Below are 57,671 nucleotides of genomic sequence, written 5' to 3'. Positions count from 1 at the left end.
ATATCCAAAAAATCAAAGGCAAAGGATCTTTTGTGTTGGGGATTCACCGGTACGACTTTCCGGTTTCGGGATTGGTCGGTTTCAAAGAATTATTCTCCAAATTAAATAAACAATGGAAGACTCATGTGAAGAAATTGGAATTAAAACCGGCGGATCCGCAAATCCATACGGAACTCGGATTAAAGCGCAAAGAACCGGTTTGGGAAGTGGTCCGCATCCGTGAAGTAAACGGGGAAAAAATCATTTTGGACAAGGATTATTTCCGGAAGGCTTATGTCCCTGAGTTGACCAAAGAAGTCTGCCAGGATTCCATTTATGAATATCTGGAAAAACAGTGCGGGCTTTCCATCAGCTTTGCCAAAAAAGTCATCACCATCGAACCCATGACGGAAGAAGACCGGAACTTTCTCGACCATCAAAAAGAACCATATGTGGCGGTGGTCCGAAATTATGTCTTTTTGGAGGACAACACCCTTTTCCAATACACGGAATCCCGCCATCTGCCGGAAAAATTCCGTTTTGTCGACTTTGCAAGACGTCATTAAAAAATCTGCCTGCGGGGACAGAAAATCAAAAACGGGTCCGAATAATTATATGAGACCCGAGACCTTCTCGCATCCGTCTGTGCTACAGGCGGGTTCATTATAACCCAATCCCTTTTTCACAGCGTTTTCCTACGTGTTTAGCCACTCCGATGAGGAGTGGCTTTTTGTCATTCCCCGTATCTTTTTTGGATCTTTGTCAACATTTCCCGAACCGGTTCTTCATACGCCGGTTCGTAATCATGCCTTTCCTTTTTCTGTCCGTCCCCGGCCACTTCTTTGACCCGCGATACAAACCGGTCGACAGTCAGATCCTTGTTCCATTCGGACAAGGCAGCCATTTTGCCGGGTTCCACTTTGGGGAAATCGAGATTGAGATCTCCTCCTGACGCCAAATCATAAAATTGTTTCGCTTTCTTTCCCCTTTCCCTTCCGTTCCCTTCCACCAAAACAAACGCCTGAATCACAAAGGCCCGGATCTGTCTCCGCTGGGCAATGCCGCAAAACTTCCGCCCGTCAATGCTTAAATCATAATCCCCCGGACAGAAGGATCCTTGGATTTCCCCTTTTTCAATCGGGGGAACCAACGGTTTTAAACACTCCCGCATCAGTTGATACATGATTTCAAAGTCTTGTTTGATTTCCACTTTTCCCCTTGGCGAAGGCAAAATCAAAGAAAGATTGACCACTCCCGGATCCAAAGGAACGGCGGCTCCCCCGGAATTACGAACTCCCACACGGGAACCCGTTGATTCCAACCAATCGATCGCTCTTTCGGCATGAGGCAATTTCCGGTCCCGGATTCCCAGAATAAACGCATTTTGATGCCGCCAAATATGAAGCACCGGGGGAAGATGGCCGCTTCCCACTTCCTTGCAAAGAATTTCATCCACCGCAAATGGATATAAAGCCTGGCCGGTTAACAAACCGGCAGAAGTATCAATGATTTCCCGAACCTTTTTGTACGCATTTTGTCCCATCGCTCGTACTCCTTTTTCTTTCAACCAAGATACCATGCTTTCCGGTGAAGCATATCATTCAGATTCCCTTCGGTGTTCGTTCCATCCAAATCCAACCAGCCAAAAGTATAGCCCATTCCTCCATCCGGCGCCATGGGAAGAATGACCATCCCGAAGAATCCGTTAGAAGCGCCCATCCGAAAACCCCTTTTCAACCCAAGGGGATAAAACCGGCAACCGATGGGAACACTAATAAAAAACCACCCTGCATTACACAGGGCGGTGGATTCCAAGACTCCGTTTACCGGTCGGATTCCTTATCTTGATTCAATTGCTTATGCATCGAACGAAGAACTTCCCGGTATTCCCGGTCACTGTACCGGTCGGGATCCCGGGCCGGTTCTTCTTTCGTTACTTCAGTTTGTTGTTTCAAGCTTCTGCGCAAGGCTTCCCGATATTCATCATCGGTCATGGTGTATCCGGTGGAATCCGTTACTTTCCTGGTCACTTTTTTCGCCGGAGCCTCATGGTTCTCAGGCGCTTCTTCTTGGGACGGAACCTCCGCGGCCCCCGCCTGCTCTTCTTCCTCCATGTTTTTCCCGGCACGGGAATTGATGGCATACAACACAATTCCGCCAAGAACAACGAGCGCCCCGTAAAAGAGAATCAAATAAGTCAATCGACTCCCCCCTTTGTTCCGGGTTTAAAGCTTTACAACTTTTTACTTCAACTTTTTCGCAACATGGGCCACACGGCGTCCCAATGCTCTTCCGAGTGACAAGTCATTTTCACCCGGGGACGAATCTTCTTCCCCGTCTGTGACCGGACAAGTCACAGACAGCCCGTAATAAGAGCCCAACATGACATTTTCCGGCAAATTGCTCGGCAGTCCGACAATAATCATTCCATTGTGAAGCATCGGCGTAATCAAGTTCCACAATGTCATTTCCGCACCGCCGTGCAAAGTTGCGGTCGTGCAGAAAACCGCACCCACTTTTCCAATCAATTTTCCGTTCGCCCACAGATGTCCCAAACGGTCAATCCAGGATTTCAAGCCGGAACTGATCGTTCCGAAATGGCCGGGGCATCCCCAGATGATCGCATCCACATCGTTCAACTCCCGCACATCGGCTTCATTGACGTGACGGAGAATCACCTCTGCCCCTTCCACTTCACGCGCGCCTTCTGCAATCGATGCGGCCACTTTTTCCGTATGTCCGCTTTCACTGTCATATACCACATAAATCTTCATGAATCACTTCTCTCCCTTCCACGACTTTCCGAATAATTTAGGAACTGTTCAACCGGATACTTTCTTGTCTTTCCGCACATCCCGCAAGAAGAAACTCAAAATCAAGCCGACAAAAGCAAAGGCGGTAGCCCAAAGAAAAGCATCATTGATTCCCTGAACGGATGCATATTGGGCAGCTTGCCCGTACAGCGTGCTGGTCATCAAACTTTGCGCTTGTTCCGCCGGCAAGCCGACAGCTTGGGCAAAACCGCTCAGCGCCGAATAAAAATGATCGCTGTAAGCCGGATCCATCATATTGGCTTGATCCGCCAATTTTCCCAAATGATATTGGGTGCGGATGGAAAAGATCGTCGTAAACACACTGATTCCAAGCGATCCTGCGATTTGCCGCGATGTGTTGGCCATCGCCGTGCCGTGACCGTTCATCTCTTCCGGCAATTGATTCAAGCCGGCCGTCATAATCGGCATCATCAGCAGGGACATTCCGAAAGAACGGATCATATAGATGATCAGGATCCAAGTATAACTGGTTTCCAGGGTTAAATGCGTAAATTCATAAGTGGTTACGGTGGTGACCAACAACCCGATCACTGCCAGAGGACGGGGGCCCACTTTATCAAACAGCACACCGGAGACCGGGGACATCAACCCCATGATAATGGCTCCCGGCAGCAGCAATAACCCGGATTCGAAAGCGGTAAAACCGCGCAGGTTTTGCAGATAAATCGGAATCAAAAACATGCCCGCAAACATGGCAATGGTGATAATTGCATTAATCACGCTTGACAGGGTAAACATATCAAATTTAAACACGGAGAAATCGAGCAACGGTTTTTTCGATCGAACTTGCAACAGCACAAACACATAAAGGAAGAACACACCCAGCACCAGGGTGGAAACCACCACCGGATCATCCCAGGTTTTGTTCCCGGCTTCACTCAATCCGTACAGCAACAGACCGACGCCGAGCGAAGAGGTGACGGCCCCCCAAAAGTCAAAGTGCGGCTTGGTCTCTTTTCTCAAACCATCCTTTAAAAGGAAAAATGCAAAAGCAATGACGATCAGACCAAGCGGCACCATCCCGTTAAACAAAATGCGCCAGTCGTAATGTTCAATGACCCATCCTGACAACGTGGGACCAATGGCCGGGGCAAAAATCATCCCGAGCCCAAACAGCCCCATCCCTTTTCCGCGCGCCTCCGGCGGGAAAATGTGAAGGGTCACCACCATCACCAGCGGCATCAGGATTCCGGCACCGACCGCCTGAATCAAACGACCGATCAACATCATGGAAAACGTGGCAGCCAGTCCGCACATGAGTGAACCAGCTGTGAAAAACACCATCGAAGCGATGAATAGCCGTCGGATTCCGTAACGGTCCACCAAATAAGCGGAGAAGGGAATCAAAATCCCGTTGACCAACATATAACCGGTGAGCAACCATTGAGCCGTGCTTGCCGTCACATTGAATTCATTAATCAGGCTGGGAATAGCCACATTGAGCAAGGTCTGGTTCAAAACCGCCAAAAACATCCCCAGCATAATCACGATCATCAGCGGCAAATGCTGTCGGAATCCGCCGCCGTCCGCTGTATTTTGCTTCGCACTCATTCTTTTCCTCCTTTCCTGACGAATCTGTCCAAATCAACTTATTTATGAATGAGGATCGTTGCATTCATACCCGGCACCACGGTATCCGGATAATTTTCCATTTCAATGACCACCGGAATCCGTTGAACCACTTTGGTATAATCCCCGCTGGCGGTTTGTTGCGGCAACAGGGAGAAGACCGAGTTGGTCGCTTTTCCGATTTTCTTCACCGTTCCTTTGATTTTGGTGCCTTCTTCCGCATCGATCGTAATATCCACTTCTTGTCCGACACTTACATCTTTGATCTCGGTTTCTTCAATGTTCGCTTCAATGTAGAGTTTGTTCAAATCCACCATTTGGACCAGGGTTTGGCCTGCGGCAACCATTTGCCCCTCAGAAAGATCACTTTTCACGATGGTTCCGTCCATCGGAGCCTGAATGTCCACGGTTTGTTGTCCGGTGTTTACTTTCCCCAGAACCTGACCGCTTTTTACTTGTTGTCCTTCTTCAACCTGCCATTCTTCCAATTTTCCGTTTCCGACCGAAGCCACCGGAATCAAATCCCCTTTGACCCGGGCATCTTCGGTTTCAATATAATTGGATTTCATATAATAGAAGTAATAGCCGCCAATTCCCAATCCCATGATAATAAGGAACACAAGCGCATTCGTCAAAACAAGACGTCCTGCTTTCATGAGTCATCACCTTTCCCCTTGATTTTAAGACTGTATTTTCACCTCAGCATTCATTCCAGGCATCAAATTCACATCGATTTGCTCATCAAAGACGATTTGTACCGGAACACGCTGAACCACTTTATTTTCATTTTGGCTGTCCGTGCTTGCCGACGGATTGGTGAAATCCCCGGCTGTCGAACCAATCTTTTGCACTTTTCCTTTAAAAATGCGGTCTTTGTAAGCATCCACCGTAATGTCCACTTTTTTGCCCGGTTTGACCCGGTCGATTTCTGTCTCATCAATATAAGCAACAATGTATTTGTTCGACAAATCGGCAACCATCGCAACCGGTTGTCCCGGTTTGACCATCTTGCCGGGCACAGCATTGCTTTTGACAAGGACGCCCGAAAAAGGCGAAGTAATGGATTGTGTCGACGGAGCATCGGTTTCATCGCCGGACGGCTGGCCGGACTGCAGAAGCGTCTCCGTTCCCAGGATCTGACCTTCTTCCACGGAATCTCCTTCTTCAACCGCCCACTCTTTCAGCACCCCGGCCTGATCCGGATAAACCGGAACCATCTCTGCCGTCACTTGGGCAATTTCACTGGTCACATAAAGGGATTGGTTGGTGAGATAGTATCCTGCACCGATGATCATCCCCAACACAAAAAGGATCAAAATCAAGTTATTCAGCGCTCGTTTCAATGCTTTGTCCCTCCTTTCTCCAGCCGGTTTTCGTATACCCCCTCGATAAACCTTTGCATGTTTTCAATGAATCGCTCCATTTCCTCAGAAGAAAGATTCAACCTTTTGACATGCGCATAAATTTTGTTTCTCTGGGCGTTGGAGAGTTCTTCAATCATTTCCCGGCTTTTATCCGTCAGCCGGATTTGTACGATTCGCCGGTCTTTCTGATCCCGTTTCCGCAAAACCATGTCCATCTCTTCCAAACGCCCGATCATTCCGCTCAGCGAACTCAGCGGAATATCCAGATGCTTGCTGATCTCCACCAGTGGGGAGGCTCCTTTGACATTGAGAAAATGAAGTACCAGCGCATGAGAAAAAGTTAAATGATGTTTTTTTAATTCTTCCCGAAGCAAGAGGTGACAGAGCGCCATTATCCGGTGAAACAGGCGAATCAAACTGTCCATTTGATCATCACGAATCACAATCACCTCCCCCAGGGAAATGATGTTTCGGTTATCGAATGATTAATACGATAAAATATTAACCTGCATAAGTCAATATGCGTCACAAGATGTTCAACAACCATTCAAAATTACTTCGGTTGCCGAATGATTCATATCATAAAATATCAACCTTTCAAAGTCAATCACATAATTGAATGATTTGGATCACTTTTTTTGGTACCGAGTCAAAGGAAAAACATGGATTGGAGGAATCGTTCTCTTTTTCAGGGTTTTGTTGGAAACAGGCTTTAAATATTTATTTTATATCTTGTAATAAAAATCCTCTTTTTTATTTCTTTTCTACCCTCCCGTTTGAATCCAATCGTTTTCTGCTTTTTGTCAAAAGGAAAGGGACGAAATCAATCCATACGGAAAATTATTCCGACGTCTTCCCATTTGCCTCCGATTTGTTTTAATATGAATATGTATAATTTATTTTTTACTTAACAATTTATTTTGTTTGTTGAATATATTCTGAATGATAAGTGAATAATCTTTGTTTTTTGGGGAAGATCCGAAAAAAGAGGGAGAGATCATCCATTCCCATCCATATCAAGCATATTTTGTGCGAAAAAAACCGTTTTATTAATGGATGATCCTGGAATCCGAAAACCGGACCGCCTTCCGGTTACATCCTCTGTGCATTGGTTTAATTTTTAGACATTTAAATATTTAAAACAAACACGAAAGAATTGTGATATAATTAAAGAACCATTGTTATGGAAAGGAATTGAAAAGCTCACATTCCCCTTTTTTGTAACCTGATCCCCTCTTGGATTACATTTTTAAAAAGGGGTTGTGAAATATATGGAGTTATTTACTTCTTCCAATGAAACGGAACAAATGGAAAAGCCGAAAAAGTTGATTTGGTTAAATAATATCAAAAGAATTTTCTTTATTTTGGTCGGTGCCTTTTTGTTTTCGCTCGGTTTGGAAGTTTTCCTCGTACCCAATCAGGTGATTGACGGTGGCATCGTCGGTATTTCCATCATCATTTCTCATTTAACGCATTGGAATCTCGGATTGTTGTTGGTCATTTTTAACCTTCCGTTCCTCTTTTTGGGGTACAAACAAATCGGGAAAACCTTTGCTTTTTCCACCATGTTCGGGATTGTCGTGATGTCCGCGTTTACCAACATATTTCATCACGTTCCGGCTGTAACCAAAGATCCGCTTCTTGCCGCCGTGTTTGGCGGAATTATTCTGGGGGTCGGAGTCGGTTTGGTCATCCGGTACGGTGGTTCCCTGGACGGAACGGAAATCCTCGCCATCCTCATCAATAAGAAAGTTCCTTTCTCCGTCGGTCAAATCGTGATGTTTGCCAACCTGTTCATTTTAAGCAGCGCCGGTTTTGTCTTCAGCTGGGATCGTGCCATGTATTCTTTGATCACTTATTTCATCGCTTTTAAAATGATTGACATCGTCATTGAAGGTTTTGAAGAAATGAAATCCGTTTGGATCATCAGTGACAAAACCGAAATCATCGGCCAAACGATTTCCAACCGTTTGGGACGCGGTGTCACTTATTTGGCCGGGGAAGGCGGCTACAGCGGAGAAAACAAAAAAGTGATTTTTTGTATTATCACACGGTTGGAGGAAGCGAAATTAAAATCCATTGTCGAGGACATTGACCCGAATGCATTTTTGGCTACCGGAAACATCCATGATGTGCAGGGCGGTTCCTTCAAAAAGAAAGATATTCACTAAGAAAAAAATCAGAGGCGATCAGGTTATTGAAAAAGTGGGATGAAGAGGCGTGTCCGGGGGCACGTCTCCATTCATATCCTCCGGTTCATCCATGGATTGGCCCGGGAACTCAGGTGGCCCAATCCCGGCCTTTCCGTTAAGATGATTTCAAACAAACCGATTGGCACCAAGGTGATGGCATGAATATCATCGAATATTATTTGTTGCTCAGGCTTCAATATCAAGAGTACCGTTGTCATCAATCGTTTTATGTCAGTTTGAACGAATTGGCCCGGGTCTTGTGTTGTTCCACCCGCAACGTGAAACGGTTGTTGCGAAAAATGGTGGAGGACCAGCTGATTTTCTTTAAACCGGGCGGCGGGCGCGGCAAACGCTCCAAGTTGCAATTCAGACGGCCGCTGCACCAAGTATTCCCTTTATACATACAATTTTTGATCCGACAAGGACAATTCCGGGAAGCCGTCCGCTGGATCAAAAGAGAAGGAATCCCGGCCAAAGTGCGCGAGCAGTGCTATCGCGAACTGCTCCGTCACTTGAGCTTTCCCGGGATTCCCCTTCATGAAATCAACGGGTTTCCACAACATTCTTTTCCGGTAACCCCGACCATGATCGCCTCTTCCACCGGAACCTGGTATCTTGTGGAACGAAATAATTAATCCTTAAAGAGCGGGGCAATGCGGTCAATCCGGTTGGTCCAGATCCACCGGTCGTAACCTTCGGGGAGACGGCTTATATCTTCGGTTTGGTCAAATCCGTCTGAAAAGCCGCCGCTTCCCTTCACCAGAATCACCCGGGTGTCCACCCGGTCCATCCTCTCCAGGAACCGGTCAGGCCATCCCCACAGCCAGGGAGCGATTTCATCCGGAATATGAACCTGGGTTTGCCGGCAACTTGCCGGGACATAACCGCTCCAACCCACGGCCAGATAAGAAAGCAGGCAACTTTTCAACGATGCTTTGCTCATCGTGCGGAGCTCCGGAAGCTGTTTTTCCAGGGCTTCCACCGGTTGGTCTCCGCCATACACCGCCAATTGACGGAGGCGGTCTTTCGGGAGCGGTTTGAGCTTTTCCGCAAGCACGATTCCCTCTTGGGGATCATTGCTTTTCACATGAATGAGCAGCATTTTATCGGGGAAGGCCTGGAGCACTTCGTCCAGTGACGGCATCAAACCGACGCCTTTCCCGCGAAAGGGATACGTTTTTCCCCCATCCGCCGTATAACCATACCCCACATCCAATTTCTTCAGTTCACCCATGGTATAATCGCGTACTTTCCCCTTGGCATTGGTCCGGCATTCCAGCATGTGATCATGGAACACGGCAAACTGATGGTCCTTGGTCAGCTGAACATCCAGTTCGACCATGTCCGCCCCGGCCTGAAAAGCCGCACGCATGGAAGGAAGCGTGTTTTCCAAAAATGGATGTTCCGGAGGATGGATCCGCTCGGCGGTGCAGGTGTCATTTTCCACACCCTCCAAGTCAAAGGTTTGTGCCAGTCCGCGGTGAGCCATGAGATACGGATTGCCGGAACGCGGCTTTGCCAAAAGAGAAGTGTTGTTGACATAAACCAAAGAGACGAACAGCAAAAGAACCACAAGAATCCAAATCCATTTGCGCTTGCTTTTTTTGATTCCTTTCAATTCCCTCGTCACCCTTTCCTGTGCATCGTCCGGTTGGATGATTCCTCTTGTTTATCATAGCCGGCCGGCTGAATAAAAAAAGATCCTTTTTTCCCCGCTTTTGTCCCCTTTTTCAAACAAAAAGCGGAAAGGCGTTTCTCCTTTCCGCGCACCACCTTAATTTTTCTCTTGTCTTAAAGATTTGATCAGGGAAAAACTCATCAAAATCAAAATGATGGCAAAAGGAAGAGCTGAAATCAAGGCGGCCGTCTGCAATCCTTCCAAGCCGCTGCTGATGATGAGAACGGCCGTAATGGCGGCCATCAACGTTCCCCAGATGAAGCGGCGCAGGATGGAAGGATCGGGGTTTCCGCCGGATGTCATCATCCCCAGCACAAATGTTGCCGAATCGGCCGAAGTGACAATAAATATGGCAATCAACACAATGGCAATCACCGATAAAAGGAAGGGAAAAGGCATATGTTCCAGCAAGGCGAAAAAGGCCGTGGTCACATCCTTTTCGACGGCACTGGCAATGGCTTGGTGTTTAAACAGATCCATATGCAAAGAAGTGCCGCCAAAGACTGCAATCCAAACCAGCGCGATTGCCGGAGGGACGATCATCACCCCGAAGACATATTCCCGGATCGTCCGCCCTTTGGAAATGCGGGCGACAAACGAACCCACAAACGGGGACCAGGCAATCACCCATGACCAATAAAAGATAGTCCAATCATAAACCCAGGTGTCCCCTTGGTAAGGCGGAATATAAAAACTGCTTTCCACAAAGTGCTGGATATAGTCTCCGACTCCCAGCGTCAGCCCGTTTAAAATAAAAACCGTCGGACCCGTGAAGAGAACAAACAACATCAAAGCCAGCGCAATCCCCATATTCAGATTGCTCAAAAAGCGGATTCCCCGGTCAATCCCGGTCAAAGCGGACGTAATGTACATGAGAAACATCACGGCGACGATGATCAACTGCATCCAGGCATTGTTGGGAAGAGAAAAGACATAGGAGAGCCCGCCGTTAATTTGCAGCACAGCCATGCCAAAGGAAGTGGCCACCCCAATGACGGTGGCAATCACTGCCGCTATATCCATGAAATCTCCAAGAAACGGATGAATTCCTTTTTTCCCGGCCAAGCCGCTCAAAGCCGAACTGATCAAAGATTTCTCTTTTTTCCGGTACTGAAAATAACCAAGAACCAATCCGACAAGGGCAAAAACGGACCACTGATGAATTCCCCAGTTAAAAAAGGAATAACGCATCGCCAGGCGGGCCGCCTCGGCCGAACGGGGTTCCACCCCCTCAAAAGGGGGCGCCGCAAAGTGCGTCATCGGTTCGGCAACCCCCCAAAACACCAAGCCGGCTCCGAAACCTGCGGCAAACAACATGCTGATCCAGGAGAAAAACGAGTATTCCGGATCCTCCGAATCATCCCCGAGCTTCACCCGGCCGTATTTGCTGCACGCCAGGTACAGGCAGAAACTCACAAAAAACACCATCGCCAGCAAGTAAAACCATCCAAAATGAACCGTCGTGAAATCAAAAATCTTCGCTGCATACACAGAAAAACTTTCCGGATTGACAGATCCGAGGATAACAAAGAACAAAATGACCAAAGCCGATCCCCAAAACACGACATTTGAAGCGTTTTCTTTTTTCCTCAAAAAACCATCCTTTCGTTTTCACCAAAACACGTGTCCTGGCTCATCAGCACTTTTAAATCTGTTCAGACCAACGGTTTATTTCGCAAGTTTGAAGCAAACCACTTTGATTTCCGTCATTTCTTCCAGCGCAAACCGCACCCCTTCGCGGCCGAGACCGGAACCTTTCACGCCGCCAAATGGCATGCCGTCGATGCGGTAGTCGCTGCTGTCATTGATCATGATCCCTCCAACGTCCACTTCCCGGATGGCCCGGTATGCTTTCTCCAGATCTTTGGTGAAAATCCCCGCCTGCAGCCCGTAATTCACTTGGTTTGCTTCAAAAATCGCTGTTTCCAGATCCGGCACCGGATAAAGGATGACCACCGGTCCAAACACTTCTTCTCTTGCCAACGTGCAATCTTCCGGCAGATTGGTGAGCACGGTCGGCTGGTAAAAGGCTCCGTCCCGTTTCCCCCCGCACAGCAAGGAAGCTCCTTTCTCCACGGCTTCATTCACCCAGCTTTCCACCCGTCTGGCCTCTTTTTCGTTGATCATCGGCCCCATGTCCGTCAATTCCGACAATTTATCCCCGACCCGGTATTTCTGCGTCTTTGCCGTAAATTGGTCCTTAAATTCTTCAAACACTGCTTCCTCAATATAAATGCGTTGCACGCCCAGACAATTTTGCCCCGCGGCCCAAAAAGCCCCTGAAACACAGGAAGCAACGGCTTCATCCAAATCCGCATCTTTCAGAACAATGACCGGGGAATTGGATCCAAGCTCCATCGAAATTTTTTTGAGTCCGGCCTGACGTGCGATCTTTTCCCCCGTGGAAAGCCCTCCGGTAAAAGAAACCATGCGCACATCGGGATGCGTCACCAGGGTTTGTCCAACATCCTTGGCCGACCCTGTGATCACGGATAACACCTTTGGGGGAAGTCCGGCCTTGTCAAACGCCTCCGCGAGTAAGATGGCACTCAGCGGGGTCACCGAAGTCGGTTTCACAATGATGGCATTTCCGCCGGCAATCGCCGGACCGACCTTATGTGCCACCAAATTTAAAGGATCGTTGAAAGGGGTGATGGCCGCAATGACCCCGACAGGGAAACGGTAGTAGTAACCCACCCTGTTTTCACTTCCCGGCATTTGGTCAAACGGAATGGTTTCCCCGTGAATTCTCCTGGCTTCCTCCGCACTGATGCGGATCGTTTCAATGCAACGGGCCACCTCTTTTCTCGCCTCGCGGATGGTTTTGCTTCCTTCCAGCGCAATGGTTCTGGCATACGTTTCCCGATGCTCATCAATCCAGTCCGCCGCCCGGTTCAGTACGGCCATCCGTTCATGAACCGGCATGCGGGCAATGATGTCCGCACCTTCTTTCGCTTGTTCCACCGCATAAAGCGCATCTTCTTTCGTTGCGGCAGGCACCGTGGAAATCAGGGAGTCATCTTGCGGATTACGGACTTCAATCGTTTGGGGACGCCCCACCCATGTTCCCGCCAGAAACATTTTCTGATGCTTGGTTTTTGACATCACCATGCTTTATCATCCGCTCCTTTCGTCAAATTTGACCGCGGTAAATATTGATCAAGTCAATTAAAATGGAATATCCGGTTTCGGTCCGGCCGGCTCCGGCCCCCACCAAGGTAATCGGCCCCGCCAAATCGCAATCATACGTGATGGCATTGGTCGCTCCCGAAATATTGGCCAACGGATCCGAAAGAGGAACGGCTTCCGGACCAACCGAAGCCACCACCCGGTCCCCTTCTTTTTTCACTTTTGCAATCAGCTTCCACCGTTTCCCTTCGCTTTTCGCCTGCTTGATATCCTCATGGGTCAAACGGGTGATTCCCTGTCGTTTCACCTGTTCCACTTTCAACGGTGCATTCATCACGACATTGGCCAAAATGGCCGCTTTATACCGGGCATCATACCCTTCCACGTCGCTGGTCGGGTCTGCTTCGGCATATCCCTTCGCTTGCGCTTCTTTCAAAGCTTCCTGGTACGACATTCCCTCTTCCATTTTGCACAAGATGTAATTGGTGGTTCCGTTCAAAATCCCGCGCACTTCCCGGATCTCATTTCCGGCCAGGCAAACGGGAGGCATTCCGAGTGCCGGCGTGCCGCTCATCACCGTGCCTTCAAATCTCCATTTGACCTTGTTTTCGGATGCCAGACGGGACAATTCCTCATAAGCCAAAGCAACCGGGCCTTTATTGCTCATCACCACATTTTTCCCTGCCTGAAATGCGGTTTTGACATGCTGTATGGCCGGCTGTCCGGTTTGGACATCCGTGAAAGTGACTTCCACAATGGTATCGGCATTGCTCCCGCGGATGGTTTGAAAACTGTCCCACCCTTTGACCAAACCGGGTTTTTCCGGATAGGATTCCAAACTCCCGGTTTCCTGAAAGGTTTGAAACACCTGGTCCAGATCCAACCCTTCCGGGTCATACAGCGATCCTTTCATCAGATCGCAAATCGCTACAACCTTTGCGTCAAAGCCCAGATTTTTCCGCAACCGGTCCCCTTTGTCCCGGATAATTTCCAGCAGTCCCTGTCCCACGGTTCCAAATCCCAACAGTGCGATTTTATGAGCCATCAACACCCACCCCTTTCCTTGTCATGCCACCGGTATTGCCCGGTCAGGTAACGTCTGGCTGTTTCGGCAAGGATCGCAACACCTGCCGGCAGGCACCGTTCATCGATGTCAAAAACCGGGGTATGCAAGTCCCTTTTCACCCCGTCCGGCAGTTGGCATCCCAGAAAAAACATCGCTCCCGGAATCTGTTGCGTCATCCAGGCAAAATCTTCCCCGCCCAACCCGAACGGAGTCCGGATCACTTGAAAATCGGGGAACAAATCTTGAATCGTGGTTTCGATCCAGCGGTTGACCACCGGATCATTTTTTAACGCCGGTTCTCCCCGGTGAATGGAAAGTTGATATTCCCCGCCGAACACCCTCACCACGGAGAACGCTTTTTCCAATTCCCGGGCCAGCTCATCTCTCACCGCAGGATCATAGCTTCGCATGGTTCCTTGTATCCAAACTTCCGACGGAATCACATTGCTGGTGGAACCCGCCCGGATTTGCCCGATGCTGATCACGGCCGGCTCCAGCGGAGAAATTCTCCGGGCGACAATGCCATGGAGGGATTGGAGAACAAGCCCCAGCATCCAAACCGGATCGGTCCCCAAATGCGGATAGGCCCCGTGTCCGCCGGTACCGGAAATGCCGGCTTCGAACACATCCACATTGGCCATGCTGTAACCATCGTGGACCCGGATCTTTCCGACCGGATTTTCCGGGCTCATATGCAAGGCGATGGCACAATCCACATCCTGCAACACCCCGGCCCGGATCATGTATTGGGCGCCGGTCAGCCCGTCTTCATCGGTGTCTTCCTCTGCGGGTTGAAAAAGGAATTTTACCGTTCCCCGGACCGATTCTTGCTCGAAACACTCCGCCAGCAGATGGGCGGTTCCCAAAAGAATGGCTGTATGAGCGTCGTGGCCGCATGCATGCATGATGCCTTCATTTTTGGAACGAAAAGCATGTTGGTTCATTTCCAAAATGGGCAAGGCATCCATATCTGCCCGGATGGCAATGGACGGGCTTTCTCCGGAGGTCAAGGTGCCGACCACCGCAGTCGGATATCCGACACCGGTTTCCACCTTCATCCCGGGAATCTTTTTCAGCATCTCCACCACAAATTCGGATGTTTGAAACTCTTGAAAACTGAGTTCCGGATTGGAATGGATTTGTCTTCTCCAAGAGATGATTTTATCCGAGAGAGCCTGAGCTCTTTGCACCATGGATGAATACCGGGTAACCAATGCGTCCTCTCCCCTTACCGGTTGAAATTGAAAAGTCCGGGCGGGGCAGCCCGGTCAGCTGCCCGCTTTTCCGCTCTCGGCGGCGGACACCTCCAGTTGTTCTTTCAGGTGAGCAAATGCCTGCTCCAGGTCGGCAATCAAATCTTCGGTATCCTCGATGCCCGCGGAAATACGCACGAGGCCTTCCGCAATCCCCACTGCTTTCCGCTCTTCCGGGGTACATTCCACGTGGCTGGTTGTCCGTGCAGGGCCGTATGTGGTTTCCACCGCCCCCAAGTTGGCCGCCCTGTTGGCATATTTCAATTTCGGCAGCAGAATCCGGACGGCATCCATTCCTCCTTTTAAGGAGAAGCTGAGCATTCCGCCAAAGCCGCGCATTTGTTTTTTGGCAATCTCATGGTTGACATGCGTTTCCAGCCCCGGATAGAACACTTCCTCCACCAACTCTTGTTTTAACAGCCACCGGGCAATGGCCTCGGCGTTTTTCTCCTGCTGTTTGACACGAAGTTTCAAGGTTTTCATTCCTCTTAACAAGAGATAGGCAGCCCACGGATCCAATGTGGCCCCGTTGATTTCACGGTAATGATAGATTTTTTCCACCAGCTCTTTCGCGCCGCAAACGACCCCTCCGAGCGCGTCGGCATGCCCTCCCAAAAACTTGGTGGCACTGTGAATCACCAGGTCGGCTCCCAACTGCAACGGATTTTGGTTGACCGGCGTGGCAAAGGTGTTGTCCACCACCACCAGCGCCCCCGCTTCTTTCCCCGTTTTGGCCATCCTTTCGATATCCGTGATCTTGACCGTGGGATTGGTCGGCGATTCCAAGTATAAAATTTTGCATCCTTTCTTGACTTCGGCGATCATCTCTTCATGATTGCCGGTATTGCACAAGACTACTTCCACTCCCATTTCGGGGAGAAATTCGGTGAAAATTTTATTGGTGCCGCCATAGGTGTCCTTAATCGTCACCACGCGGTCCCCGGGCCTTAAAAAGGTGTAGAGCGTATTGCTGATCGCAGCCATTCCCGTCGAGAAGCTGGTGGCCGCTTCCGCCCCTTCCAACTCACGTACTTTTTCTTCGAATGCCTGTACCGTCGGGTTGGTGTTGCGGCCGTAAATGTGCCCCGGCTTTTTCCCTCTGGCCACATCGTACCAATGGTCCATATCCTCATAGGTATAAGCAACGCTGACAATGACCGGAACTTGTGATGCCCCGTGAACGAGAACGTCTTTTTCTCCCGCCCAGACCGCTTTGGTTCCGAACTGAACTTGATGATTTTCCACTGAAAACCCTCCCGAGCAATTATTTCGGTTCCAAACGAAGACCATAACCTTTTTCCGCCAATTTCTGACGGGCATACAATGCGATGGCGGTATCCTGCACGCCGGTTCCCGTCAGGTCACAAACCGTGATCACTTGATCGTTTTTTCTACCTTGCCGGCGTCCGGATGTGATTTCCCCCAACTCGGCAACCGGTGCCTCTTCCGTCAACACGCCTTGCTCCAGCGCATGATGAAGCTCGCCGAGTCGGAAACATTGGGATTTCACATCACAAACCACAAGATCCGCTTTCTTTAACACCTGCGCCTCCAACTCTTGTTTATGCTCGGCATCCGACCCCATCGCCGTGATATGGAGTCCCGGATGCAACCATTCCGCTTGAATCACCGGAGTTTTGGAAGGAGTGGTGGTCACCACCAGATCGCTTTCTTTTACAACTTCCTCCGGGCTGGAAGCGATGCTCACGGGAATTCCCAGTTTTTCTTCCATCTCCCGGGCATACCGTTCCACCCGGCTTTGGGTCGGTCCGTAAACCTTGATCCGCTCGAAATTTCGCACCTGCCTTAATGCCAACACCTGATACCTGGCCTGGGCACCGGCCCCGATCACGCCGACGGTGTGCAAATTTTCGCGGGCCAGATACTTCGCGGCCACCGCTCCGGCCGCAGCCGTGCGCAGATCGGTCAAATACCCGTTATCCAAAAGAACAGCCTCCAACAGTCCGGTCTTGGCGCTTACCAAAAGCATCGTGCCGCTTAAACTGGGCAATCCGATCCGGACATTGTCGAAAAAACCGGAAGAGACTTTAATGGCAAAAGAATCGACTCCTGAAATGTAGGCACTTTTGACATCCACTTCCCCATTGTTTTCAGGAATGTCAATCCGCATGATGGGGGGCATGGCCACCCGCTTGGTGACGAGGCTGGTGAAAGCGTCTTCGATCACTTGGATCATTTCCCCATCCACTTGGACAAGCTCGCGGATTTCATGTTCTTGAAAAATGATCATGGTTTCCACCTCCTTTTATCGGACAAACAACCGGCGGGGAAATTGCGTGAACAATTCACAACCGGTTTCCGTCACCCGGATCGATTCGCTGATTTCCACTCCGTAATCATCCAGCCAGATTCCCGGGATCATATGGAAAGTCATATTGGGTTCCAACACCGTTTGATCTCCCGGTCTCAGGCTCGCCGTATGTTCTCCCCAATCCGGCGGATAGTTGAGCCCGAACGAATACCCGATTCTGGAATCCTTGAAAAATCCTCTTTTCTCGATACTTTTCCGCCAGGCCCTTTCCACTTCTTCACAGGTCACCCCGGGGCGCACGGCCTGAATCGCTTCATGGATGCCTTCAATCACCACTTCCGCCAAATCCGTCATTTTTTGCGACGGTTTTCCGATCACAACCGTTCGTGCCATCGGGCAGTGATAACGCTTGTAACATCCGGCCAACTCGAGAATCACCGGGTCGCCTTGCTGATACTTTTCATCCGTCCAGGTCAAATGCGGGGTGGATGTTTTTTCCCCGGAAGGAAGAAGCGGGACAATGGCCGGATAATCTCCTCCAAACGCTTCCGTTCCCCGGATTTGCGCCTGATAAATATTGGCGACCACATCGCATTCCCGGACATTTTCAGCGATGGATCCGATCCCGATGTCCATTGCAATTTCCACGATTTTGGCCGCTTTTTTGATGAAGGAAATCTCCTGCTCTGATTTTACGATCCGCACCCAGTTGACCAGCGAGGTCGCGTCCAGAAGCCGGGCGTTCGGCAACCGTTTTCCCAATGTTTCAAAACATTTGGCCGTAAAGTAATAGGTATCCATCTCCACTCCGATGTTTCGATTGGCCTGCCCGATTTCTTTTAAGATGTCGGATACAAATTCCATCGGATGTTTGACCGTGGATTGAACATAATCATCGGGATAAGGAATGATATGGTCATCCCCGAGCCAGGTGGTGATTTTGGCGGCATTGGCATCCTGTCCCCTTCCCACCCAAAAAGGTTTTTCTTCATCAATGATGACCAAAAGGCATTGATGAACGTAAAAAGACCAACCGTCGTAACCGGACAAATAATTCATATTGGCCGGATCGGTGACAATCAACACATCGATTCCCCGTGAAGCCATTTTTTGCTTCACTTTCCGGATTCTCTCTTTATATTCAGAAACGGAAAACGACAGCATAAACCAACTCCCTTTCCCCGTACCCGTTTCGCGGCTCAGCTTCATCATAAAAAATTCATATTCTTCTTCGCATCTGCAAATTTGCAAGAAATTTAAACAAATTTTATATACAATTTAGACTATTGACTAAAATATTGTTGATTTTGTATAATTTTTTCATCCTGAAAATAGAATTTATGTTCACTCTCTTCTGAATAAAACTAAGGAGGGCTTATGCATGCATTCCTCACCATCACCCGCCAAGCCCGTCACCATCCGGGATGTCTGGCAAGCACGCAAACGGATCTCTCCGATTGTGAAGAAAACACCTCTCATCCATTCTCCGGTCATATCTGAACAAATCGATGCCGATGTTTATTTGAAACTGGAAACCGTTCATGAAGTGGGGTCTTTCAAACCCCGGGGCGCCGCCAACAAAATTTTGAGCCTCACGCCGGAAGAACGAAAGCGCGGGGTGACCACCTACTCGACGGGCAATCACGGGCTGGCTGTCTCCTATGTGGCCAAACATCTGGGGATTCCTGCCGTCATCTGTGTATCGGAAAGGGTTCCCAAGGCCAAAACAGAGGCCATCCGCCGGATGGGCGCCCAAATTGAAATCTGCGGCCACGGACAAGATGATGCCATGGAACGTTGTTTTCAATTGCAAAAAGAACACGGATTCACCGTGATTGAGCCCTTTGATGATCCCCAGGTCATAGCCGGACAGGGAACCATCGGGCTGGAACTTTTGGAAGACCTTCCCGATATTGATCTTGTGATCACCGGACTGTCCGGCGGAGGATTGATTTCCGGCATCGGGCTGGCTTTAAAGGCAAATGATCCGCAAATTGAAGTGATCGGGGTCTCCATGGAACACGGTGCCGTCATGTATGAAAGTTTGATCCGGAAAAAACCCGTGGAACTGAAAGAGCCCGACACCCTGGCCGACAGCTTGCTGGGCGGCATCGGTTTGGACAACCGGTATACGTTTAACATGGTTCAAAAATACATGGACAAAGCGGTTTTGGTCTCGGAAAAAGCCATTGCCGAAGGAATGGCTTATCTGCTCGCCAACCACCGCATCGCTGTCGAGGGGGCTGCCGCCGTCGGCATCAGTGCCCTTTTGCAGAAAAAAATCAACCGGCCCCGGAAAAAAATCGCCGTCGTTGTAACCGGTTGCAATGTGGATCCGGATGTCCACTTCAAAGCCGTGGCTCCTTTTCTTCTTCACGGATGATGGTTGAAATCTGACAGAAAGTTGGGATCTTCTATGCCATATACCGTCAAAGATGTTCTGAATTTGAACCTGATGAAAAAGGCGAGAGTGCGAACTGCGGAAAACACTTTGCATACCCGGGCGGTGTCATCGGTGTCTGTCATTGAAATGCCGGTTGAAGACTTTGTTCAAAAACATGAGCTGGTCTTGACCACCGCCATTGGATGCAACAACGATGACGAAACGTTCCGTCAATTTGTCCTGGATATCATCCGTTCCGAAGCCGCTGCTCTTGTCATTGCGACGGGGCGTCATGTGGTCAAGATCCCGGAACACATCATCCAGTTGGCTGACCGTTATCATTTCCCGATCATTGAAACTCCTTGGGAAATCCGTTTTTCGGATATCACGCGTGCCGTTTTGAGCCGCCTGAATGATTGGCACAAGGACCACCTGAAACGGTCCGAAGAATTGCAGCGAGTCCTTTTAAACCTTTTTTTGAGCGGGGCAACCCTCTCCAATGCCGCCGAAGCCATCCATCAAAAACTGTCAACGCCCGTCGTCATCACCGACAAAAAAGGAATGATCAAGGGGCACAGCAAAAAGGCAGACCTCCTGATTCACTCCATTCAGTCTTTCCTCCAAACTTCGCGCATGGAAGAAATCTTTCAACAGGAAAGTTCCATTGCCGGGTTCAAAATCCAAACCGCCCATAAAGTCCAAGGCTATCTCTTTTTTCCGTATCCATCCGAAACCGCTGAATTTTCGCCTGATCCCAAAGAAGAGCAGCCGTTGCAACATGCACTCACCGCCCTTGCCTTGTGGTTTCAGCGGGAGGATGCGATCGAAGAAACCAAGACCCATTTAAAAGATGAGTTTGTCTGGTCCCTGGCCAAAGGGGAAATCGAAGATTGGGACAAAGCGGCAACCCGTGCCAAATCATTCAATTACAACATCCACCTGCCTTACGTCTGTATTTTGAGCATTCCGGAAAACATGGAAACGCTGTTCAACCGGTCCGCGTCCGGCGGGATCACTTATGATCACTGGTTGTTTGACCAGATTTGCCTGTTGGAAGAGCAAATGATCGAAGCCGGGGAAATGTTGAAACGAAAGGTGATGACAACCTACCATCAGGAACACTTTGTCATCTTTTTGGAAACGGACACCGACCGGGTTCACGAGTCGATCGGGGAATACCTGAACCTGGTGGAGAAAAAAGTGAAAAATCTGTTGCCCGGCCTTGTGATGTCATGGGGCATCGGGGAAAACCACGCAGGTGTCAAAACCTTTTCACAAAGCTATAATGACGCACGGATCGCCCTTTATATCGGCCGGCGGCAAAAAGGCCCCGGACACCGGAGCACGTACGCCAACACCGGGATTTTCAGGGCGTTGTTTGCCCTGTCCAAAAACCCGGAAATGGAGGAAATCGCCTTATCCACCATCGGCAGTTTGATTGACTACGAAAATCAACGGGGGTTGGATCTGATCCACACCCTGACCATGTATATCCGCCATAAGAGAAACATCAGCCAAACTTCCCGGGCCCTCAATTTGCACCGGCAATCCCTGGTATACCGTCTGCGCAAAATTGAATCGTTGACCGGACGGTCCCTGGAAAATCCCGATGATCTGTTTCTGCTCGACCTGAGCATCAAACTGTGGACCACGGGAATGGTATTGAATCAGAAATAAAAAAAGCGCCCGTTTTTCCGGGCGACGCCATTTACCTTTTCCGGATGTGAAATGAAAAGACCGTTTTTTTGCGGTAAACTTCATCCCTCTTTAAAAGGACGGACGGAAACCTCTGATCATGCAAGGAGGCAGGCGATGCTTGTGTTTCAAAACAAACTCCCAAATATTTTTTCGACCATCCCCCCGCCAGCATCCGGTCCTTTTTCATCTGATTGGATGTATACAGAACCATCCCGGGCTGGTTTGTAACGATCTCGATCATCCGGCCGCTTTCGGCTTCTTCGACCGACACGCATCCCGGATTGGAAGCAAAGAAAAAATAATGGTCATATCCGCCGCCAACCATCCGGTTTTGCGGATGGCTGCCGGTAAAACCGTCTTTCAGCTTTCGTCCCTGCCCAAAATCAAACGGGGTATGGCGGACGGAAAGGATTCTTCCCGTCGGAAGCAACGCTTCGTCCAATTCCGCAAAACGGGAAGCATTCATCCGCACCCGGTGGTTCCCAACGGTATCCTTCAAGTTCCCCGACAAATTAAAATAGGTGTGGTTGGTCAAGGTGACCGGGGTCGTCCGGTCCGTGACGGCTTGATAATCCATGAGCAACTCATTTTTCCGGTTCAGCCAATAGATCACCGTTACTTTGATGTTTCCGGGATATCCGCTCTCTCCGTCTTTTCTCTCATGACACAGCTTCACGCCGACCCCCTCCGGTGTTTGAAGCGGTTCCGCTTCCCAAATCACTTGGTGAAACCCCTGCGATCCGCCGTGCAAATGATTGTTCCCCTCATTTTTTTCCAGTTTAAATGTTTGATCATTCCATTGAAATTCGGCCCCTTGGATCCGGCCTGCCACCGGCCCGATCAACGCCCCGAGATAATAAGGATCGGTCTCATAATCTTTTTCCTTTTCATACCCCAAAACAACGTTTTCCACCTTGCCAAAACGATCCGGAACCATGATTTTTTGGATGACTCCGCCATAGTTTAAGACATGGATTTCGATTCCTTCCCCGTTTTGGAGAATGAATTTTTTCCACTTTCCGTGGAGCCGGATGGTTTGAACCTGCACCGGATTCCCTCCCTCAATGATTTCTGCTTTTCATTTCCTGTCTGATTTTCGGCATCCTTTTTTCATAATCCAACAGCATGAGCACCCCAAGCATCAAGAGAATGACGAGGAACGGAAAATAAATAAACATCGACTTGATCGCGAAAACGGCACTATCCGGCTGGACACCGGCATTAGCCACGTACCCTCCGATTTGCAAGGCCCAACCGACCAGAGCGGAGGTGAGACCTTGTCCGATTTTCATGCCGGCGCTGGTCAGACTGAAGACCGATCCTTGAACCGGCACACCGGATTTCCAATAAACCAGATCTCCCACATCCGCCACAATGGCACTCAACCCGGCCTGCAAGGGGACCAATCCGATGGCGTTGATCACAATGCCGATGATCAAGGCGATCAAATTTTCGGAAAACAACATCATCACCAGGGACCCGGCGGCTGAAATCAACAACCCGGCACAGGCGCTTTTTTTCATTCCGAATTTGCCCACCAAATAAGGGGCAAAAAAGAGGCCCGCCAGCAAAGGAATCAATCCGGCTGTGCTTAAGACGCCCATCAGATTCGGCTGATGGAAGATGTAAGATACATAATAAATTCTAGCCCCGGTTTCCGTTTGGCGCAGATACCACAACAAGTACAAAATCAAAGTCAGAATAAAATATTTGTTTGTCAACAGCACCTTCATGGTCGGGAAAAAAGAGGTTTTGGTTTCTGCTTTTTTCTTCTTGGCCACATTTCTTTCTTTGACAAACCAACCGGTAATCATCAAAGGAACGGCGCACAGCATCCCGTAAATGGCCGCGGTGACGGTCCAACCTTGCTGGCCGCCGCCGAAGGATCCGACCAACACGGTGGTGAACGTGGTGATAACCCATACCGCGGCATTGGCGAAAATAAACCGGATGCTCCCCAAAGCGACACGGTCTTTTTCACGATTGGTCATAAACGAGGTCAACGAAGCATAAGCGACATTGTTCGCCGTGTAAAAAACCGCGGAAATTAAAAGATAAACCGTAAAAATATAGGCAATTTTCCAAATATCATTGAGATGATCCGGCACATGAAACAACATGAATGTCAGGATGCCGAGAACCGGCGCCGTCCAAAACACCCACGGTTTGGCTTTCCCCATTTTCGTCCGGGTATGGTCAATGATGTTTCCCATGAACAAATCCGTGAAGCCGTCAAAAATCCGGGCGATCAAAATAATTGTTCCGATCACCCCGGCTTCAATCCCCACCGTATCCGTCATGTAAATCGTGATAAAAGAAGCGATGAAAGTCCAACTGAAATTGGCTCCGAAATCCCCGATTCCAAACGTCAGTTTTTCCAGCATCGTCAACTTCGGGGTTTTCCCGTCTTCGGGTTGTGGTTTGTACTCCCGGATGTGTTCCATACAAATCCCCCAAACGCTTAAATTTTATGTCGGGACACGGAAAAGAACCGGCCGGCCTTTTCCGTGCGCAACAAAAATCACAACATGACCTTGCCTTGGATCAAATCCCGCTCATGGCTGCTGTTTCCGATATAGACTTCATATTCCATGTGCTCCAGCTCCCACCGGCGGGTTTTGGGATTAAACCATTTCAGCTTATCAACAGGGCACCGGATCTCCACTTTTTTGGACTCTCCCGGTTGGAGGCGGACGCGTTCAAACCCGCGCAACACTTTTACCGGCCGGTCCACTTTGGACTGGCTGAATCCGACATACATCTGGATCACTTCATCCCCCGCCCGGTTTCCGGTGTTTTTGACTGTACAGCTGGCGATGATCCAGCCATCGCCGGCGGAAAATCCGGCATCATACAGATCAAACGTGGTGTAAGACAAGCCAAATCCATACGGCAAAGACGGCTCGATCCCTTCTTTGTCCAACTTGACATAGCCATGGTCATACCCATAGATAATCTCATCGGCTTCCCAATCGACCGGCGGGAGATGGCTCTCTTTTTTGGGAACGACAAACGGCAGCTTTCCGCCCGGATTCACATCGCCGAATAACGTTTTGGCAATCGCGGTGCCGCCTTCCATCCCCGGATAATAAGCCATCAGAATGGCGGACACGGAATCTTTCCACTCCTCGATCATGATCATGTTCCCGCCGATCAAGACGACGGCGGAATTTTGATTCACCGGCCCCACGGCTTGGATCAACCGGATCTCGTCTTCATGGAGCCCCAGGGAACGGACCCGGTCTCCGCCCACCGCATCAAACCCGGCACCGATGGCGGACAAGCCGCTGTCATCCTGCGCATTGTTGATATATTCCCCTTCATCATCATGGTCATAGCCCACCACAAAAATGACCGCATCCGCCGCGGCGGCCAATTTCCGGGCCCGGTCGATGTCTTGTCCGTCATCAAAAATCACTTCGGCATCAGGAACCATCCGCCGGATTCCTTCCACCGGCGTCACCACATATGCGGGGTAAACCCGGCTGGAACCATGATCGCCCGTATTTTCCTTGTTTCCCAGCCGCCCGATCACTGCGATGCGCTTGCAACGTTCTTTGGAAAACGGGAGCGTCTCATGCTTGTTTTGCAGCAGGGTCATCGACTTTTCCGCTGCTTCCAGCGCCAAGGCAACATGTTCCTTGCAGCCGACAACCTCTTCGCCGTATGTTTTTTCATCCGCTTCCGAAAAAGCCAGAAGCGTCCGGACAATGCGCACGGCGGCTTCATCGATTTTCTTTTCGGGAACTTGCCCGTTTTTGACCGCTTCCACCAATTTTTCACCAAAGTATTTCACAGCGTTCATTTCGATATCCATCCCGCCGTTGGCCGCTTCGACCGTATCCCGGACTCCCCACAAAAAGTCGCTGATCACAAACCCGTCAAAGTCCCATTCGCCTTTGAGCACCTGGTTCAGCAAATAGTCATGATGCCCGCAATACGTTCCTTGGTATCGGTTGTAAGCACTCATCACACAAGCCGCCCCGGCGTCGATCACGTCTTTGAAATGGGCCAGATACACTTCCCGTTCCGTGCGCTCGTCCGCTTTCACGTTGACCGTGAACCGGGCATTTTCCATGCTGTTAAAAGCAAAATGCTTGACGCAGGCAATCACGTTTTCGCTTTGGACTCCTTTGGTCAGGTGAGAGCCCATCACCCCCAGATGGAACGAATCCTCCCCGTACGTCTCCTGGCTTCGTCCCCATCCGGGATGGCGCGGAAGATTGATGCAAACGCCCCCGAACAAATTCCCGCCAAGCGCTTTCACTTCTTTTCCGATCGCCCGGCCGATTCTTTCTTCCAAGTTTCTGTCAAAGGTGGCACCTCTGGCCATGGAAACCGGGAAACAGGTGCTGCGATAGCCTGACACCGCCCCGCGCGGCCCGTCGACAAACTTGATGGCCGGCACGCCCAGGCGGCGGTTCCCGCCCGCTTCATAAGGCACTTCATTGTAGCGAATACCTTTTTTATCTTCCTCTACCAAGTCTTCTCTCGTCAGATTCCCGCTCATCAGATCCACTTTTTCTTCCAAAGTCATTTGGCTGACGATTTCCCTGGCCTTTTCGGTAAAAGACAACCGGTATGCTTTGTCTGCCTTCACCTTCGCATCCTCCTTCCCACAGGATCATCCTCCATGGCGGAACGCCTGCAATTGGCGGCTCATTCCGCTGGTGGCCGGATAAATTTCCCGGTAGATCCGAAACAATTGCCGGTATTTTTTCACGTTTTCCGGAACCGGTTCATACACCTGTTCGGCTTTGACGAATTGCTCCGCACATTCTGATAACGATGCAAACCAGCCGCATCCGGCAGCCGCCAGCATGGCCGCTCCCATCCCCGGTCCTTGTTCGCTTTTCAGTTTCACGACTTTGGCGCCGAAAATATCCGCCTGCATTTGCAGCCAGGTTTCATTTTTGGCCCCGCCGCCGATGGAGATCACCTGATCCACCTTTTTGCCGTGTGCACGGAACATTTCCACGGATTCATTCAGCGAAAAAGTGATCCCCTCCAACACGGAACGGACCAAATGCTCCTTTTGATGCGAGCTGTCCAATCCGATCCAACTGCCGCGAATCAGGGCATCGGCATGCGGCGTCCGTTCCCCGGCAATATAAGGGGTAAAAAGCAGGCCGTTCGCACCGGGGGGAATCCGGTCGATCCCGTTTAACAGATCGTCAAAATCCTCATCATTGGCAAAGACCTCTTTCAACCAGGACAAACTGTACCCGGCGGCCAACGTGACGCCCATGGTGTAAAACGCACCGGGGGCGCCATGATTAAAGTAATGAACTTTTCCGCCAAAATCTTTGGTTCCGTCTTTTTCATACGTTAAAACCACTCCGGAAGTCCCGATGCTGACCAGCGTTTTTCCTTCTTTTAAAATGCCGGCCCCGATCGCGCCGCAAGCATTATCCGCCCCACCGGCAAAAACGCGCGTCGCCGGTGACAGGCCGGTCTCTTTCGCGATTTCCGGCGTGACTGTGCCGACTTCATCCACCGAGTCAACAAGCAGCGGACACAGGCGCATGTCCACCCCGACCCGCTCCCCGATTTCCCGGCTCCATGTTTTATCCGGGACATTCAGCAAAAGGGTGCCGGCCGCATCGGAACAGTCCATATGGAGCTTCCCGGTGAGCTTAAAGCGCACATAATCTTTGGGCAGGACAAAAGCGCCCGCTTTTTGGTACAAATGAGGTTCATGCTTTTTCACCCAGAGGAGTTTCGGCAGGGTGAATCCTTCCAAAGCCGGGTTTTTGGTGATTTCGAGCAACCTTTCTTTGCCCACCCGCTCTTCGATCTCCCGGCATTCTTCGGTTGTGCGCGTATCGTTCCACAAAATGGCGTTTCTCAGCACTTCCAGTTTTTTATCCAGAAGAACCAAACCATGCATCTGCCCGGAAAAGCTGATCCCCTCAATGTCTCCGGGATCTCCCGCAAACAGATGCAAAAGCTCTTTTAATCCGCTGATGGTGGCCTTCACCCAATCGTCCGGGTTTTGTTCGCTCCACCCGGACCGTTCCTGAAACAGCGGATAGGATTTGGATACTTGTGCCACCACTTCCCCCGTCTGGTTGACAAGAAGCAACTTGACCGCACTCGTCCCCAAATCGACGCCGATGACGTATTTCATATTGAACCAGCTCCTGTCTCCGTGTTGGCTGTGGATTCTTTCAACCGCAAACGCAGAAAGAATATTATGTCATTTAATGCAATTCCCTGACAATCCATAAAACCTTTCCGGCCAACACTCAGAGAAACTTTGTTTAATTGTTAAACTAAGATTACCACTTTGATGAAAGCGTTGTCAATAAAAATAGAAATATATCCAAAGATATAATTTCTATGTTTAATAAAATACAAAATCCATGACAGCTGACAACCAAACTTTGTATAAACCATAAACAATCATTGCGCATGAAGCAGACCATGGAGTATGATAAAATTTCAACAACAGAGGTTGCAGTAAGGAGAAAAAAGAAATGAAAGCACTCAGAACCGGCGATCAAAACCTGGTCAAACAAATCAATAAATCCGTTGTTTTCCACACCATCAAAAACAAAGGTCCGATCTCCCGGGCCCAAATTTCCAAAGAGACCGGCTTGAACAAAGCCACGGTGTCCACCATGGTTGCCGAATTGTTGAAAGAATCCTTCGTCAAAGAAATTGGCGCCGGCCAATCAAGCGGCGGCCGGAAGCCCGTGATGCTTTATTTTCATCATCATGCCGGTTACGCCATCGGCATCGATGTCGGCGTGAACTATCTTTCGGGAATCTTGACGGATTTAAGCGGAAACATCATTGAAAAAACCACGAGCAAATTAAAGTCAACCCGGCTGGAATCGGTCGTGGACCAAATGACGGCCGTCACGGGCAACCTCATCCAAAAAGCCCCCGACAGCCCGTACGGCATTGTCGGCATCGGGATCGGGGTTCCCGGGCTGGTTGATTCCAAGGGGCAAATCTTATTCGCCCCCAATCTGAAATGGAGAAACGTGGATTTAAAACAAGTGATGGAAGAAAAATTCCATATTCCCGTCAAAATCGAAAACGAAGCCAATGCCGGCGCCCACGGGGAGCAGTTGTACGGGGCCGGCAAAAACATTGCCAATTCGGTGTATATCAGCATCGGAATCGGTATTGGAACCGGGATCGTGATCAACCATCAACTTTACCGGGGCTTTACGGGAATTGCCGGGGAAATGGGACATATGTCCATCGACTTTCAGGGCAGAAAATGCTCGTGCGGCAACCGCGGTTGCTGGGAATTGTATGCATCGGAAAGCGCCCTTTTAGATGCGGCTTCCAAACGGAACCTCCCGGACGGTCATCCGGAAGCCGACTTGGATGTTCTTTACACCGAAGCCCAAAAAGGAAATGTTGAAGTCATTCAACTGCTGAACACGTTGGGGGAATACATCGGCATCGGCCTGACCAATGTCATGAACACGTTCAACCCCGAAGCCATGATTATCGGAAACCGGATCGCCCGCTTTGAACCCTGGATCAGAAACCCCGTTGAACGCGTCCTGGAAGAGCGGCTGTCCAACCATCATCCCTTTGCAACCCGCCTTCGTTTTTCCAAACTGAAAGACGATTCAACGGCCCTCGGCGCCGCTTCCTTTGCCATTTCGGACTTCTTTTCCAATCAAAAAATCACTGAAATGGAATCCCTCTCCCTCACCTGAAAAGCAACCAAACCGGCTTTCCCCCTCGGATGAAAGCCGGTTGCAGCTTTGACATCCCCCTTTTCTCCTCTTCACGACATCGGAAACGAAACTTTTAATTTCACTCCTGCCCGCCGGCTTTGACAGTCTGATCGAGGATCCGGATCAGTTCCCGGCTGTATGTTTCCAAATCCACCTTTTGCATAAGACCTGAATCCAGCATGTATTCTCCGATTGATCCCTGAATGACGTGAACCATCACATCCAAATGAAAGTCTCCAAAAACTCCTTCTTTCTGCCCTTTCCTTAAAATATTCCGCAGCTCCTTCTGAAGAGGATCCTCTTCTGAGTCACCAAGCAGATAATAAGGAATATGATCTGGTGTTCTGCCATTAAAAATGATTTCAATCAAAGCCACATTTTTCTGATGGTGGGTTCCCTGGTAAGCCAAACTGGCTTCAATGAAGGCATGCAACTTGTCCAAGGGGGTTGTTTTCTTGTGAACCCTCTCCAAAACATAAGCAGACAAATCCCCCATCAGTTTCATCAACACATGATACATCAAGTCTTCCTTATCCCGAAAATGATAAGAAATCAGAGCGGTGGAAATGCCAGCTTTTTTGGCGATCTTGGACAAGCTGGCTTTCACATATCCAATCTCCCCCAGTGTTTCAATGGCGGCTTGAATGATCTGTTCCCGTCTCGCCTCTTGAATAAAGGATAATTTTCCTTTTTCCCGTTCATCTTTTTGCATCGCATTCACCTCTCAGGTTATTTTTTCCTGATGGCACTCATAATGGACAACACAAGGATAATCACCGGAACCAAAAATACTTTGTGCGGCTCCCGGACCACCCGTTCCAAAACCGGCCGGGCACCTCCCTGAATCAAGTGATGACCCCCCCGGATGACCAAAACCACCAAGTTCGCCACCAGAATGAACACGATCAGGGAAATCCCGCTTTGAAACAGCACGGCCGCAACAGGATGACGAAACAAAAACAGCACGGCCGAAAGCAAAGTAATGAGCCCGACAATCCCGATGATCACGGGCCGGATCCAAACATACCAATAATCATAAACAGTGTTCACCGTTTTTTCTTCCACTCCGGCAAAGTGATGCCATAAATACCAAAACGCAAGGATACTCAGTCCTATACTAACAAAAAAATAAGCTTTTTCTTCTCCTTTTTGGATCTGCACGATACCCACCCCCAAAATTTGATTGTATAATCTAATTTTTGATTGATCGTTCAATCAATTTTTATCATCAAGTGATCCGGATGTCAATAATAAAGGAACTTTCCAAACATAGATCCAAAAGATATTCAAAAGGGTATTTGAATCTATGCCGCTTGGTGTTATTATATAATCAAACAATCATTTGAATATTGAATGATAAAAAACTGCCTGTCCCCGATATTTCCCAAAAAGCGAGGTGCCATTGTTGAGCAACGACCATTGTGAAATTTATTGTTTTGACGAAGAAAAAGTGCAAAGAGCCCGTTCCTCACTGAAAAACACAAACTTCAGCGATACGTCACAAATGTTTAAAGCTTTGGCCGACCCGACCCGCTTGAAAATCGCTTATGCTTTATTAAAGGAAAGTGAACTTTGCGTTTGTGATGTGGCCAATATCATCCGGTCTTCACCGGCAACCGCCTCCCATCATTTGCGCTTGTTGCGGAATATGGGCTTGGCCAAATACCGGAAGGAAGGAAAAATGGTTTTTTATTCACTGGATGATGATCATGTCAAAGACTTGATCCGGTTGGCCTTTGATCACAGTAAGGAGTTACAAGAAAATGGAAACCAATGAAGCGAAAAAAATTTACCGTATTCACGGGTTATCCTGCGCCCATTGCGCCGCACAATTTGAGAAAAATGTTTGCAATCTGCCGGGTGTGAAAGAAGCCAAGGTGAATTTCGGGGCTTCCAAAATCACGGTGTTTGGCGATGCCACCATGGAAGAAATTGAAAAGGCCGGTGCCTTTGAAAATTTGAAAATCTCGCCGGAGCATGAGATCCCGGGCGAAAACCGCCTTCCTTTTTGGAAGAAAAAAGCGAATTATCCCGTCTTTCTCTCTGCTTTCTTTCTGATCGCCGCTTGGGTCTTGAACGGGCAATCCGGCGAAAATCTTCCCGTCATCCTCTTGTATGCGGCTTCCATCCTCACGGGAGGATACCGGTTGTTTCTTCATGGTTTGAAAAACCTCATCCGTTTTGAATTTCAAATGAATACCCTGATGACCATTGCCATCATCGGTGCCGTCGCCATCGGAGAGTGGGGGGAAGGCGCCATGGTCGTCATTTTGTTCGCCATCAGTGAAATGCTGGAATCCTACTCCATGGATAAAGCGCGCACATCGATTCGCTCTCTCATGGACATCGCGCCGAAACAAGCTTGGATTCGCCGCAACGGGGAAGAAAAGCTCATTCCCGTCCAAGAAATCGAAACGGGCGACATCATGCTGGTCAAACCCGGGCAAAAAATTGCCATGGACGGAATGGTCATCCAAGGAACTTCCACGGTCAACCAGGCCGCCATCACCGGCGAATCCGTTCCCGTGGCCAAAAGCGCCGGGGATGAAGTGTTTGCCGGAACCTTAAATGAAGAAGGATTCCTGGAAGTGCGGGTGACCAAACGGGCTGAAGACACCACCCTGGCCAAAATCATTCATTTGGTGGAAGAAGCCCAGGCCGGACGGGCTCCGGCACAAGCCTTCATTGACCGGTTTGCACGGGTATATACCCCGGCAATACTGGCTGCCGGCATTCTTTTGGCCGTCCTCCCTCCCCTGCTCTTCCAAGCCGACTGGAGTGAATGGATTTACCGGGGGCTGTCGCTGCTTGTCGTCGGATGTCCCTGTGCTTTGGTCATTTCCACCCCGGTTTCCATCGTCACGGCCATCGGCACGGCCGCGCGGAACGGGGTGCTCATCAAAGGCGGAATCCATCTGGAATCTGCGGCCAAACTCAAAGCCATCGCTTTTGACAAAACCGGCACCCTGACCAAAGGGACGCCGGTGGTCACGGATTTCGTGCCGCTTTGCTCAAGGTCCGATAAAGAACTGTTTGCCATTGCGGCAGCGATCGAAAAAAACTCCCAACATCCGTTGTCGTCTGCCATTCTCAAAAAAGCGGAAGAATGGAATGTTCCTTTCGATTCCCTCTCGGTGGAGGATTTTTTCTCGCTGACGGGAAAAGGGGTGCGGGCCAAAGTGGACGGCATCCTTTACGAAATCGGAAATCCCGGGTTGTTCCGGGACCGGATGACCGAAGACCTCAAAGATCGGATCCAAGAAAAACAAACCCAAGGCAAAACCGTCATGTTGATGGGGGACGAAAAAGAAATTCTGGCTTTGATTGCCGTTTCGGATGAAGTCCGGAAGTCCGGACAAAAGGTGATTCAAGCATTGCATTCCCTGGGAATCCAAAGAACCGTCATGTTAACGGGAGACAATGCCTCCACGGCACAAGCCATCAGCCAAAAACTCGGGGTCAGCGAAGTCCGGGCAGAACTGCTGCCGCAGGAAAAATTGGAATGGATCCATCAGTTGCAACAAGAATCCGGCTCCGTCGCCATGGTGGGAGACGGCATTAACGACGCACCGGCGCTGGCTGCATCCACCGTCGGCATTGCCATGGGCGGGGCCGGGACCGACACGGCACTGGAAACCGCAGATATCGCGCTGATGGGGGACGATCTGGAAAAACTCCCGTTCACCATCCGTCTGAGCCGGAAAGCCCTGCGCATCATCAAGCAAAATATCACACTGGCCATCGCATTGAAATTGGTCGCCCTTTTGCTGATCATTCCGGGTTGGCTGACGCTTTGGATGGCCATCTTCGCGGATACGGGGGCCACCTTGCTGGTCACTTTAAACGGGCTCCGTCTGCTTCGCAACCAAAATGCATAAAAGATGCAGGATGGTCAAACCCTGATCTTATTGAAAGATCAGGGTTTTCTTTATGAAAAATTTGCTTTCGATCATACGGAAACGAAACCGTTTACAAACCAACCGTTTCTTGGTAGGATACTTGTATACAAGTATTCAAACCCAAAAGGGGTGATGATTTGAAAGGGCTTTATCCGGAAAAAAGACTGGCAAAATCCTCAATCGGCCAGCAAGTGGCTGCCGATTTGCGAATGAGGATCCTTTCCAAGGACCTTAAAAATGGAACCGTTTTATCAGAAAACCGGCTGTCTGAAGAATACAACGTCAGCCGCTCTCCCATCCGGGAAGCATTGCGGATCCTGGAACGGGAAGATTTGGTGCAATTAAACCGGATGGGCGCCAAAGTGGCCGGCATCACGGAAAAAGACATTGATGAAATTTATGATGTCCGGCTGATGATGGAATCATTTGTTTTTAAAAACTTATTAAAGCGGGAAAACAATGATTCTCTGCTCCGCGAATTAAACAAAATCCTGGAAATGATGAAAGTTGCCATCAAATACAAAGATGCCGATGAATTTTCGTTTCGGGATATCGAATTTCATGAGACGATCATCCGGTCCATCCAACACCGGTATCTTTTCATCCTCTGGTCCAATATCAAGCCGGTGATGGAATGCCTCATTTTGCTGGACATGCGGCATCGGATGAAAAACAACGATGCCGATTTTGACCGGATCATCCAAAACCACCAGCTGCTGATCCGGTCCATCGAAGAAAAGGACATGCAATTGGTGGAAGAAGCCTTTTACAAAAATTTCAGAGACGTAAAGAAAAAATCAGACGGATTATGGACAACCCCGGAATTTTTACAGAAAGCGAATGAGCCATATGAATGAGAACAAATGGATGTTGGGTGTGGATATCGGAACCACCAGTACGAAAGCGGTATTGTACAAGGAAAACGGAGAGATTGTCGCATCGGCAAACAACGGCTATTCATTGTACACGCCGGACAGCCACACTGCCGAACAGGATCCGGAAGAAATCTTTGAAGCCGTTCTCCTGTCGGTCCGTCATGTCATGAAGAAATCGGGAATCAACCCCGAGGATTTGTCATTTATCGCCTTCAGCAGCGCAATGCACAGTGTCATTGCTGTTGATGCCCAAGGAAACCCTCTGTCACGCTGCATCACCTGGGCCGACAACCGCAGTGCAAAATGGGCGGAAACCATCAAAACCGAACGGGACGGACATGCCATTTACCAACGAACCGGAACCCCGGTCCATCCCATGTCCCCGTTGTGCAAAATCACCTGGCTGGAACATGACGTGCCGGAGATAGCCGCCAAAACCCATAAGTACATCGGAATCAAGGAATATGTGTTTTTCCGTCTTTTCGGCGAATTCGCCGTTGATGTATCCATCGCCTCGTGCACCGGGTTAATGAACCTCGAATCAATGAACTGGGATCCGAAGGCGCTTCAAGTCGCGGGCATCACGGAAGAAAAGTTGTCCCGGATTGTCCCGACCGTGGAAGTGTTTACCGGATGCAACCCGTCTTTCGCCGGACAAATGGGAATCCGGCCCGAAACCCCGTTTGTCATTGGCGCAAGCGACGGCGTCCTGTCCAATCTGGGGGTCGGTGCCGTCAAAAAAGGGGAAGTCGCCGTCACCATCGGAACCAGCGGCGCTATCCGGACTGTGATTGACAAACCCCAAACCGATCCGAAAGGGCGCATCTTTTGTTATGCATTGACCGGGGATCACTGGGTCATCGGCGGCCCCGTCAACAACGGCGGCATTGTGCTTCGTTGGATCCGGGAAGAACTGGCCGCAGCGGAAGCGGAAACGGCAAAGTCGTTCGGCATCGATCCTTATGACGCCTTGACCAAAATTGCCGGCCAAGTCCGACCTGGAGCGGACGGCCTGCTGTTTCTCCCCTACTTGTCCGGGGAAAGGGCACCGCTGTGGAATGCGGATGTCCGGGGCTCCTTTGTGGGACTCACCCTCAGCCACAAAAAGGAACACCTGATCCGCGCCGCCTTGGAAGGTGTGCTTTACAACCTGTACTCCGTCTTTCTGGCTTTGGTGGAAGTCATGGATCATCCCGTCACTTCCATCAAGGCAACCGGCGGTTTTGCCCGATCTGAATTGTGGCGGCAGATGCTGGCAGACATCTTTGACCAGGAAGTGATCATTCCGGAAAGCCACGAGTCTTCTTGCCTGGGGGCCTGCCTGCTCGGACTTTACGCTTTTGGAAAAATTGACTCCTTTGACGTGGTGAATGAATGGATCGGCAAAACCCATCAGCACAAACCCGTTCCTTCCCATGTCCGGGAGTACCGCAAATGGATTCCGGTCTTCATCCGCCTTTCCCGGGTTTTGGCACCGGAGTATAACCAATTTGCCACCCTCAAACCATAACGGATGGGAGTGAAAACCAATGGAAAACATGTTGCCACTTTTGATTGTGGCGCTCGGCATCATCTTTTTGCTTGTTTTGATCACCAAGTTCAAACTGAACACATTTATTTCTTTAATCATCACTGCCTTTGCCGTCGGGCTGGCGCTCGGCATTCCGCTGGAGAAAATCGTCGAATCGATTGAAGGCGGAATGGGGGCGACTCTGGGCAGTATCGCTTTGATTTTCGGACTGGGAGCCATTCTCGGAAAACTGGTCGCCGATGCCGGCGGGGCCCGTCAAATCGCTGTGACGCTCATTGACCGGTTCGGCCAAAAATACATTCAATGGGCGGTGGTCATTTCATCCTTTATAATTGGAATTGCCCTGTTTTTTGAAGTGGGGTTGGTGCTGTTGGTGCCAATCGTGTTCCAAATTGCCAAGGAATCCAAAGTTCCCGTTTTGTATTTGGGGATTCCGATGGCGGCGGCCCTTTCGGTCACCCACGGATTTTTGCCCCCGCATCCCGGCCCGACCGTGATTGCCCAGCAGTATGATGCAAACATCGGGATGGTACTGCTTTATGGAACCGTCATTGCCATTCCGGCCGTGATCCTTGCCGGTCCGTTGTTTGCCCGGTTAGTCAAAAAAATCAGCCCTGATTCTTTTCATAAATCGGAAGCGGAACAGGCCGATTCCCTCGTCAGCGCCAAAGAAACCCATCCGGAGAAGCTTCCCGGATTCGGAATCAGCGTCTTCACTTCCTTGTTGCCCGTGATTTTAATGGCCATTGCAACCTTGGTTGAACTCCTTCAGGATTTGGGGGTGGCAGGCGACAACCTGTTCTTTGACGCCATCCATTTGATCGGGGAACCGACCACGGCTTTATTGATCTCCGTATTGCTCGCCGTCTATACCATGGGCATCAAGCGAAACATCCCGATAAAACAAGTGATGCAATCGGCAGAAGAAGCCGTCCGTGCCATCGGGATGATGCTGTTGATCATCGGCGGCGGCGGGGTCCTGAAACAAGTGTTGATCGATGGCGGTGTGGGAGATTCGGTATCCGCACTGTTTGCCGGCAGCCACATGTCGCCGCTTTTGCTCGCTTGGTTGATCGCCGCTATTTTGAGAATTGCACTCGGTTCCGCCACGGTTTCTGCTCTGACCACCGCAGGTCTGGTCATTCCCTTGATGCAAGGAACCGATGTGGACCCGGCCCTGATGGTTCTGGCAACCGGCGCCGGCAGCCTGATCGCTTCCCACGTCAATGATGCCGGTTTTTGGATGTTTAAAGAATTCTTCAATCTGAACATAAAAGAAACATTTGCAACCTGGACTTTGCTGGAGACCGTCATCTCAGTCACCGGTCTGGCAGGAGTCCTGATTCTCAATCTGTTTGTCTAAAGGGTGGAATTCAATGAAGAACAGCATAGGTGTTTATGGTTTAGGTGTGATGGGGTCCAATTTGGCCAGAAACATGGCCAATCACGGCGAAAATGTCGCCGTCTACAACTACACGCCGGATCTGACCGACAAATTTGTCAGCCGACATGCACACAGCCGGATCGAGGCTTATTATGAACTGGAACCCTTTGTCCGTTCCTTAAAAAGCCCGCGCAAAATCTTTCTGATGGTATCCGCCGGGGCGGCAGTCGATTCCGTCATCGAATCCCTTCTGCCTCTTTTGGATCAGGGGGACATCATCATGGACGGCGGTAACTCCGACTTCCATGATTCCAACCGGCGATACCGGGCTTTAAAAGAACGGAGAATCCATTTCATCAGCGTGGGCGTCTCCGGCGGGGAAGAAGGCGCATTGAACGGTCCGGCGCTGATGCCAAGCGGCGACCAAGAAGCTTACCGTCAAGTGGCCCCGATCCTGGAAAAAATCGCTGCACAAGTCGACGGCAAACCCTGCTGCACCTACATCGGCCCTGAAGGCTCGGGGCATTATGTGAAAATGGTGCATAACGGAATCGAATATGCAGACATGCAATTGATTGCCGAAGCCTGGCAATTTCTCCATCAAATCGTCGGCCTTTCCATCCCGGAAACCGCCGGCGTATTTAAGTCCTGGAATGAATCGGAACTAAAAAGCTACCTGATCGAAATCACCGCAGAGATCCTTTCCAAAACCGATCAGGAAACGGGAAAACCAATGGTGGAAGTGATACTGGACAAAGCCGGGCAAAAAGGAACGGGGAAATGGTCCAGCCAGGATGCGCTGAACCTCGGCGTTCCCACCACCATCATGACCGAATCGGTCTTTGCAAGATTTTTATCTTCCTTGAAAGAGGAAAGAATCCAAGCCGAATCCCTTTTGGAAGGACCTTCCCCGTCGGGAGAAGAAGCCGACAAGGCATACTGGATCGAACAAGTGAAGCAAGCACTTTTCATGGGGAAAATCTGCGCCTACGCCCAAGGGTTTCAGCAATACAAAACAGCTTCCGAACAATACGGCTGGTCGCTTGATTTGGGGGACATCGCTCTGATCTTCCGCGGCGGGTGCATTATCCGGGCCGACTTCTTAAACCGCATTTCCGAAGCCTACGAGGAAAACAAAGACTTGTCCAATCTGCTTTTGGCTCCTTATTTCTTGGAAAAAACCAACCGCTATCAGGCATCATTGCGGAAAGTGGTCATCAAAGGATTTGAAAACGGCCTGCCGCTGTCGTGTCTCAGTTCGGCCCTCGCCTTTTACGACGGATACCGGTCTTCCACCGGTTGTGCCAACCTGATCCAAGCCCAACGGGACTACTTTGGTGCACACGGCTTCGAACGCACCGATCAACAAGGAACCTTCCATGCCGGCTGGATGGAACCCGGAACCGTCATCCCATCCGTTAAAGTAAACAAATAGGACGCAAAAACCCCGACCGTTTTTTCACGGCCGGGGTTTTTTACAACAGAATTTTTATTCAAAATCCGGGAGTTGCAGCGCGTTCCGGTGAAGCCTTTTCCGTTTCGTTTTTTCGTACTTGCCACAGCTGTTCCGCCAGGGATGCCAGCTCTCCTTTGATTAAAATCGCTTCTTTATATTGCGGGGGAATGGATTCAAATCCCCAGTAAAGGCCGGCAAGACCGCCGGAAATAGCTGCGATGGTATCGGAATCTCCCCCCAGATTGGCCGCCTCTTGCACCACTTCTTCAAAAGAAGAGGCATGCCACAACAGGTACAACACCCATTTGAAGGTATTTTCCACATAGCCGTTGGGCGGAACTTGGGGTTTCTCTTTGACGGCCTCAGCATATCGGGTGTCTTGAATCTCCTCTTCCAACGCCGTTTTCAGGGATTCCCCGCAAAGAACCCGGTGAGCGATGCGATTGTACAGCACACAGGCTTCTGAAGCCAAATCATCATAATGCGTCATTTTCGATTGCAAGCGGCTGATTTCCGTGATTTTGGCCGGATCACCGTACACGAGGGCAACCGGCAAACAGCGCATCAAGGTTCCGTTCCCTGCACTTCTTCCGCTTAACACTTGATGGGCCTTTTCCGCTGCTTCAAACCAGTCCCCGTCGTAACAATCATATGTTGTGCGAATGATGTTCCCGATGTCCCGGGGATTCTTTTCAACCCACTTTTTGATCTCATCGCCAATCCATCCCAACGGATTGTCAGGGTTTTTCATCAACCCGTTGGCCACGGCAATGGTCAATTCCGTATCATCGGTCGTTTCCCCCGGTTTTAGATTCAGCCATCCTCCACCGGTGATTTCGGTCAAATATCCATATTGCTCCTCAATTTCCCCCCGGCTCATAAATTCGGTGGTCGCCCCCAATGCATCCCCGATTGCCACTCCGAATAAACCGCCTTTGATCTTATCCAGCATCTTCATAACTCCCTAAGCAAAACTTAAAAGTCTCATCATTCATTTTAGCGCAGAGCGGCCCCTTCCACATGTTCATTTAGCATGAGTCTTGTGACAAATCTTTTAAATCAAAATATCCTTTTTCATCCGGACCGTTCTTAGATCATGTCCGAAAAAAGGCTCTGTGTACACTTTCACCACCCGAAACCCCTTGGCTTGATAAAAGCAAAATCCCGTTTCATTGCCGGATTCCACATCCACGAGCCACGCTTTGGCCTGTTTCAGCTTCCCAAAAGCCGATTGGAACAGCCGGGTCCCCATCCCTTTTCCTTGGAATTCAGGCAACACATAAATCGCATCAATCACCGCCATCCTCCCTTTTTCCGTCACCTGAATAAAACCGGTTGCTTTTTCTCTTGCCACGGCCACCAAAAAAATGGATTCTCCGATTCGCCGCTTCAGCATTTCATCGGAATAAGCCACGGACAGAAACTGTTGCCGGACCGGTTCCGGAATCAGGTTTTCATACGTATGATGCCAGGTAATGCGGGCAATCTCACGAATCGCGCCGATATCGGAAAAAACAGCCGGACGAATTTGAACAGCCACACTGTCACCCCCCTAAAATTTCACCTTGGCACCAACGATGCACACACCCTGTCAACTGCAAAACCGAATAAACTTATCCCACTGGTCATCACTCAAGTAAAAACCGTCTGCTCTTAGCTCAAACTTGATATTCTTTTTCTCCATGCACGGGACACGGGCCGACAAATCCCCCCGATTGGTCATTTTTTCTTCAGAACAACCTGCCACTCCCGTCAGCAGGAACGTACATACCAAGATCATCGATACTTTTTTCAACATCACATCGTTCCCCCATGTTGTTCTCGTGAAGCTGCTGTCATCCGTCACATGATAACATACCGACGCCGGGGGAACTCCCAAGCGATCGCTTTATACAGTCACAAAGCCGCTTTTTTTCATTATGTATTCGTGAAACTCCGTAAGCCCTTGGTAATCATCAACCGGCACTGGTATGCGCGGTTCCAAACCGATGCGGATATACATGCCGTCTTCTTTTGCTTCTTCGTACGGATACCTTTTAAGCAACCACAACGCATTTTCCTTGAAATCCGCGATATCCGAAGCAAACGAGCATCCGCTGTAAATCATACCGATTTTTCTGCTTTTCATTTGTTGATACGCTTGAGTGTTTCCTTTTCTTTTTTCCCTCATCATTTGGACATAAAAACCGACAGCTCGCGGCGGGAATCCCAAAGTCATCCCCAAAATGCGGTCTGTGTCCGCTAACGAAAAAGTGCTTTGTTTCAACTCTTCTTCAAACCGGTGACGCATGAAGTCGGTTTGAAAAAACAAATAAAACCGGTTACCGGACAATAAGTCGTAATCACGATGACTCACATGCGGATAGTTCGCCAATAAAAAATTCAAGTGCTTTGTCGTCTGTTTCAAGCCGAGTATTTCCAAAAATGCAGGCTTGTATCCCTTTAAAAAAGCATCTGCCGTTTTCAATGGACTTTGACTCCTTCAATGGATGTTGCTAATACTTATTCCACAGGATCATTCTTATTACCTTGGTATAAAAAGAAAACTCCCGCTGTGCGGGAACAACTCATCCCTCATATTCTTCATAATCACATTCGTCACAAACCACATATCCGTCTATGGTTTTATGCAGCTTCCCTTCTCCACAACGGGGACATGTTTTCAAACCGGGGCTTATCTCTTGAAAACGGCTCACGCCAACACACCTCCTCCTTTATTATATATAAAATTCAATCATTTCTGTATATTATTAATAAACTTGGAGAAGATTTGAATAAGACGCGACCCAATTATCAATCTGTAATTGGTATAAAAATAAGAATAACAATAAAAATCAAATTAAATATCATCTATATAAAACTCTTGAATATTTTTATAAATCTAGTGATAGTAGAATTAATTAAGTGTAAAGGAGCTTAATATATGAAAAAAATTTTTATGTTATTCACATTACTAACACTAACAATTAGCTCTTTCATTCCTTCTTACAGCCATGCAGCAGGAATTAAAATGAGTGATGCAGAGCTGGACAGTACATATGAGGTAGTTGATGGAGATGAACTAGTAACAAACTTGCCGAGCACTGGGGAAAGCCTAACACTAGAACAACTCTTTCAAAAATACAATTTAGAACCCGCAACTAATATCCCTCAAGGAACAGAAGTCATTAAATTTGATAGTGTTGAGGCAGCTGATAAATTCTTTACAAAAATCAATAAGGACGCTGAAAACCCAATAATCGAAGACTCTTCATTTAGTACCCTTGCGTTAGGAACAACTCAAGTAAGATCTGTATCGTTTGGATTCTCAAAAATTAATCTTTATGCCGATATTACTTGGAATAGTAATAAAATAATTACAAGCTGCCGTGCTTGGACAACACATACAGGTGTGACTTTTTCTCTTGGGTGGGACCAAAAATATGCTTATTGTACTCCAACAAGCGGCTCAAGAACCACTATGGTAAAAGGTGGAGGAACAGGTAAATGGGTTGTATTTGTTCAGGGAGTCGGAACCGTTTACTCTAAAGACATCAATATTCACTATGGATATACTGTACCGTAAAATTTCAATATACTCCACCATAACAAAATCAACAGGAGTTGGTTAAAATATTTAGTATCGCTACTCTTCTGTACCAGACATTGATGTTTGTATTTGGCATTGTCATCATTGGGGCCATTATTTATTGGGTGAAGAAAAAAAACAAGTAATGCTGTGTAAAGGGGATTCGTCAGAAGGAATCCCCTTTACTTTTATATATTCACCAAAAAAAGAGGCGAGCCAAAGGTCACCTGAAAGGAGGAAATGAAATCACCTGTAAAAAATCGCACTCTATGTTAACAACTAAGAAAGTATCCTTCAATCCTATACTGTCTGTCTTGTCCATTTTGAAAGCAAAACAAAAAAAGAGCTCCGCTGTTGCGAAGCTCTTGGCGTTTGGCGGAGAGGGTGGGATTCGAACCCACGGTACGGGAAGCCCGTACAGCGGTTTTCGAGTTCGACGACACCCGTTTTTTATTGTTTATATGGGTCTGATATGTCCAAAAAACAGCGGTTTTGTACATTTTTATGCCTGGTCAACCCTCCATGTTGCTAACGTTCGTTTGCAATATGTTTGCAAATGGTTTGCAGCGTGAACAGACCGTGAACAGTTACCGTGAACGGTTCTGAAAAACTGTTCACACCTAAAATTTTCCATTGTTCACATTGTTCACGCCAAAAATTAAAACCGTTCACGCCCCTTAGCCCTTATATTATCTACATTCTCTTTTGTTAAGTGAACAATGTATACAATGTAAACGATTAAATAAAGTTGTCAAGAGATAGGGAGATTAGAGAGGTTAGAGAGGTAAAATGACCTCTCAAATACCCTCTATACGCTCTATTAGGGGATAGATGTTTTGTATTGTTCACATCGTCTACACTGTGCACGGAATTTTTAGACAAAAAAGTCTTGACTTGATTGTAATAACGCGAATATACTGATTTTAGACAGACAGTCAGTCTTATATGACTAAACATTCTTGTTAAGGGAGAGATGATAACATGGCTATTTGTGCGAGATGCGGAAGGTTTGTAAAGAATGTGTTTTGGTGGGATAAAAAACCCTATGGTAAGACGTGCTGGCAAAAGACGGCAGAACTGAGTCAGCCCGAACCGGTTGAGGAGGAGTACGATTTTGAATTCCAAAGTAAACTGAACCCGACAGTCAGCTACGCGGTAATGCTCGAAGAGGCGCGATTTAGCACAGCGGCATATATCTATGTATTTAAAGATGGTGAGAGGCGTTTATTGCTCCGGCATTTTTTCAAGCCCTGGGAAAGCCCCGATCAAAAAACGCTTGAGGAAACCTGGGAGGAGGATTTTTTGCAACGGGAGCAGTGGCTCTAACCGCCCCCTTATCTCCCCTATAAAGGAGGTGAGTCATATGCCTAAACGCCGGATCCAAAAAGGTGAGGAGATCCACTATAAAGGTTACCGGTTGGTGTACTTAGGAAATGGCAGACTTCGAGTTTACAGCCCTGAGGGTCAGTTGTTGGTCCATGAGGGCACAGCAGAGGATTGTAAGTTGGTTATTGAAAGCCATTTAAAAAAGACACCCCCTGAAGGCCGGAAGCCATAACAGGGGGACGCGCTTTAGCTCATAAGAAAATGGGAGACTAATCCCACACAAAGGGGATATTGCTATTGTATCAGAAAAACGCGAAACGGGAAACACTGATTATTCTGTCTGGAAAGCCGGGGCAGATCATGCAGGAATTGGGATTACTGCTAAACACCCACGGCCGGCATACGCCGTTACTGGCCGTGAAGCAGGGATAAATGACATCAGAAACCGGTGGGGAGGAGGTTTAAGACCTCTCCCCTATCGCTTTTTAGAAAGGAGTAGTCAGAAAATGCTAATTGACGCAATGACAAGGGTTTGGCCCCTCTCCCCCACCGGGGAAGGCTCCAAAATCCCTGGGGAGAGACGACGAAATTGGCAATCGAAATTTCGAAAGAGGAGGGTTTGAAATGCTGACCAGATTCAAAGTCAGAACCAATTTGAAGATGTATACCGTGGTAGTCAAGTACAGCGCCGACCGTGAATTGTTCGAACTGGACGTCTATGAAGGAGAACCACATTTTCTAGACGGCACGTGTAAATACATCGGCGAGGCGGAATGGATTGGAGGTTACAAGGATGAGGAGTTTACACACGTAATGAAGCCAGTGGAGTTGGCCAAAGAAGTTATTGAGACGTGGGAACGCCCAAAGCGTTTGGAGGATTACCTAAGACTAAAGCGACATGTGATCGAACTAAAAGAGATCGGGAAGGACTCCGCCCAAGAGACACCATCCCGATCTCGGAAAGCCGAACCGGTCGTTTATGACTACCGAGACCGGCTCGAAGCTGATCATATCAAATATTTGCGCGAAAATCCAGAAGCTTTGGACCAGATGACCAAGAAAGAACGCGACAAGTGGTTAAAATCCGATGTTGAGCTACGCTTGCGCTACTATGAATGGAAGGCACTTGCCGTATCCACCAATGAGGAAGGGGACGAAGAATGAACCTCAGCATCTTCTCTTTTTGCCGGTACGGTGCTTACTTGGTTCTTCTTTGCAATGTGGCCATGTCGTATGCTCACGCCTTGGATTTATTCCACGACCTGGTGGATCTTCCCTATGAGATCTTGTATCACGTGGGCGTAATCTCGTTGGACATGGTATTTATCCTCTCAGTGATGGTATTAACGGAGTCCGGGGGCCGTGGTTGGCCCCCTTGGCTTTGTTTCATCTTCGGGCTTGGCTTCACCACTTGGTCAAACATCCGCCCGGCGGTACAAGCCGATAACTGGGAAGGGATCGCTTTGGGCATATGTACGGTGGTCGCCTTGCTCCTCCTTAAAATCATGATCTCTTGGATGGAGCGAAATCCCGAGTTGTTTGGTCAGGCACTGGGATATAATCCGGGGCCGGGATCCGCCCAGATGGGAGAAGTGGGAGACCACCGGGTGACGGAAATCTCCCAGATGGGAGAAATGGGGGATCACCGGGTGGCGGAAATCTCCCAGATGGGAGAAATGTATATCCCGGAGGAGGAGGAACCGGGCGATAATCTCCCGGTGGGTGAAAGCGAATATCCCGCGGGTGATGAGTGGGAGGAACCGGGAGAAACCAGCCAAGCACCTGGGGTTGAACCGGATGGGAACGATTGGGAAGAAGAGAGCGAACCGGAACCGGTAGACGAACTGGGAGATGAGGATATCCCACCGGTAGACGAACCGGTAGAAAATCTCCCAGACGATATCCCGGTGGGAGATGAACCGGGAGAAGAAGTTGAAGGAGATCCCCCGGATATCCCAGAACCGGGAGGTGATAATCCCCCACCGGGTGAACTGGATCCGACAGAACCGGGAGACGATCACCCACCGGGAGACGTGGAGGATTTAATGGGGGACGACAAATCACCCGGTTTAGAAAAAACGTTAACCAAAGCCTTGGAGATCATCCAATCGGGTGAGAAGTTGCCGGGTCGTCGGAAACTCGCCGAGATCGCCGGCACAACAGAGCACTATGCCAAACGAGCCAAAGAAATCCTTTCAAGCCGGGGAATTGCGTGAAATCCTCGGCTTATTTCTTGTGGGAAAAATAAGGCCGTATCATTTCATGTTCTATTGCGTACACTATGAACAAAGTGTACAATAGGAGGTGAAAGGAGAAATGCTTATGCAGGCTTTAATGGCGACGGAAGTTAGGAGAAACTGGTCCTCTGTGTTTGATTCGGTCGTTCGTCAGAAGCCGCAGCCGATCCGGAAAAACCGGGACCATGCTTGGTTGATTAATGATCAGCAGTTAAAGGATGTATTAAGCCGTTACCGGTTTACACTGAAATATGAAGTGGATGAGACCGGCGCTTATTGTGGCCACTTGGAGGAAATTGATATTGTTTGCGACGCGCCAAACCTAGAAGAGTTAAAGAAAGAAATGGCCCGCGATCTGATCGAATACGCTAAAGAATACATGGAAGATTTCCAGCTCTATTACGTAGCTCCGAACCGCAAGAAACACTTCCCGTATGTCCTTCACGTTTTGAACCAGAACAACATCCAGGAAGTTGCTGCGCTGCTCGATGCCGAAATGGAAGGAGCTTAAACGGTACTGCGAGCGGGACGGTTGGGAGCTTTATAAAGACACAGATCATTACTTTTACCGCAAGATCTTAGAGGATGGGACCGTATTGAGGACAAAGGTTTCCAAAGGTTCGGGAGAAATCCCGCCAGGAAGATGGAGGCAAATACTTAAAAGACAACTGAAGACCACACAGGAAGAGTTCAACAAAAAAATTTAACCCCCTTGGCAAAAGCAAAAGCCGAGGGGGTTGCTCGTGAAATTTGAAAAATTTTATAGTTGATTGGTTAGGAGTTTCTTATTTAATATTATAATAGAATTAAGAAAATATAAATTAAAAGGAGTTGCAAAATTTGGGGGAATGGTGGGAAAAGCCGACATTAATTGATTATTGGCCTAAGGATGTTGATTCCTTGATGGCCTTAGATGAAAATGGGACGACTGATCTACAATTCGTAAGCAAGAATTTACTTGATTATTTGTTTAATAAGAAAAACTCAGATTTAGACCATAATAAATGGTTCACTATTACTGGAATTGTAATGGATCACGATCAATATCCATCCTTCCGCCATAATATAATTGAGTTAAAAAAGCAGTATTGGGAAAATGGGTTATACCATTATAAGGACGGTTTAAAACGCGTTGTATTTCATTCAAGAGAGATACGCAAAAGATTGGGACCGTTTAACCCAAAACTAATAAAGTATAACGAATTTATAACTGATATTTCGAAATTAATTAAAAATACCACTTTTTCGATATATAGTTCTTCAATAAACAAAGCCAAACATGTATTAAAATATTCAGATCCTTTCCCTGTTTATACTTTGTGCTTGGAATTTATTGTTGAACGTTATTGCAGGAAATTAAACGAAGAAAATAAAAATGGAATCTTATTACTTGAATCGAGAGGCAAGAAGGAAGATAAAATTATACTGGCTCACATAATAAACATCTTAAAACATGGTAACTGGTTATGGTCTTCTAGCCATTTTAGTCGTATTAAAGGTGTTTACTTTAATCCTAAGTGGTCTATGCAACAATCATCAAAGGCATCATATATTTTGTTAGAGCTGGCTGATCTTGTATCTTATCCAATTCATAAGTATGTAAAGACAGAAAATAAAGATAAGGCGTTCAATATAATAGAACCAAAGTTTTTTAACTACCCCAACATTTCAGGTTTTGGGTTGAAAGTATTCCCATAAAAAAATAAAACCGCCATATGGCGGCCGTCCGGGCTAACCCCGAACCCTACTTATAGTATATACAAAGTAACAGCTAATATGCAACTGATAAAAAGAAAAATGGGCTAGAAATTCTAGCCCATTTTTAATAATCCTTGTTCCATTAAAGCCAAGGGGTTTCTTTTGTTTAGAGTTTTTTCAGGTTAATCTCTTGTGCCTCATTTCTTACTGCATTCAAAACCGCATCCGTGATTTTTGATTCATAGGCTGTATCATAGATTACCTGCCCGTCCACGGTGATCCGGTACATAGGTTTTGGTTCTTTCTTCTGGAGATTGAATATTGCCGCTACTCCTTCGACGATGGATTTGGCCAAGCCATCCAAGAATGCATCGTCTTTGAGCAGCTGACTTTCTCGCTGATTCGTGATAAACAGATTTTCTAAAAGAACTGCCGGCATCGCGGTTTCCCGCAAAACGGCAAAGTCTTCTTTTTTCTTGCCTCGATCTCGGATATCAAAGCTCGAAAGATAGCCCATAATGTGTGAGTGGATTACATCTTGATACTTGGCCGTTGTTTGGCTGGCATAGGGATGGATGAATGATTCAAACCCATGGGCAGAAGAGCCCGCCGCATTGTTGTGGATCGAGATGAAGAGATCCGCCCCGCGATCGTTAGCGAATTTGGCACGATCGCTCAAACTAATAAAGCGGTCATCCCACCGGGTGAGACTGACCGCCACTCCTTCATATTGGCCAAAGTGATCATTGATCTTTTTGGAGATATTCAATACAACGTCTTTTTCCTGAAGACCATGACCAATTGCGCCTGGATCCTCTCCCCCATGCCCGGGGTCGATTACCACGTATACACTCATCGAGACTTACCTCCTTTGATCAAGTTTTTCGGTCCGGAATAAAGCCCGGATGCGGAAAGCCCCAAAACGATCCCTTGCAAAATTCCTTCCAAAAGGCTACCTGGCAAAAAGAAAACACCAGCCACAACACCCAATGCCAAAGAAGCAAGCGGGGCCCATCGGTTAGGTAACCCCAACTGCTTCAGTACTTCACAAACTCCTAGAATGACAGGGATTAACGCATATTCAAGACTTTCCATCAATTATCATCCTCCTTGCACAAAATAAAAAAGCACTCCGATCCCTGTTGTGATCAAAGCGCTGACAGTGGCTTTCCATGTCCAATCGTGTTTTTTCTCGATCTTTTTCGCCAAGTCTAAAGCGTCTTCTGCCTTATTAAGTGCTTCCCTGCTCCTCTCATCTGCATTATGCGCGCTCTCCATTTTTTCTTCCATTTTGTCCAGCCTGGCCTCAATCCGATGTAAGGATCCGGCCATCCTTTGAATCATGTCATACATCTCCTTATTTGAGATCACGACTCCGTTGTCTTTCATGATGTCGCCTCCTACAGTTTAATATCTGTGTTTTGTCTCTGGACTAATTGAAGGCATGCTTCCCGGACAGCTGAGTCTCGATCCGGTTTGGAAATATTAAGCGCCACTTTTTCATTTTGATAAAGTTCCCATTCACCTGTTGCAGGGTTCAGTTCGCAATACACCAAGAAATGATATGGCCAGGAGGAGCCATCTTGAGGGTCAATCCTGACAACGATCTGGGTATCGGTCAGTGGGTAGTACTGGAAAATAGGTTCAAAACGAGCCAAGCGTATCACTCCCCTTGCGTTCTTTTGAAGAGATTTTGGATCCAGCCACTATGATTAGCGGTTCTTTTTTTATCGTTCAGTCCGTATAGGGGTGCTGGTGCGGTTCCCAGTCGAACCTGAACACTTTCCCCACGTTCATCAATCGCCCCCGATATCTCTCGGATAATGACATCGTCATTGCCGAGCGGGGTTTGGACGCGGACTCTATCCCCCAGAAACCAATCAGCGTGATATCTCATCCCTTCTTTGTCAATCACATCCGCTTCTATGATGGTCTGACTGGTGGCTTTCCTCAGCTCATCATAAAGCTGGGCTTTTAACGCTTCGATTTCTTCAGCGTGTGTAGTGTCAGTCGTGGACCGTTTAAATCCTGAAAAGCTCCTGAAACCCTCTCGGTCTCCATACACCGCTCTTGATGGTTCATCCCCGGAATGAGCAAAAACCCTGTCTGCTCCGTCTCCGGATCCTCCGATTTGAATAATGTTTGCCTCTGGCGCTGTTCTTGTTCGGCGGATCCGCAAAATATTCCCTTCATCTTTGGAAAAGATAATGGAGCGCGTCTTATCTGGGCATGCCTTGAACTCAAACGTAATCCACCAGCCGCCGTTAAATGTGTTACCGATTGAGGCATCATATTCCATTTTTGAAACCAAGACAATCGGATGCGGTGGCTTCCACACGGTTCCGTCACTGTTGTAGACCGTTGATTCGCTATAGTTTACGATCTGTTCCAAGATATCCATCATCGGGTCGCCCCTGGTTACGATCGGATTGGGATTTGGGAAAGTGGCCAAGTCGCCCGATGGATAACGTTCAGACCCGACATCATTGGCTGAACCCTGTGTAAATTTGACATACAATTGCGGGATCCTCCGTGATGGATCAGCGTCCTGGGCCTTGTTTTTCCCGAAGATATCCCAGAAACACTCCGAGCTAGACCGCGATGGTTCCTCTGGCCGTTGTCCTCGGTCATTCGGGGTGTAATCGGTGTGGTTCCCCGCGGCATCCGTCATATATGGAGACTGGAAAATCCGAGGGTGGGCTAACGCCAAGGACCGAGCAACAAAATCCATCTCATCCCCGCCTATGAAGGTCATAACCTCCCCGTTCTGATCAAATGAATATTCATGATCAAGAAGCGGACCCGAAAACAGATATCGCCCGTCACGCTCCACATAAATCCCACCGACACCTTTATTGCCAGGAGTCAAAAGCCCCAGGAGTTGTTTGGTTGACTCTGAATGGTATGGAAGAGTCAACACCCACTTCCCCAGGGCGTTCATTCGTAGTGTATATTGGAGGTTTATATAATCGGTTACTTCCCAGATAAATTGTAGGTTAGCGTTTCGGATCCTGATTCGATATTCCGGCTTCATCTCACACCCCCCAGTATGGAGTTTCAATATAAACATGGTATCGGCCGTCTGATTCCGCCCCGTCAATATCCACATCCACGGCAAAGTTATTGGTGCTCCGTGGCGGGATAGTATGAAATTTGTTGGCTGTCGAATCAATAGAAGCGTAAAGATTTGTCCCGTCATCAAGCTTTATAGTGCGGGACTTTGTGTTGATGATGAGACGCCGATTAGCTGCGACAGTAGTATTAACCTTTAGCCGTTCCGAGCTTCCCTCAGCGGGTTCTCCGGATCCCCCGGTTTGCCATATGGCCAGGTCCGGGTTTGAACATCGGCCATCAACCATCACGATTGGGTAAGCATCATAATCGCCATCGTTTTTGTAATACACGAAGTTTTGAGCGCTTTTAGATTCTAGCAATCCTGTTTCATACCAGAACGGGTCAAAGGCCCGAAAAACAAGAACAAGTTTTTGAAAGTATCCAACGCCTTTTGTATCGCGGGTTTCCTCGCCTTCTAACCCTTCTTTATACATACAATAAAGGCGGCGTTCGGTTCCGTCTGTATACCTCGCATACAAAGCACCATCCGTGCCGATTAACTTTGCTGTGAGGTTTCTGATTTTCTCCCTTAAATCTTCCGGGCTTTTGCCTTCAACTAAAATCCCCAATTCCACGTCCCGGGGTTGAACGTCCATGAACTGAAGAACGCTCCCCGGGCGGAAAGGGACCCGTTGTTCCACCAAGGTAACGGGCGGAGCTTGCGCACCAGTGCGATGGTATAACAGATAATAACCGGTTGAACCATCAAAACGAATTAACTCCGTGCCCGGCGTCTCCGCGATGCTCTCAACGTCCCAGGTTACTTCAAAGTCATCAATATAGACGGCGTCGGTCTCCCCTCCATCCTTTTGTCCGTCTTTGTCATACTCAAAAGTGACCGTGCATTGTCCCCGTTGACTCGTCTCGATCTCACCCAATGTCCACTGAAAATACGTCCCACTGGTGATATAGTTGTGGACCAATGAATTGTTAAAGTAAACCTTTAAACCGTCGAACCCTTCTTCAGAATCTTGATAGTACATATATCTGATCCTTACGTTTCTCGCGTATGAAGGCACTTCGAAAACAAAATCTATCCGGGCGTACTGGTGGACTCCGGCGATGCTTTCCATGGGTTCGCTCCGGATCGAGTATGTCCCAGTGTTGGCACGGTGATCCGTCTGAAGCCACCCGGTGGTGGTCCCGCTCATAGTTGATGGGTTCCTTATCGTGAAAGTCGCCCCGGGGAATGTTTCGAAGGAATCCTGAAGCGTCAACCGTTCGGAAACATCAAAACGGATCGTCGGTTTGGTCCCGTAATACATGTATTTAATTCTGCTCAACTCAACCACTCCTTGCGACGAAGCGCATCAATCACGCTTTGGCCGGTCAGATCCGGGCCATAGTTGTAAACTGTGATATTGTTCACTCGGTCGTTTGATGTGCTTACTAATGCACCTGAACCCTGCTGAGGCATTGAAGCGGTTGCGAGCTGATCAGATACTCGCTGGATATTCCTGATTGCTGACTCCAGACCAAGAACAAACCCTTGGCCAGTGTCTTTACCTAACTCCATCATCACTCGGGAAGGGGAATGGATCCCAAGAGCACTTTTAATGCGGCTTTTGATGCCGTCCGCAATCTCTTGAGCTTTTTTCAAAGCTCTATCTTTCAAGCTGCTTATCCCATTGATTAAACCTTGGATGATGTCTTTTCCGATCTGATACAGATTTATCCCCTTCAAAAAGCTTACGATGGAATTCCAAATATCAGTGACTTTCTTCTTAGCGCTGTCCATCTTGTTTTGGATCGTTTGTTTCATCGATTCCCATTTTTCGCTTGCTTGAGTTTTAATGTTTTCCCATGTTTGAACTAACCAATTCTTAATTGCGCCCCATATTTCCACTGCTTTTGCTTTGATCGTGTCCCAGTTTTGCCAAACTAAAATACCTATTGTGATTAAAGAAGCCAGTACACCTATAGCAATTAAGACTGTTGAAGATGCAACCCCAAATGCACCAGCCAGCAAACCTATTGTTGCTGTGATTCCGCTGATGATAGGCCCTAAGACTTTTAGCACACCCAATAAGGTCCCTACTACCCCAACGATAGTCATGATCGTTGCCGCAAGTTGAGGATTGTTTTGGATAAAATCAGCAATTTTCATCACGATGTTTGAAATCTGATCTAAAAGAGGGGAAAGGGCAGTCTGTAGTTCCTGTAATGCTTGCTTGAACTTCACCACCGGATCGTTGTCTAGCTGTTGGATAGATTCATTTAGCTGCTCTTGATTCGCCTTCAAATCAACTACTTGGTTTTTTGCGTTACTGATCGTCTCAATAATTGCAGAGCCCTGGTCTTCCCACATTGTCAATTTGTTATCGCAAAGGCTTTTTATCCTCTGCTTCCGGAGGTTTCCCCCATACCCTTTCGGGATACGGTCGGTCAATTCCGACCCGGTTCGGCGTACATTTTCAACCAACAAAAAAAGCAACCGCGTTGTTGGTTGCCGGACACTCTTGGGCGGATTATTGCTCCCCTAACGCTCACCGCCTACGCTCTACGGTGCGGGGTGGTGTACCCCGTTACCTCGGTGTTGGCGTACCTTCCTAAAAGGTGGCTCTAGCTTCCACCGATTTTGCCCGGTTTTATTTCGGCACAACTTCCGTTTACCGAAAATAGCCACACCAAGAGCGTTTTTCTGTGTTTCATTCTCGACATTTGAAAGAGCAGTTGCTACTTCATTCATTGCATTTTTTCCGGCCTCACCGCCTTCAGCAATAGCCTGCCCCCATTTTTGTAGTTGTTGGGCAGAAATATTTGTGCCTTCCAACAGCTCCTGCACTGCTTTTGGTACTTCTTGACCGAACTCGGCCAATCGAATCCGTCCTTCTTTGAGCCCGTCCGTTAAGTTGTCTATATTCCAAGTTTTTGTTTCGATGCCGGCGGCGAAGATTGCCTGAATTTCCTTCGCTTCATATCCGGCCATTTTTAGCTGTTTTCCATACTCAGCCATGATATCCAACTGCTCAGGCGGGAACCCCATTCTCAGAAGAGCATTCATCATCGCCACTGCTTCATCATTGGAAATCCCAAGGGCGGCTGCAAATTCATTTGCTTCCTGAATGACTTCCTGAAAATCAAGCCCGGCATAAGCCCTAGTAATTGCGGCTGCACCTTTGACAATGCGTGTATTGGCTTCATCTGATGCATCAGCATTTAAAGCCCACTGGCGCCTAACACCTTCTAATGCTTCTTCCTGGTCCCCAATGTAGCTTGTTACTGTTTTTACCGCGTTTTTAACAGACTCGACAGATTCAGCCGGCACATCCATGGATATTTCAATGCTTGTATTTAACGATGATAAATCCAACGCCGCTGCTACAGCACCCGCCGCGCTTGCAGCGCCAACAGTCTCGAGCTGGTTTCTTAATTCCCCTGCAGCTTCTTTTGCTTTGTCAAGACTCTCAGCAACTCGGTCCGCATCTCTTCTAGTGTTCTTCAGGCCTTTAGTTTCATTAACAGATTCCAGCTCCCGCTTAAATTTGCTTAATTGGGCTTCGGTGAACTGGATCTCACGCCGAAAAGCGCGGTATTGATCCGCCCCGATCTCACCACGCTGGAATTGTTGCTCAACCTGTGCCTGAGCTGCTTTGAGACGGTTTAATCGCTCTGTTGTGTTTTCTATTTGCTTAGCTAAAATTTGTTGTTTTTGTGCCAGGGCTTCAACATTGCCTGGGTCTAGCTTTAAAAGGCGTTCCACATCACGGAGTTCTTTTTGAAGTTCCCGACTTCGTTTATTTACATCCGAAAGTGCTTTGTCCAGCCCTTTTGTTTCTCCATCCAGCTCAATGGTAATCCCTTTGATTCGTTGGGCCATCAACTCACCTCCTTAAAAGGCATCAAAATCCGCTTGTGTCGCTCGTTTCACTGACTGTTTATGTTTCTTCGGGTTGTTCATCTCGACATACTCTTCGATATAGTCCAAACACATTGTGATTGTCATTTCTTCCAGATCAGCCCGATTCAGACCGCAGTGTTTGCATATAAGGAGAAAACTCTCTGTCTTTATCGGCTCTTTTGATACTGGTGGCGAGTCTTTTTTTTAGTCCCCATTACTCCTTCTAAAAGCTCAAACAAGTCAGGTAAAACGTCTTCCAATGAAAACATGTCAAATTGATCAAACCAAGTTTCAGGATCTGGGATAGATTTATCCGCATTCTTAGCCATGGTCCATATCAAGTTGTAAAAAACTTCAAAGTCTACATGATCGATATATTTCAATGCATCTTGATCAACTTCGTCTTTATCTAGATCCAAATCTTTTAGCGGGAACAACTTAAGAAGTTTCAAGATGTCACTGAAAAAGTCGCGCCCAAATTGTGACTTATAGCGAATAGGAAGCGCGGCCGTAGCTTTTAGCCGCACTTCTTTCCCATCAATCGTTACCGTTTTTTCCATTAGCTTTCATCTCCTCCACCACCGCTACCATTTGAACCTTCATAAACCGCATCATACCAAGCATCGTAAACAGCAGCAGGCGTTGTCTCTGTTGTCTTCGTCTTGACTGCGCCATCCGTAGAACGTGGACTGGCGGTGAATGTCAGCTCGTTGGGTTGTACTTCCACCGTGTCCGTCTTTGTTGCACCTGAGATCGTCGGGCGGTTTGCCGCACAGTTGTACAGAACGTGGCGGACCGCTTTTTCGTCTCCGTCGAACTCAAAAAGTAAAGCAAATGGCTTGCCTTTTAAGGTCACTTTTTCTGTTAAAACCATATCTGTTTCATCTTTTTCCTCTCCCAAACAATCCACTGCGAATTGTTCAGGGATAACGGCGATAGAAAGCGTTCCCTCATATCCTTGGTTGTTGCCGGCTGAATAGTAAAGAACATCATCAGCGTAGAATTCCACCATATCCCCGCGAGGCTCAAGGGATAACTCAACCGCCCCGGGGATCGGGATGGGGGTGTCATAGGTAATCGTGTTTGTTGCGCTGTCATAAGTAAACGTCGCATAATGCACGTTTTTCAGGCCAAACTGCACACGGTTTGCCATTTAAACCACTCCTATTTCGTAAACTTTTTGGAACAAGCGTTCCGATTCAATATAAGTTTCTGTTGTCTGATAAGGGAGATCGTTTTCATCAAGCAAATCCTCAAGCATCGCCTCAGCTTCCAAATCCTTTTTTTCTGTGTAAAGTTCAATGTTTATGTTTCGGCCTTTTTGCCAGGTCCGGTTGTCAGCATGAATATTGTCGCTCCCCACCTCTACATAAGTAATGAAAGGGATACTTGGAGGTGGCCCTTGAAAATGCGAATAGGCGACAGGAAACCCCGTCGCCTTCAGGATTTGAACAAGTTCAGAAAGTGTCATCCTCTAATCACCTGTTCCACCCGCTTTGTGTATTCATCAATGGCCTTTTCCTCTGCCGGGCCTATATGCGGAATGCCAGGAACACGGCCGCCGTTTACTTTTGCGTGGCCATGTTCGAGAAGGTGAGTAAGTTGATAGTCGGTCCGATTGTAGACCACTTGAGCCGTGCCAACTTTCTTCCTGGACCATCCTTTTGCATAGTCCCCGGTCAGACGCGGGCTAGTTCTTTTCAAGACTTTTACTGTTTCTTTGGCCACTTCCTCTTTGGCATTTTCCATCCCCTCTGTGACTTCGTTCGTGTACTCTGCCAGGGCTTTGGCAATTTCTTTTGCAATATCAACCATCCCTAACCACCTTTTCACAAGTGAGCTTGGTTTTTTCTCCCCTTGTTGCTGACCGGATCACTCTATATAGCTTACCTTCATGTTTCAGACGGTCTTCACCCTGGTATTCAAATGAATAGATTTCAAACCGCTTTTCCGGCTTTAGGCCCTGTGCGGAAGCCTCATAAAATTCTGCCGTGCTCACTTCTAACTGATTCGCATATACCATGCGTTCATCTTCTCTTTCAATCGGATTCCCTATTTCGTCATAGTCGGTTTCAACAGATATGAGAAAGATTACATCCTTATGTCTCATTTGGAAAACTCCTATAATCGCCATATAGTGATAGATGTTGTTTAAACATGGTATATACATTTTCAAACCGTTCAGCATCCGAATTATCATACCCGAAATAAGCTTTGCAATAGTAGATGATTGCTTGTTTGATGATCGCATCCGGCATTGTTGCATTAACTTTTGTTTCATCAACACCCGCTTGCACCAGGTCAATTTTTGCCGCTTCTATTAAATTTTCCACTTCACTATCAAAAGCGCTGCTGGTTATCCGCAGCGCTTTTTTAACCTCTTCTAACATTCAACCACCTACTTTTTTCCTTCAGGTGACTCCTCGTCTTTTTTCTTGGTCTTAGGCTTCCCTTGCAAAAAACCTTTGTCAACCAACTCGTTTATCCGTTCCTGGCTTTCATGCTCGAAGTATTCACCTTTATTAAAAAACCTAAACGTCTCCCGATCTCGGAAACGGCGTTTCACCTTCAATCTTGGCATAGTCACTCTCCCCCTTATGCAACAGGTTCAGTGATCAAAGCAAACGCTTTTTCATCAATCACATCACCGTCAACAACGGTATAAGCAGCGTAATCAGTTGTACGCGATTTTACATGCTGTTCTGTCATCACGCTCATGGGTTCGCTGACATTAAATACAAGGCCTCGATTGGCATTTCCGATGATGATCGAACCCTCTGATACACCAGCATCTGGCTTGACCGGCAAACCAAACATCCGACCAACACCGCCGCTGGTCACATCAGGAATAAATAACGGTCGCCCGTCATTATCCATCAAGTTTGCCAGCTGCCCCCAAATCGTTGCGTTGTTTGCATAAATCGCTGCACCGCTCAAGTATGAAGAGTGAATAAGCCCCATGGCTTGTGTTAAATGCTGATAGCTAAGCGGATTGTCTTCACTATAAGTAACAACTTGCGGCGTTCCAGACTCTTCGAGCAAGGCCGTTTCTACTCCTCTGGGCTGTCCTTCACCGGTCCCTTGTGCAGCGGCCACTCCCAATGCAGCCCCGATTCTATCCCCAAGCTCTTCAGTGATAAACGGAATAAAGTCTTCTACTGCCATAGCTTGCAATTTCCAAGTAACCGTTACTGCTTTTGCCAACTCGTGGCCATCAAGTACAAGTTCGCCGAACGTATTCTGTTCGTCTTCAGTGGGTGTTCCTTCCGTATACCATGCCGCATCGCCTGCATCAATTGACACATGCTTCTTAATAGTAAATTTACCGCGCACATTGTATTTACGCGCATCCGCATAGAGCGGGTAATTCTCCTCTGCTCGCTTCCAAATTCCTTCTGCAACTGTTTCCGGGATCAATACTTCGGTATTAGTGGTGTCATGGGTATAAGCATTTTGGAAGTCAGGATTAAACTTGTTGAATAACTCTCTTTCGTTTTGATCAAGTGCAAACCCCATCATGTGTTTTGCCCAAACTTTTTCATACGCCTTTTTCTCATCAACATTTCTCGCTTCCTTTGTCGAAAATTCCAACTCTCTTTCTCCTTTCACTTTGGCTGAT

General features: G+C 48.3%; 62 protein-coding genes and 1 tRNA gene (2 of these 63 running past the window's edge). 19 read left to right on the top strand and 44 right to left on the bottom strand.

All coding sequences use genetic code 11. From position 1 onward, the window contains the following. Positions 1 to 545, top strand: the 3' portion of a protein-coding gene (gene treR, locus I8U21_RS04180; RefSeq protein WP_198053354.1) for a trehalose operon repressor. Its footprint begins 166 nt before the window's first position; the window shows 545 of its 711 coding nt (coding positions 167-711); its start codon lies beyond the left edge, outside the window; its stop codon occupies positions 543 to 545. A gap of 167 nt (positions 546 to 712) precedes the next feature. Here treR and I8U21_RS04175 read toward each other — a convergent pair whose 3' ends face one another. From I8U21_RS04175 to I8U21_RS04140, 8 genes are all read right to left on the bottom strand, one after another. Then, complete coding sequence (locus I8U21_RS04175; protein WP_181732943.1) at positions 713 to 1,522, bottom strand: lipoate--protein ligase family protein; 810 nt, start codon at positions 1,520 to 1,522, stop codon at positions 713 to 715. Between the two features lie 20 nt (positions 1,523 to 1,542). Then, a complete protein-coding gene (locus tag I8U21_RS04170; RefSeq protein WP_181732942.1) occupies positions 1,543 to 1,698 on the bottom strand; it encodes a hypothetical protein in 156 nt (51 codons plus the stop codon). A gap of 104 nt (positions 1,699 to 1,802) precedes the next feature. After that, positions 1,803 to 2,180, bottom strand: coding sequence for a hypothetical protein (locus tag I8U21_RS04165; RefSeq protein WP_181732941.1), 378 nt, complete (start codon positions 2,178 to 2,180; stop codon positions 1,803 to 1,805). A gap of 42 nt (positions 2,181 to 2,222) precedes the next feature. Then, positions 2,223 to 2,753, bottom strand: coding sequence for an NAD(P)H-dependent oxidoreductase (locus I8U21_RS04160; RefSeq protein ID WP_181732940.1), 531 nt, complete (start codon positions 2,751 to 2,753; stop codon positions 2,223 to 2,225). Positions 2,754 to 2,801: 48 nt separating this feature from the next. Then, positions 2,802 to 4,364: a DHA2 family efflux MFS transporter permease subunit gene (locus I8U21_RS04155; RefSeq protein WP_181732939.1), complete on the bottom strand. Its 1,563-nt coding sequence runs from the start codon at positions 4,362 to 4,364 to the stop codon at positions 2,802 to 2,804. A gap of 38 nt (positions 4,365 to 4,402) precedes the next feature. Further along, entirely contained in the window at positions 4,403 to 5,038 is a 636-nt protein-coding gene (locus I8U21_RS04150; protein WP_181732938.1) for an HlyD family secretion protein, read from the bottom strand. Between the two features lie 24 nt (positions 5,039 to 5,062). Further along, positions 5,063 to 5,725 (bottom strand): HlyD family secretion protein, encoded by a 663-nt coding sequence (locus I8U21_RS04145; RefSeq protein WP_181732937.1) that lies wholly within the window; start codon positions 5,723 to 5,725, stop codon positions 5,063 to 5,065. Then, on the bottom strand, positions 5,722 to 6,189 hold the full coding sequence (locus tag I8U21_RS04140; RefSeq protein ID WP_181732936.1) for a MarR family winged helix-turn-helix transcriptional regulator: 468 nt from the start codon (positions 6,187 to 6,189) through the stop codon (positions 5,722 to 5,724). The genes I8U21_RS04145 and I8U21_RS04140 overlap by 4 nt, the downstream gene beginning before the upstream one ends. Positions 6,190 to 7,053: 864 nt before the next feature. Between I8U21_RS04140 and I8U21_RS04135 the strand changes: the two genes are divergently transcribed. After that, positions 7,054 to 7,917, top strand: coding sequence for a YitT family protein (locus tag I8U21_RS04135; protein WP_181732958.1), 864 nt, complete (start codon positions 7,054 to 7,056; stop codon positions 7,915 to 7,917). Positions 7,918 to 8,096: 179 nt separating this feature from the next. Next, the gene (locus I8U21_RS04130; RefSeq protein ID WP_181732935.1) at positions 8,097 to 8,573 is read left to right on the top strand and encodes an SgrR family transcriptional regulator; all 477 of its coding nucleotides are present in this window, start codon (positions 8,097 to 8,099) and stop codon (positions 8,571 to 8,573) included. Here I8U21_RS04130 and I8U21_RS04125 read toward each other — a convergent pair. From I8U21_RS04125 to I8U21_RS04090, 8 genes are all read right to left on the bottom strand, one after another. Beyond that, on the bottom strand, positions 8,570 to 9,556 hold the full coding sequence (locus I8U21_RS04125; RefSeq protein WP_198053353.1) for a glycerophosphodiester phosphodiesterase family protein: 987 nt from the start codon (positions 9,554 to 9,556) through the stop codon (positions 8,570 to 8,572). The genes I8U21_RS04130 and I8U21_RS04125 overlap by 4 nt on opposite strands. A 156-nt stretch (positions 9,557 to 9,712) precedes the next feature. Beyond that, entirely contained in the window at positions 9,713 to 11,209 is a 1,497-nt protein-coding gene (locus I8U21_RS04120; RefSeq protein WP_181732933.1) for a BCCT family transporter, read from the bottom strand. Between the two features lie 75 nt (positions 11,210 to 11,284). Further along, positions 11,285 to 12,727, bottom strand: a complete 1,443-nt coding sequence (locus tag I8U21_RS04115; RefSeq protein WP_232334039.1) for an aldehyde dehydrogenase family protein — start codon at positions 12,725 to 12,727, stop codon at positions 11,285 to 11,287. 22 nt (positions 12,728 to 12,749) lie between these two features. Then, a complete protein-coding gene (locus tag I8U21_RS04110) occupies positions 12,750 to 13,790 on the bottom strand; it encodes a homoserine dehydrogenase (protein WP_181732932.1) in 1,041 nt (346 codons plus the stop codon). Beyond that, positions 13,790 to 15,004, bottom strand: coding sequence for a M20 metallopeptidase family protein (locus tag I8U21_RS04105; RefSeq protein ID WP_198053366.1), 1,215 nt, complete (start codon positions 15,002 to 15,004; stop codon positions 13,790 to 13,792). Before I8U21_RS04105 ends, I8U21_RS04110 begins: the two co-directional genes overlap by 1 nt. Positions 15,005 to 15,079: 75 nt before the next feature. Beyond that, positions 15,080 to 16,309 carry a cystathionine gamma-synthase family protein gene (locus I8U21_RS04100; protein ID WP_309544781.1) on the bottom strand — a complete coding sequence of 410 codons (1,230 nt, stop codon included), beginning with the start codon at positions 16,307 to 16,309 and terminating at the stop codon, positions 15,080 to 15,082. A 19-nt stretch (positions 16,310 to 16,328) separates the two neighbouring features. Continuing rightward, complete coding sequence (locus tag I8U21_RS04095; protein WP_198053352.1) at positions 16,329 to 17,315, bottom strand: cyclodeaminase; 987 nt, start codon at positions 17,313 to 17,315, stop codon at positions 16,329 to 16,331. 15 nt (positions 17,316 to 17,330) lie between these two features. After that, positions 17,331 to 18,497: a M24 family metallopeptidase gene (locus I8U21_RS04090; protein ID WP_198053365.1), complete on the bottom strand. Its 1,167-nt coding sequence runs from the start codon at positions 18,495 to 18,497 to the stop codon at positions 17,331 to 17,333. Positions 18,498 to 18,717: 220 nt separating this feature from the next. Between I8U21_RS04090 and eutB the strand changes: the two genes are divergently transcribed. Continuing rightward, positions 18,718 to 19,719, top strand: a complete 1,002-nt coding sequence (gene eutB, locus I8U21_RS04085; protein WP_198053351.1) for a hydroxyectoine utilization dehydratase EutB — start codon at positions 18,718 to 18,720, stop codon at positions 19,717 to 19,719. 63 nt (positions 19,720 to 19,782) lie between these two features. After that, positions 19,783 to 21,396, top strand: coding sequence for a PucR family transcriptional regulator (locus tag I8U21_RS04080; RefSeq protein WP_255516923.1), 1,614 nt, complete (start codon positions 19,783 to 19,785; stop codon positions 21,394 to 21,396). A gap of 31 nt (positions 21,397 to 21,427) precedes the next feature. On the opposite strand, the gene I8U21_RS04075 is transcribed toward I8U21_RS04080, so the two are convergent. The 4 genes from I8U21_RS04075 to xylB form a co-directional block, all read right to left on the bottom strand. Continuing rightward, positions 21,428 to 22,465: an aldose epimerase family protein gene (locus tag I8U21_RS04075; RefSeq protein ID WP_181732927.1), complete on the bottom strand. Its 1,038-nt coding sequence runs from the start codon at positions 22,463 to 22,465 to the stop codon at positions 21,428 to 21,430. 13 nt (positions 22,466 to 22,478) lie between these two features. Then, on the bottom strand, positions 22,479 to 23,861 hold the full coding sequence (locus I8U21_RS04070; protein ID WP_198053349.1) for an MFS transporter: 1,383 nt from the start codon (positions 23,859 to 23,861) through the stop codon (positions 22,479 to 22,481). A gap of 77 nt (positions 23,862 to 23,938) precedes the next feature. Further along, positions 23,939 to 26,017: a beta-glucosidase family protein gene (locus I8U21_RS04065; RefSeq protein ID WP_198053348.1), complete on the bottom strand. Its 2,079-nt coding sequence runs from the start codon at positions 26,015 to 26,017 to the stop codon at positions 23,939 to 23,941. 24 nt (positions 26,018 to 26,041) lie between these two features. Then, positions 26,042 to 27,547 carry a xylulokinase gene (xylB, locus tag I8U21_RS04060; protein ID WP_198053347.1) on the bottom strand — a complete coding sequence of 502 codons (1,506 nt, stop codon included), beginning with the start codon at positions 27,545 to 27,547 and terminating at the stop codon, positions 26,042 to 26,044. 349 nt (positions 27,548 to 27,896) lie between these two features. Here xylB and I8U21_RS04055 point away from each other — a divergent pair, with 349 nt between their 5' ends. Then, a complete protein-coding gene (locus I8U21_RS04055) occupies positions 27,897 to 29,102 on the top strand; it encodes an ROK family transcriptional regulator (protein ID WP_198053346.1) in 1,206 nt (401 codons plus the stop codon). Between the two features lie 100 nt (positions 29,103 to 29,202). Here the strand turns inward: I8U21_RS04055 and I8U21_RS04050 are convergent, their stop codons facing one another. Next, positions 29,203 to 29,835 carry a TetR/AcrR family transcriptional regulator gene (locus I8U21_RS04050; protein ID WP_198053345.1) on the bottom strand — a complete coding sequence of 211 codons (633 nt, stop codon included), beginning with the start codon at positions 29,833 to 29,835 and terminating at the stop codon, positions 29,203 to 29,205. A gap of 17 nt (positions 29,836 to 29,852) precedes the next feature. Beyond that, on the bottom strand, positions 29,853 to 30,284 hold the full coding sequence (locus tag I8U21_RS04045) for a hypothetical protein (protein ID WP_181732922.1): 432 nt from the start codon (positions 30,282 to 30,284) through the stop codon (positions 29,853 to 29,855). Positions 30,285 to 30,525: 241 nt separating this feature from the next. Between I8U21_RS04045 and I8U21_RS04040 the strand changes: the two genes are divergently transcribed. From I8U21_RS04040 to gndA, 6 genes are all read left to right on the top strand, one after another. Further along, on the top strand, positions 30,526 to 30,900 hold the full coding sequence (locus I8U21_RS04040) for an ArsR/SmtB family transcription factor (protein WP_269747564.1): 375 nt from the start codon (positions 30,526 to 30,528) through the stop codon (positions 30,898 to 30,900). After that, positions 30,887 to 33,001 carry a heavy metal translocating P-type ATPase gene (locus I8U21_RS04035; protein ID WP_198053344.1) on the top strand — a complete coding sequence of 705 codons (2,115 nt, stop codon included), beginning with the start codon at positions 30,887 to 30,889 and terminating at the stop codon, positions 32,999 to 33,001. The genes I8U21_RS04040 and I8U21_RS04035 overlap by 14 nt, the downstream gene beginning before the upstream one ends. 158 nt (positions 33,002 to 33,159) lie before the next feature. Further along, positions 33,160 to 33,879, top strand: coding sequence for a GntR family transcriptional regulator (locus I8U21_RS04030; protein WP_198053343.1), 720 nt, complete (start codon positions 33,160 to 33,162; stop codon positions 33,877 to 33,879). Continuing rightward, positions 33,872 to 35,407: a gluconokinase gene (gene gntK, locus I8U21_RS04025; protein WP_198053342.1), complete on the top strand. Its 1,536-nt coding sequence runs from the start codon at positions 33,872 to 33,874 to the stop codon at positions 35,405 to 35,407. The genes I8U21_RS04030 and gntK overlap by 8 nt, the downstream gene beginning before the upstream one ends. Positions 35,408 to 35,438: 31 nt before the next feature. After that, positions 35,439 to 36,791: a GntP family permease gene (locus I8U21_RS04020; RefSeq protein WP_198053364.1), complete on the top strand. Its 1,353-nt coding sequence runs from the start codon at positions 35,439 to 35,441 to the stop codon at positions 36,789 to 36,791. Positions 36,792 to 36,804: 13 nt separating this feature from the next. Then, positions 36,805 to 38,247: an NADP-dependent phosphogluconate dehydrogenase gene (gndA, locus tag I8U21_RS04015; RefSeq protein WP_198053341.1), complete on the top strand. Its 1,443-nt coding sequence runs from the start codon at positions 36,805 to 36,807 to the stop codon at positions 38,245 to 38,247. 58 nt (positions 38,248 to 38,305) lie between these two features. Here the strand turns inward: gndA and I8U21_RS04010 are convergent, their stop codons facing one another. The 5 genes from I8U21_RS04010 to I8U21_RS15150 form a co-directional block, all read right to left on the bottom strand. Further along, positions 38,306 to 39,220 carry an ADP-ribosylglycohydrolase family protein gene (locus I8U21_RS04010; protein WP_309485134.1) on the bottom strand — a complete coding sequence of 305 codons (915 nt, stop codon included), beginning with the start codon at positions 39,218 to 39,220 and terminating at the stop codon, positions 38,306 to 38,308. A 102-nt stretch (positions 39,221 to 39,322) separates the two neighbouring features. Further along, on the bottom strand, positions 39,323 to 39,808 hold the full coding sequence (locus I8U21_RS04005; protein ID WP_037996603.1) for a GNAT family N-acetyltransferase: 486 nt from the start codon (positions 39,806 to 39,808) through the stop codon (positions 39,323 to 39,325). A 51-nt stretch (positions 39,809 to 39,859) separates the two neighbouring features. Next, positions 39,860 to 40,066 (bottom strand): hypothetical protein, encoded by a 207-nt coding sequence (locus tag I8U21_RS04000; protein ID WP_049720768.1) that lies wholly within the window; start codon positions 40,064 to 40,066, stop codon positions 39,860 to 39,862. A 90-nt stretch (positions 40,067 to 40,156) separates the two neighbouring features. Beyond that, positions 40,157 to 40,735, bottom strand: coding sequence for a hypothetical protein (locus tag I8U21_RS03995; RefSeq protein ID WP_037996599.1), 579 nt, complete (start codon positions 40,733 to 40,735; stop codon positions 40,157 to 40,159). Between the two features lie 100 nt (positions 40,736 to 40,835). Beyond that, complete coding sequence (locus I8U21_RS15150) at positions 40,836 to 40,964, bottom strand: hypothetical protein (RefSeq protein WP_255516922.1); 129 nt, start codon at positions 40,962 to 40,964, stop codon at positions 40,836 to 40,838. A gap of 227 nt (positions 40,965 to 41,191) precedes the next feature. Between I8U21_RS15150 and I8U21_RS03990 the strand changes: the two genes are divergently transcribed. Continuing rightward, the gene (locus I8U21_RS03990) at positions 41,192 to 41,833 is read left to right on the top strand and encodes an RNA-binding protein (protein WP_037996597.1); all 642 of its coding nucleotides are present in this window, start codon (positions 41,192 to 41,194) and stop codon (positions 41,831 to 41,833) included. A gap of 376 nt (positions 41,834 to 42,209) precedes the next feature. Here the strand turns inward: I8U21_RS03990 and I8U21_RS03985 are convergent. Then, a tRNA-OTHER gene (locus I8U21_RS03985) sits at positions 42,210 to 42,358 on the bottom strand. Between the two features lie 459 nt (positions 42,359 to 42,817). Between I8U21_RS03985 and I8U21_RS03980 the strand changes: the two genes are divergently transcribed. The 6 genes from I8U21_RS03980 (at position 42,818) to I8U21_RS03960 (ending at position 47,097) form a co-directional block, all read left to right on the top strand. Continuing rightward, entirely contained in the window at positions 42,818 to 43,162 is a 345-nt protein-coding gene (locus I8U21_RS03980; protein WP_198053340.1) for a hypothetical protein, read from the top strand. 297 nt (positions 43,163 to 43,459) lie between these two features. Continuing rightward, complete coding sequence (locus I8U21_RS15145; protein WP_255516921.1) at positions 43,460 to 43,594, top strand: hypothetical protein; 135 nt, start codon at positions 43,460 to 43,462, stop codon at positions 43,592 to 43,594. A 192-nt stretch (positions 43,595 to 43,786) separates the two neighbouring features. After that, positions 43,787 to 44,326, top strand: coding sequence for an HMG-box domain-containing protein (locus tag I8U21_RS03975; protein WP_198053339.1), 540 nt, complete (start codon positions 43,787 to 43,789; stop codon positions 44,324 to 44,326). Beyond that, positions 44,323 to 45,378 carry an ICP22 family protein gene (locus I8U21_RS03970; RefSeq protein WP_198053338.1) on the top strand — a complete coding sequence of 352 codons (1,056 nt, stop codon included), beginning with the start codon at positions 44,323 to 44,325 and terminating at the stop codon, positions 45,376 to 45,378. Before I8U21_RS03975 ends, I8U21_RS03970 begins: the two co-directional genes overlap by 4 nt. Before the next feature lie 106 nt (positions 45,379 to 45,484). After that, entirely contained in the window at positions 45,485 to 45,910 is a 426-nt protein-coding gene (locus I8U21_RS03965; RefSeq protein ID WP_232337493.1) for a hypothetical protein, read from the top strand. Between the two features lie 329 nt (positions 45,911 to 46,239). Continuing rightward, entirely contained in the window at positions 46,240 to 47,097 is an 858-nt protein-coding gene (locus tag I8U21_RS03960; RefSeq protein ID WP_198053336.1) for a DUF3800 domain-containing protein, read from the top strand. A 166-nt stretch (positions 47,098 to 47,263) separates the two neighbouring features. On the opposite strand, the gene I8U21_RS03955 is transcribed toward I8U21_RS03960, so the two are convergent. From I8U21_RS03955 to I8U21_RS03880, 16 genes are all read right to left on the bottom strand, one after another. Further along, positions 47,264 to 47,953 (bottom strand): N-acetylmuramoyl-L-alanine amidase family protein, encoded by a 690-nt coding sequence (locus I8U21_RS03955; RefSeq protein ID WP_198053335.1) that lies wholly within the window; start codon positions 47,951 to 47,953, stop codon positions 47,264 to 47,266. Further along, on the bottom strand, positions 47,950 to 48,192 hold the full coding sequence (locus I8U21_RS03950) for a hypothetical protein (RefSeq protein WP_198053334.1): 243 nt from the start codon (positions 48,190 to 48,192) through the stop codon (positions 47,950 to 47,952). The genes I8U21_RS03955 and I8U21_RS03950 overlap by 4 nt, the downstream gene beginning before the upstream one ends. Positions 48,193 to 48,198: 6 nt before the next feature. Next, a complete protein-coding gene (locus I8U21_RS03945) occupies positions 48,199 to 48,486 on the bottom strand; it encodes a hypothetical protein (RefSeq protein WP_198053333.1) in 288 nt (95 codons plus the stop codon). An 11-nt stretch (positions 48,487 to 48,497) separates the two neighbouring features. Continuing rightward, a complete protein-coding gene (locus I8U21_RS03940) occupies positions 48,498 to 48,755 on the bottom strand; it encodes a hypothetical protein (protein WP_198053332.1) in 258 nt (85 codons plus the stop codon). A gap of 5 nt (positions 48,756 to 48,760) precedes the next feature. Continuing rightward, positions 48,761 to 50,131, bottom strand: coding sequence for a Gp37-like protein (locus I8U21_RS03935; RefSeq protein ID WP_198053331.1), 1,371 nt, complete (start codon positions 50,129 to 50,131; stop codon positions 48,761 to 48,763). Between the two features lies 1 nt (position 50,132). Then, complete coding sequence (locus tag I8U21_RS03930) at positions 50,133 to 51,494, bottom strand: phage tail family protein (protein WP_198053330.1); 1,362 nt, start codon at positions 51,492 to 51,494, stop codon at positions 50,133 to 50,135. Beyond that, a complete protein-coding gene (locus I8U21_RS03925) occupies positions 51,491 to 52,633 on the bottom strand; it encodes a phage tail protein (protein ID WP_198053329.1) in 1,143 nt (380 codons plus the stop codon). The genes I8U21_RS03930 and I8U21_RS03925 overlap by 4 nt, the downstream gene beginning before the upstream one ends. Positions 52,634 to 52,711: 78 nt before the next feature. Then, the gene (locus tag I8U21_RS03920) at positions 52,712 to 54,031 is read right to left on the bottom strand and encodes a phage tail tape measure protein (RefSeq protein ID WP_198053328.1); all 1,320 of its coding nucleotides are present in this window, start codon (positions 54,029 to 54,031) and stop codon (positions 52,712 to 52,714) included. Positions 54,032 to 54,219: 188 nt separating this feature from the next. Continuing rightward, positions 54,220 to 54,612, bottom strand: a complete 393-nt coding sequence (locus I8U21_RS03915) for a hypothetical protein (protein WP_198053327.1) — start codon at positions 54,610 to 54,612, stop codon at positions 54,220 to 54,222. After that, positions 54,612 to 55,205 (bottom strand): major tail protein, encoded by a 594-nt coding sequence (locus I8U21_RS03910; RefSeq protein ID WP_198053326.1) that lies wholly within the window; start codon positions 55,203 to 55,205, stop codon positions 54,612 to 54,614. Before I8U21_RS03910 ends, I8U21_RS03915 begins: the two co-directional genes overlap by 1 nt. Further along, positions 55,206 to 55,523, bottom strand: coding sequence for a hypothetical protein (locus I8U21_RS03905; RefSeq protein ID WP_198053325.1), 318 nt, complete (start codon positions 55,521 to 55,523; stop codon positions 55,206 to 55,208). It abuts the gene before it with no gap. Next, positions 55,520 to 55,867: an HK97 gp10 family phage protein gene (locus tag I8U21_RS03900; protein ID WP_198053324.1), complete on the bottom strand. Its 348-nt coding sequence runs from the start codon at positions 55,865 to 55,867 to the stop codon at positions 55,520 to 55,522. The genes I8U21_RS03905 and I8U21_RS03900 overlap by 4 nt, the downstream gene beginning before the upstream one ends. Further along, positions 55,860 to 56,162, bottom strand: a complete 303-nt coding sequence (locus I8U21_RS03895) for a phage head closure protein (RefSeq protein WP_181732316.1) — start codon at positions 56,160 to 56,162, stop codon at positions 55,860 to 55,862. Before I8U21_RS03895 ends, I8U21_RS03900 begins: the two co-directional genes overlap by 8 nt. Further along, entirely contained in the window at positions 56,152 to 56,442 is a 291-nt protein-coding gene (locus tag I8U21_RS03890; protein ID WP_198053323.1) for a head-tail connector protein, read from the bottom strand. Before I8U21_RS03890 ends, I8U21_RS03895 begins: the two co-directional genes overlap by 11 nt. Before the next feature lie 8 nt (positions 56,443 to 56,450). After that, positions 56,451 to 56,633 carry a hypothetical protein gene (locus I8U21_RS03885; RefSeq protein ID WP_181732314.1) on the bottom strand — a complete coding sequence of 61 codons (183 nt, stop codon included), beginning with the start codon at positions 56,631 to 56,633 and terminating at the stop codon, positions 56,451 to 56,453. Between the two features lie 14 nt (positions 56,634 to 56,647). Continuing rightward, positions 56,648 to 57,671, bottom strand: partial view of a phage major capsid protein gene (locus I8U21_RS03880; protein WP_198053322.1) — the 3' portion only. It continues 203 nt past the right edge of the window; the window shows 1,024 of its 1,227 coding nt (coding positions 204-1,227); its start codon lies off the right edge, out of view — the gene reads right to left on this strand; its stop codon occupies positions 56,648 to 56,650.

The sequence above is a fragment of the Thermoactinomyces sp. CICC 23799 genome, assembly GCF_016055145.1.
Taxonomy (GTDB): Bacteria; Bacillota; Bacilli; order Thermoactinomycetales; family Thermoactinomycetaceae; genus Thermoactinomyces; species Thermoactinomyces intermedius.
The sequence above is the reverse complement of the archived record's forward strand: the minus strand, read 5'-3'. Positions and strand labels throughout refer to the sequence as shown.

Excerpts from the sequence above, each read along its gene's own strand:
- I8U21_RS04035 (WP_198053344.1), top strand. The coding sequence starts at position 30,887 with ATGGAAACCAATGAAGCGAAAAAAATTTACCGTATTCACGGGTTATCC.
- I8U21_RS04095 (WP_198053352.1), bottom strand. The coding sequence starts at position 17,315 with ATGATCATTTTTCAAGAACATGAAATCCGCGAGCTTGTCCAAGTGGAT.
- xylB (WP_198053347.1), bottom strand. The coding sequence starts at position 27,547 with ATGAAATACGTCATCGGCGTCGATTTGGGGACGAGTGCGGTCAAGTTG.
- I8U21_RS04000 (WP_049720768.1), bottom strand. The coding sequence starts at position 40,066 with ATGTTGAAAAAAGTATCGATGATCTTGGTATGTACGTTCCTGCTGACG.
- I8U21_RS04010 (WP_309485134.1), bottom strand. The coding sequence starts at position 39,220 with ATGCTGGATAAGATCAAAGGCGGTTTATTCGGAGTGGCAATCGGGGAT.
- I8U21_RS03905 (WP_198053325.1), bottom strand. The coding sequence starts at position 55,523 with ATGACACTTTCTGAACTTGTTCAAATCCTGAAGGCGACGGGGTTTCCT.
- I8U21_RS04135 (WP_181732958.1), top strand. The coding sequence starts at position 7,054 with ATGGAAAAGCCGAAAAAGTTGATTTGGTTAAATAATATCAAAAGAATT.
- I8U21_RS03920 (WP_198053328.1), bottom strand. The coding sequence starts at position 54,031 with ATGGCCCAACGAATCAAAGGGATTACCATTGAGCTGGATGGAGAAACA.
- I8U21_RS03885 (WP_181732314.1), bottom strand. The coding sequence starts at position 56,633 with ATGCCAAGATTGAAGGTGAAACGCCGTTTCCGAGATCGGGAGACGTTT.
- gndA (WP_198053341.1), top strand. The coding sequence starts at position 36,805 with ATGAAGAACAGCATAGGTGTTTATGGTTTAGGTGTGATGGGGTCCAAT.
- I8U21_RS04110 (WP_181732932.1), bottom strand. The coding sequence starts at position 13,790 with ATGGCTCATAAAATCGCACTGTTGGGATTTGGAACCGTGGGACAGGGA.
- I8U21_RS03890 (WP_198053323.1), bottom strand. The coding sequence starts at position 56,442 with ATGTTAGAAGAGGTTAAAAAAGCGCTGCGGATAACCAGCAGCGCTTTT.
- I8U21_RS04170 (WP_181732942.1), bottom strand. The coding sequence starts at position 1,698 with ATGGGCGCTTCTAACGGATTCTTCGGGATGGTCATTCTTCCCATGGCG.
- I8U21_RS03900 (WP_198053324.1), bottom strand. The coding sequence starts at position 55,867 with ATGGTTGATATTGCAAAAGAAATTGCCAAAGCCCTGGCAGAGTACACG.
- I8U21_RS03970 (WP_198053338.1), top strand. The coding sequence starts at position 44,323 with ATGAACCTCAGCATCTTCTCTTTTTGCCGGTACGGTGCTTACTTGGTT.
- I8U21_RS04050 (WP_198053345.1), bottom strand. The coding sequence starts at position 29,835 with ATGCAAAAAGATGAACGGGAAAAAGGAAAATTATCCTTTATTCAAGAG.
- eutB (WP_198053351.1), top strand. The coding sequence starts at position 18,718 with ATGCATTCCTCACCATCACCCGCCAAGCCCGTCACCATCCGGGATGTC.
- I8U21_RS03945 (WP_198053333.1), bottom strand. The coding sequence starts at position 48,486 with ATGAAAGACAACGGAGTCGTGATCTCAAATAAGGAGATGTATGACATG.
- I8U21_RS03965 (WP_232337493.1), top strand. The coding sequence starts at position 45,485 with ATGCAGGCTTTAATGGCGACGGAAGTTAGGAGAAACTGGTCCTCTGTG.
- I8U21_RS03980 (WP_198053340.1), top strand. The coding sequence starts at position 42,818 with ATGGCTATTTGTGCGAGATGCGGAAGGTTTGTAAAGAATGTGTTTTGG.
- gntK (WP_198053342.1), top strand. The coding sequence starts at position 33,872 with ATGAATGAGAACAAATGGATGTTGGGTGTGGATATCGGAACCACCAGT.
- I8U21_RS03975 (WP_198053339.1), top strand. The coding sequence starts at position 43,787 with ATGCTGACCAGATTCAAAGTCAGAACCAATTTGAAGATGTATACCGTG.
- I8U21_RS04150 (WP_181732938.1), bottom strand. The coding sequence starts at position 5,038 with ATGAAAGCAGGACGTCTTGTTTTGACGAATGCGCTTGTGTTCCTTATT.
- I8U21_RS03950 (WP_198053334.1), bottom strand. The coding sequence starts at position 48,192 with ATGGAAAGTCTTGAATATGCGTTAATCCCTGTCATTCTAGGAGTTTGT.
- I8U21_RS04155 (WP_181732939.1), bottom strand. The coding sequence starts at position 4,364 with ATGAGTGCGAAGCAAAATACAGCGGACGGCGGCGGATTCCGACAGCAT.
- I8U21_RS03935 (WP_198053331.1), bottom strand. The coding sequence starts at position 50,131 with ATGAAGCCGGAATATCGAATCAGGATCCGAAACGCTAACCTACAATTT.
- I8U21_RS03895 (WP_181732316.1), bottom strand. The coding sequence starts at position 56,162 with ATGAGACATAAGGATGTAATCTTTCTCATATCTGTTGAAACCGACTAT.
- I8U21_RS03915 (WP_198053327.1), bottom strand. The coding sequence starts at position 54,612 with ATGGAAAAAACGGTAACGATTGATGGGAAAGAAGTGCGGCTAAAAGCT.
- I8U21_RS04055 (WP_198053346.1), top strand. The coding sequence starts at position 27,897 with ATGAAAGCACTCAGAACCGGCGATCAAAACCTGGTCAAACAAATCAAT.
- I8U21_RS03910 (WP_198053326.1), bottom strand. The coding sequence starts at position 55,205 with ATGGCAAACCGTGTGCAGTTTGGCCTGAAAAACGTGCATTATGCGACG.
- I8U21_RS04070 (WP_198053349.1), bottom strand. The coding sequence starts at position 23,861 with ATGGAACACATCCGGGAGTACAAACCACAACCCGAAGACGGGAAAACC.
- I8U21_RS03955 (WP_198053335.1), bottom strand. The coding sequence starts at position 47,953 with ATGAGTGTATACGTGGTAATCGACCCCGGGCATGGGGGAGAGGATCCA.
- I8U21_RS04115 (WP_232334039.1), bottom strand. The coding sequence starts at position 12,727 with ATGGTGATGTCAAAAACCAAGCATCAGAAAATGTTTCTGGCGGGAACA.
- I8U21_RS04175 (WP_181732943.1), bottom strand. The coding sequence starts at position 1,522 with ATGGGACAAAATGCGTACAAAAAGGTTCGGGAAATCATTGATACTTCT.
- I8U21_RS03990 (WP_037996597.1), top strand. The coding sequence starts at position 41,192 with ATGAAAAAAATTTTTATGTTATTCACATTACTAACACTAACAATTAGC.
- I8U21_RS04105 (WP_198053366.1), bottom strand. The coding sequence starts at position 15,004 with ATGGTGCAAAGAGCTCAGGCTCTCTCGGATAAAATCATCTCTTGGAGA.
- I8U21_RS04130 (WP_181732935.1), top strand. The coding sequence starts at position 8,097 with ATGAATATCATCGAATATTATTTGTTGCTCAGGCTTCAATATCAAGAG.
- I8U21_RS04160 (WP_181732940.1), bottom strand. The coding sequence starts at position 2,753 with ATGAAGATTTATGTGGTATATGACAGTGAAAGCGGACATACGGAAAAA.